The organism is Arthrobacter sp. KUASC02 (genome assembly GCF_059739395.1).
This window is the reverse complement of sequence record NZ_AP046053.1, coordinates 1,872,896-1,930,566: the sequence shown is the minus strand read 5'-3', so window position 1 is coordinate 1,930,566 and position 57,671 is coordinate 1,872,896. Positions and strand designations below refer to the sequence as shown.

Genomic DNA, 57,671 nt, shown 5'->3' with positions numbered 1-57,671 from the left:
CTTTTGGTGCAGGTACAGCTGGATCCGCAACCGTGCTGGCTAGGACGCGCTCAAAGCGTCGGCGCCGGCCACGATTTCGGAAAGCTCCTGCGTAATTTCAGCCTGGCGGGCAGTGTTGCGCAGACGCGTGTACTTCTTGATGAGGTCCGTGGCGTTGTCACCGGCAGACTTCATCGCCCGCTGACGGGCTGCGAGCTCGGAAGCTGCTGCCTGCAACATTGCGGCGAAGATACGTGATTCGATGTAGCGCGGCAGCAGTGCGTCAAGCACCTGCTCCGTTTCCGGTTCGAACTCGTAGAGCGGCAGGAGGTCCGATTCGGACTGTGCCTGCTCTTCGACGACCTCGAGGGGAAGCAGTCGGATGACCGTAGGTTCCTGCGTCACCATGGACTTGAAGCGGGTGTACACGACGTGGATCTCGTCCACGCCGTCCTCTTCGTACGCGGTGGCAAAATCCTCCAGCAGCGCTGCGCCGATTTCCTGCGCGGTCGCAAACTCCGGTGAATCCGTGTTGCCGGTCCATACCCGTGCGTAAGGACGGTTGCGGAAATCGAAGTACGCCTGTGCCTTGCGGCCGACAACGTACGTTTTGACTTCCTTGCCTTCCTCGTGAAGCAGCTCGGTGAGGCCTTCCGCCTGCTTGAGCACACTTGCCGAGTAGGAACCTGCAAGGCCACGGTCCGAGGTGATGACCAGGACGGCGGCACGGCGGATCTGCTCGGGCTCGGTGACCAGCGGGTGGTCGATTTCACTCTGGCTAGCGACAGCAGAAACGGCACGCGTAATCGCGTTTGCGTAAGGCAGTGAAGCCGCTACGCGTGCGCGGGCCTTGCCGATGCGCGAGGTAGCGATCAGTTCCATCGCCTTGAAGATCTTGCGCATCGACGTCGTCGAGCTGATCTTCTGGCGGTAGACCCGAATCTGGGCTCCCATACTTATCCTTTCCTAAGATCCCGGTGGCCGGGACTGCCGGAACCCGTCGGGGTCCCGGCAGTCCCTGCCAGCGAAACTAGCGCTTCTGCTTGACGATTTTTTCCTGGTCGACCTGCGCCTCGTCGATGGGGGCATGTTCCTCGTGCCCCGCACCAACCAGGAGGTTGTCGCCCTCGCCGAAGAAGCCCTTCTTGAAGGCCACGATCGAGGTCTTCAGTGCTTCTGCGGTGTCATCGTCCATGACGTTGGTCTGTGCCAGCGTCGTCAGGATGGAGGACTTGTGCTTCAGGTGCTCCAGGAACTCGGTCTCGAAGCGGTTGATGTCCTCAACCGGAACGTCGTCCAGGTAGCCGTTGGTACCGGCCCAGATGGAAACAACCTGATTCTCGACCGGGAACGGCGAGTACTGGCCCTGCTTGAGCAGTTCCATCAGGCGTGCGCCACGGGTCAGCTGCTGGCGCGATGCGGCGTCGAGGTCCGACGCGAACATTGCGAATGCCTGCATGTCGCGGTACTGGGCCAATTCCAGCTTCAAGGTACCGGAGACCTTCTTCATGGACTTGACCTGTGCTGCGCCACCCACGCGGGAAACCGAGACACCCACGTCGACTGCGGGACGCTGGTTGGCGTTGAAGAGGTCCGACTGCAGGAAGATCTGGCCATCGGTAATGGAGATCACGTTGGTCGGGATGTAAGCGGAGACGTCGTTTGCCTTGGTCTCGATGAGCGGCAGGCCGGTCATCGAGCCGGCGCCCAGCTCGTCGGAGAGCTTGGCACAACGCTCCAGCAGGCGGGAGTGCAAGTAGAAGACGTCGCCCGGGTAGGCTTCGCGTCCCGGCGGGCGGCGGAGCAGCAGTGACACTGCACGGTAGGCCTCGGCCTGCTTGGAAAGGTCATCGAACACGATGAGGACGTGCTTGCCGCCGTACATCCAGTGCTGGCCAATGGCCGAACCGGCGTAAGGGGCCAGGTACTTGAAGCCTGCGGGGTCGGACGCGGGGGAAGCCACAATGGTGGTGTATTCCAGTGCGCCGTTGTCCTCGAGCGTCTGGCGAACAGCCGCGATGGTGGACGCCTTCTGGCCGATGGCCACGTAGATGCAGCGCACCTGCTTGGTGACATCTCCGGAAGCCCAGTTGGCCTTCTGGTTGATGATCGTGTCGATGGCGATTGCCGACTTGCCGGTCTGGCGGTCGCCAATGATCAGCTGACGCTGGCCGCGGCCGATCGGGATCATGGCGTCGATAGCCTTCAGACCGGTCTGCATCGGCTCGTGCACCGACTTGCGCTGGGTCACGCCGGGCGCCTGGAGTTCCAGTGCACGAGTGGTTTCAGCCTTGATCTCGCCGAGGTCATCGATCGGCTGGCCCAGCGGGTCAACCACGCGGCCGAGGAAGGCATCGCCAACCGGCACGGACAGAACCTGACCCGTACGGTGGACTTCCTGGCCCTCTTCGATTCCGGTGAAGTCACCGAGGATGATGACACCGATTTCGCGGACGTCGAGGTTCTGGGCCAGGCCCAGCGTGCCGTCTTCGAAACGAAGCAACTCGTTCGCCATGACCGAGGGAAGGCCCTCAACACGGGCGATGCCGTCACCTGCGGTGGTCACACGGCCGACCTCTACGCGCTCTGCGTTTCCGGGTTCGTAGGACGCCGCGAACTCGTTCAACGCAATACGGACGTCGTCGGCGTTGATGGTCAATTCGGCCATCTGCAGTCCCTGCTCTCCTGTTTTCGTGATCATCGTTGTCACGATGACCGGGGTTTCTATCAGTTAAGTTGTGCTTGTCCGGTTAGCCGGCAAGCTGACGCTGGAGCTGGCCCAGGCGGTTCAGTACAGAAGCGTCTACCACTTCATCACCGACCTGGATCCGGATGCCACCGATCAGTGCCGGGTCAACGTTCATGTTGATCTTGAGCTCGCGCCCGTACAGCGCATTCAGCGCTGCCTGCAACCGGCTGGTCTGCGTTTCCGTCAGCGGACGGGTGACGCTGACCGTTGCGATCCAGCGCTGCTGGCGCTTGGCTGCAAGCTCGGCGAAACGGCGTACAAGGTTTGTCACCTTGAGGCCGCGCGGCTGCGAAACTGCCTGTCCGATAAGGACTTTCGCTTCCTCGCTTGCGTGGGGAACGAGCTTCTCGGCGAGGGCAGTCTTGGCAGCCGGGCTCGCCTGCGGCTCGGACAGAGCACGCTGTACCTCGTGGCTGGAACCGACGGCCTGGTTGAAGGAGAACAGATCGTTCTCCAGCGTTTCCAGTCCGGTGATCCCTGAGGCAGAGACGGCCGACTTGTTCTCAGCAACGGCAATTACCACCGAAGCGGCAAGAGTCTCGAGTGCATCGCCGATATCCCGAGCCGACGCCCAGCGTGAACCGGCCAGTCCGCTCGCGATTTCCGCAGCATCAGTGGAGACTTTCCCACTGAAGAGCTGCTTGACCAGTGCCGACTTTTCGTCACCGCTGCGGGACGGGTCAGTCAGGGCACGGCGCAAACCAGCCGAGCTGTCCACCGTTCCCAGGATTCCGAAGAGTTCCTTTGCCAACTGCAGCGAAGCGAAGGGAAGCTTGGCTTCCAATGCCACCAGCGCCGCGGTCAGCGATTCGCTCGATACACCTGCCATTACTTAGCTGCACCTGCGTTCTGGTTCTCCAGATCTGCCAGGAAACGGTCAACCACGCGGGCTGCACGTGCATCATCGCTCAGTGACTCGCCGACGATGCGGCTTGCCAGCGTGGTAGCCAGCGTGCCGACTTCGGCGCGCAGCGACACAACGGCAGCCTGGCGCTCGGATTCGATCTGAGCGTGGGCGTGCGCGGTGATGCGGGCAGACTCTGCAGCTGCCTTTTCCTTCAGGTCCGCGAGGATCTGGGCGCCTTCGGCACGGGCTTCCTCGCGGATGCGGTTGGCTTCTGCACGGGCGTCGGTGAGCTGCTGCTTGTACTCTTCGAGTGCAGCAGAAGCCTCTGCCTGGGCCTTTTCAGCCTTGGCGATGCCACCTTCAATAGCCTCGGCACGCTCCGCGAACGTCTTCTCGAACATCGGGACAACGAACTTGACCACGATGTAAAAGAGGACAGCAAAGCCGGCCAGGACTACGCCCATTTCCCAAGGGTTGGGAACGAGCGGATTAGTGCCTTCGGTGGCGGCTGAGATGATCGTCTGATTCATATTTCACCCGTCCTTATCTACTCGGTTTCTGGATGTTCGCTAAGTTCTAACGCTTAGGAGAGAACGAAAGCGAACACCAGGCCGAGGATGGCGAGTGCTTCAGTCAGCGCAAGGCCGAGGAATGCGATCGGCTGCAGGACGCGCTGGGCTTCCGGCTGACGTGCCACACCATTGATGTAAGCCGCGAACACGAGACCCACACCGATACCACCGCCGATAGCGGAGAGGCCGTAGCCGATGAGGTTGAGGGAGCCGTTGATGGAGCCTTCCATTTTTCTTCCTTTCAAGATGCCACCCGTGTGGCAGGTTGTTTGGGTTGCTTCATCCCCGCGAAGGGGAAGTTTGTGGGTGCCTAGTGGCTGTCCGCGTGCAGTGCGCCTTCAATGTAGATGGCAGTCAGCAGCGTGAAAACGTAAGCCTGCAGCGCCATGATCAGCGCTTCCAGCATGTACATGGCGATGGCGCCGACGAGAACCAGTACCGAGGTGCCCTTCAGGAGGATGTTCTCCTGCATGACCAGGTACTCGATGCCGGATCCGGCGATCATCACAATCAGGTGTCCGGCCAGCATGGTGGCGAACAGACGGAGGCTGTGCGTGACAGGGCGGACCAGGAAGTTGGAAATGATCTCGATCGGAATAACGATCGGGAGGATGTACACCGGCACGCCCGAGGGAACAGTGGCCAGCTTGAAGTACTTGAGACCGTTCTTCTTGACGCCGATGCCGATCCAGGTCAGGTAGACGATGGCTGCCAGCACATAGGCGCCGCCGACGTGCGAGAAGCTCGGAAGCTGGATCAGCGGGATGGCGCCGTAGATGTTGTTCACCAGAATGAAGAAGAAGAGGCTGAACAACAGCGGGACGTACTTAATGAAGTCCTTGCCGCCAATGATGTCCTTGGCGATGCTGTTGCGGACGAAGCCGTAGGCGGCTTCACCTGCAAACTGCAGTTTGCCGGGAACAAGCTGCTGCTTCCGCGCAGCTAGCAGAAAGAATGTAGCGATAATGACGACCGACAGGATAACCAGCAGCATCTGCTTGGAGAATCCGTCTGCCGCACCCCACGGCAGGATTGCCGGCAGGTGCATTTCTTCAATTCCAGGAGGGTTGAACTCTCCTGAATCTTGGGCCGGGAGCGCAAGCGCGATCAACGCGTTTCCTCTCTGCAGTGTCCATCATTGGGCGTTGGTGAGGGTCCGGCGATCTTCATGTCCGCCCTTCCCCTTGTGAAATTGTTAGGCATTACTGTTCCTCGTCCTTGGACGGGCCGCTGGCTGCACTGTCTTCACCAGGTGACGTTCTGTTACTGGTGAGTCCGTGCATATGAGAAAGATAGAACCCTCCCGCAGCTCCAAGCAGAGCGCCTGCGAGCACAATCCAGCGGGTTCCCCACAGATAATCCAGACCCCACCCTATCAAACTCCAGACGATGATTCCGCCAATTATGTAGCTAAAGACGGCGATGCCGGCGTTGTATCCGCCGTCCCCGCCGTCGGAAGATACGCCTGCGGAACCTTGGGTGGTTTTGGGGATTTCCCGCATGTTTTTTCGCTTCGAATTACGGCTGTTCATCATTGCCGTCTTTCACGGGTTCGGGGTCGTTATAGATGCGGAGGCGGGCCTTGCTGAATCCGTAGATCTCTGCCGCCTGCCAGAACACGACGGCTGTGACGGCGCCGATGAGGAACCAGCGGGCGTGGAGCCATTCGGGTGCTCCGATAACGAAGAGCACCACGGCGAAACCCACGACTTTGACGAAGTAGGTGACAACAAAGACCCCGATGGCGCCCGAGGGATTGTTCCGTCCGACAAAATGGCCCACCAGGAGGCTGATTCCGAAGAACGCCATCACAAGGAGGCCGCCGAAAGTGCTTGAGAGCACTCCCCCGCCGCCGTTGAGGATCGCGGCCGGTATTCCGGCGAGCACCAGGCCGGCCAGGGCCGCACCTGCGCTCAGCTTCAAGAGTCCCAGCCAGAGTGATTTTGTGGGGCCGGAGACACCAACGGGTCCGTTACCGGATCTGTGTCCGGGATCGGCGTTGGAGGTCATCAGATCCCAATCGTCGTGTACTGCGGGCTGGCAAAGGAGGGTGCGGCGAAGAGCTGCACTGAAATTCTACATGAGATAGAAATTATTCGGAAAAGGGTGTCGAAAGCTCACTCCTGCCCCGCTGCTTCCGCTTCGGCCTCGTACTCCCCTTCCGACCGCGGCCCCGGCCCGGGCGCCTTGTCGCGAAGGTACGGCCATGCGGTGACCACGGCCATGACCGCGGCCGCCGCGACGTCCGCAGCCAGCACAAGCTGCCACGGGAAGATGGCGAAGGCCAGGCCCCCGAACGCCAGCACGCAGGTCCAGGCGTACATCAGGATGACGGATGCGCGATGGGAGTAGCCAATGTCCATCAGCTTGTGGTGCAGGTGTCCGCGGTCCGCGGACCAGGGCGAACGTCCCAGCGCAGTACGCCGCACCACCGCAAGGCTGAGGTCCAGCAACGGCAGGAACAGCACTGCGAACGGCAGGAGGATGGGAATGATCGTCGGTATACCGTTGGCCCGGTCGTAAAGGCCGGAGGTGATCTGGCCCGTTGAGACAATGCCGGCGGAGGCCATGAGGAGTCCGATCAGCATGGCGCCGGAGTCCCCCATGAAGATCTTCGAAGGGAACCAGTTGTGCGGCAGGAAGCCTGCGCAGCTGCCCACCACCACCGCAGTGAGCAGCGTCGCGAGATCCGAATAGTCGAGCAGCACGGCCGACCTGTGCACCCAGTAGGCAGTCAGGAAGAACGCCGCGCCGCCGATGATGGCCACGCCGGCGGCGAGCCCGTCCAGCCCGTCGATGAAGTTGAACGCGTTCATGGTGGTGACGATCAGCCCCGCGGTGAGGACGATGCGGACGATCTCATTCTCAAGCAGGATCGGCTCGGGTATCAACGGCAGGATGCTCATCCTCACGCCCCAGATGGCCACCACCATGGCAGCAGCGCTCTGGCCGATCAGTTTCACCCACCACCGGAGGTCCAGGAGGTCGTCGGCGAGACCCACGATGACGATCAGCGTGGCGCCGGCCAGCACGCCCCAGGGCGAGGCGTTGCCGCGGAAGATGTCCTTGACGAAGAAGGACTGGCTCGCCACGATCAGCGCCACCAGGAACCCCGCGTAAATGCCCAGGCCTCCCAGCCGGGAGACTTTATGGGAGTGGGTGTCACGGCTGCGGATCGGCGAGAAAAGCTCAAGCCTGTTGCCGATCAGCCGCGCACCCCAGGTGGCGGCGAAGGACACGCCTGCGGCCGTCAGCATCATCAGCAGGTACATGATCATGGGGAAGCCACCTTCCCCGCGCCGTTGACGGAACCAACCCTCGACAGTGTGTATCCCTGCAGCCCGGTCAGTGGCCGGCGGCAGGGATAGCTAGGGTTCGATTGCTGTGGAACTGACTTTCGATAAATGAAACTTCTCCGTCGCCGTGCGCGCGGCAGGCAGTGCTTGGTGCCTGACAGGGCTGTATTACAGTGGACTCTAGTCAAGATACTAATGCCAACGGCTGGCTGGCTTCGCGTCACACGGCCCATTGCCGGCGGGAAATCCACCGGCGGCCGTGTTGAAAGGAACCAGCGATGTCCCCCTCGGTTGCAGTTGCCGCCGTGACGTTTGACCGTCCCCGCGAGCTCGCCGTCCTGCTGAATGCCATCAACCGGCAGAGCTCTCCGGTCCATTCCATTTGCCTCGTGGACAGCGGCACCGTGCCTGCCAAAGAGGTGGCGGACCAGCACGCCAACGTGGACTACGTCCGGTCCGAAGCGAACCTTGGCGGCGCCGGTGGTTTTTCCCTCGCCGTCCTGAAGGCGGTTGCCAGCGGCGCTGACTGGATCTGGATGATGGACGACGACGCCGAACCCGGCGACCCGGAATGCCTCGCCACGCTGCTCCGGGAAGCCGAAGCCCGCGGCCTGGATGCTGTGGTCCCGCTCGTTGCCGCGCCGGGCCACCCGGACCGGCTGTCCTTTTTCTTCCGCCTCGACGGTAAAGTCACCCACGACCGGGCGGAAGTGGAGAAGCTTGGCTTCCTGCCCGACGACGGCCACTTCTTCAACGGAGCGCTGATCCGGTCGGACGTCTTCTTCAAGGTGGGCCTGCCCGACATGCGGCTTTTCATCCGCGGCGACGAGGTGGACTTCACCATCAGGCTCCGGAAGGCGGGCATCCGCTTTGGCACGGTAACCACCACCGCCATCACGCATCCGCACGCCTTTGCCGAAACGCAGCACGTATTTGGCGCCAGGTGGCACGTGATCGTTCCCGAGACGGCGTTCAAGCGCTACTACTACTACCGGAACCGCGGCTACCTGATCCGCCGCCACTTCCGCGTGAAGTCGCTCGTGGCGGACGTTGGCGGCTACCTCGGCTACTTCCTGCGCCGCGGCGACTTCCGCGGCCTGGCGGACTGGTTCCGGGCGTTTTCCACCGGCCTGCGCGGCAAGGGCTTCGGTCCCCTGAAGGACCAGAAGTTCTAGCCTGTTCTAGCTTGGAAAACGGCGGATCCTAGCCGTTCTGCCTGAGTCGTTTCCGGACCAGGAGGGCCAGCAGCACCCACGGTTCACCGAAAACACGATAGGCCACCCTGCGGGGATGCAGCATGAGCCGCCAGGCCCATTCCAGGCCCAGGCGTCCCAACCAGCGCGGAGCAAGCTTCTGGATTCCGGCGATCTGTTCGATCGCACCGCCCACCGCGCAGTACACGGCAGGGGGAAGTGCGTCCAGCCTCCGGCGGAGGACCATTTCCTGCAAAGGCATCCCGAGTCCGAGCAGCACCAGCTGCGGACGCAGCTCCTGCAGCCAGGCAACAGCGTCGTTTTCAAGGTCGCTGTTCCAGCCTTCGCCCGGCATGCCGGCCACTTTGGCATTCGGCACGATCCCGGCCAGGCGCGTCACAGCCCTGGCGTTGGCTTCCGCGCCGGCGCCGAGCACGGCAATTCGTTCAAGGCCTTCCACATTGCCGAGGGCAGGGATCCAGTCGGTGGAACCCAGGCGGTAGTCCATGACGGGCCCGTCGGCATCCCCCGACCGTCCCCACAGCCACAGCACGGGCGCGCCGTCGAGCAGCACCACATCGCTGTTTTCGTAGAGGGCCCGGAATTCCGGATCGGAGTGGAAGAGCGTCACGCTGTGCAGGTTGTGGCCCACCACCGTGCGGGTGCCGCCTTCTGCGACAAAACGGTCGAGCGTGGCCGTCATCCCCTGCACGGTCAGTGGCGTCGCGTCGACACCGAGGACGGGGATGTGCTGCCGGGTGAGAATCATTCGACGCCGGATCCCGTGACGGATTCGTCGGCGGCATTGCCGTCAATGTCCAGGAGTCCGGGAACAACCTCGCGCAGTTTCTCAAGGGCGAGGGCACCCTGGCGCACCACCCTGAGGGGCAGTGCAGTGGCGTCGATAATGGTTGAGGGGAGGGCCTCCGCGTCCGCGCCGCCCTCCGGACGCAGTCCCCCTTCGAGGTAGACCTCAACGGATTCGGCGAGCTGGGTCAGGGCCTCGGCGGCGGTCCGGGCTGCCGGCTGGCCGGTGCGGTTTGCTGACGACACTGCGAGGGGTCCGGTCAGCGTCAACAGGTCCTGAGCGACGTCGTCGGCCGGCATCCGCAACGCGACAGTGCCCTTGGTCTCCCCCAGGTCCCAGTCGAGCGACGGCTGCGCGTGGAAGATCATGGTGAGGCCGCCCGGCCAGAACGCCTCGGCGAGCTTGCGGGCCTCTGCAGGGACGTCCGTTGCCAGCCCGTCCAGGGCGTTGAGCCGCGGGATGAGGACCGGCGGCGGCATCTTCCGGCTGCGGCCCTTGGACGCCAGCAGCATGTTGACAGCCTGGGGCGAGAACGCGTCAGCACCGATTCCGTACACCGTGTCGGTAGGGAACACCACGCATTTGTGTTGGCGGATGGCCCGCTGGGCATTCTCCAGCCCTTCGGCCCGCTGGTCAGCTGCCGTGCAGTCGTAGGTTGTGGTCACTGGCCTATTCTTTCATCACTTCATGGGCTGATTGGTTTATCGGTCCGACGGTGCGGCAAGGACTGCACTCGTGGCGCGTTCCTTGCCGTTGAGGTCCAGGTGCGTCATCACGTCTGACCAGAGGCCCGAGGCCTTCAGCATGGCTGCGATCCATGTTGCCTGGACTTCGGCGTGTTCCATGACGAAGTAGCCGCCGGAAACCAGCAGCCGTGCGGCAGACGCCGCCGCCGCCGTCGGGAGTTCCATCCCGTCCGCTCCCCCGCCATACAGCGCTTCGGGCGGATCGTGCAAAGCCACTTCGGGTTCGTTGGGAATCGCCTCGGCGGGAATGTACGGCGGGTTTGAAACCACGACGTCGAACGTTCCGTTGTGTTCCGGCAGAGCGTCCCGAAGGTCCCCGCGGAGCAGGGTGACCCCGAGCGGCCGCAGGTTGCGTTCGGCCCAGGCATGGGCAAATTCGCTGAACTCCACGGCGTAGACGTCCGCGCCCGGCACTTCGAGGGCGATGGAGCCGGCAATGGCTCCGGAGCCCGTGCCCAGGTCCACCACCTTGGGACGGCGGGTGCCCTGGGCCGGTTTCTTGAGCCGGTCAATGACCAGCTGGACCACGGACTCGGTCTCCGGCCGTGGAATGAAGACCCCGGGCCCCACGGCCAGCTGCAGGTAGCGGAAGTGGGCCACACCGGTAATGTGCTGCAGCGGCACCCGCTGCGCGCGCTCGGCCACCAGCTCGGCATAGCCGTCGGGCTCCGGGGACGAATCCGCCAGGAGCATGGCCCGCAGCCTGCCCAGGCCGACGCCCAGGAGGTGGTCCGCCAGCAGCTCCGCATCCACGCGCGGGCTGGGAACCCCGGCGCCGTGAAGGATGGCGGTCGCCTCGCGGACGGCTTCCGCCAGGCTCAGCCCAGTTCCGAGTGTCATCGTGCGTGCCGCCGGAGACTATTCGCCGATGGCGTCCAGGCGGGCCTGTTCGTCCATCTCGATGGCCGACTGGATCACGGGTTCCAGGTCGCCGTTCATGACCTGGTCCAGGTTGTAGGCCTTGTACCCGGTGCGGTGGTCCGCGATGCGGTTTTCCGGGTAGTTGTAGGTCCGGATGCGCTCGGAACGGTCCATGGTGCGGATCTGGGACTTGCGCTGGGCCGAGTTCTCGGCGTCGATCTGTTCCTGCTGGTGCGCCAGGATGCGGGCGCGCAGCACGCGCATGCCGGCCTCACGGTTCTGCAGCTGGGACTTTTCGTTCTGCATGGCCACCACGATGCCGGTGGGAAGGTGGGTGATGCGCACCGCGGAGTCGGTGGTGTTAACCGACTGCCCGCCCGGCCCCGAGGACCGGTAGACGTCGATCTTGAGGTCGTTCTGGTTGATCTCAAGCTCTTCAGGCTCGTCCACTTCGGGAAGCACCAGGACGCCGGCGGCCGAGGTGTGGATGCGGCCCTGGGATTCCGTCACGGGGACCCGCTGCACACGGTGCACGCCGCCTTCGAACTTCAGCCGCGCGTAAACGCCTTCGGCGGGGTCGTTCGAGCTGCCCTTGACGGCCATCTGGACGTCCTTGTAGCCGCCCAGGTCCGATTCGGTGGCCGATATGAGCTCGGTTTTCCAGCCGCGTGATTCCGCGTAGCGGGTGTACATCCGCAGCAGGTCCGCAGCGAAGAGCGCAGCCTCGTCGCCGCCTTCGCCGCCCTTGACCTCGAGAATCACGTTGCGGGCATCGTCCGGATCGCGCGGGATGAGCAGGCGGCGCAGCTTGGCGGCCGCCGTCTCCAGCGAAGCCTCCAGCTCAGGCACCTCGGCGGCAAACTCAGGGTCCTCGTCCGCCATTTCCCTGGCCGCCGCGAGGTCGTCCCGAATACCCTCCCAGCGGTGGTAGGCCTCGACAATGCCGTTCAACTGAGCAGACCGCCGCCCAAGCTTCCGGGCTAGCCGCTGGTCAGCATAAACGGCAGGATCCCCCAGCTGCGCCTGGATGGCATCATGCTCATCAAGCAGGCCCTGTACGGACTCAAACATTTTCAAAACCTCTTTCGACTCTTACAAGTCTAGTTTCGTGGGACTTAACGACGAACCGCCCAAAGTATGCCGGCCACAGGGTCGGCATACTTTGAGCGGTAAGCACAGCTACTTGTCGTTATCCGACTTCGCACCAAGCGTCGTCTTCTGAACCTGCATGAGGAACTCGACGTTGCTCTGGGTCTCCCGGATCTTGTTGGTCAGCAGCTCAAGGCTCTGCTGCGTTTCGAGTCCGGAGAGGACACGGCGCAGCTTCCACATGATCTTGACTTCCTCGGGGGAAAGCAGGTTCTCTTCGCGGCGGGTACCGGACGCGTTGACGTCCACTGCCGGGAAGATGCGCTTGTCAGCCAGCTGGCGGGACAGGCGCAGTTCCATGTTGCCGGTGCCCTTGAACTCTTCGAAGATGACCTCGTCCATCTTGGAACCGGTCTCGACGAGCGCGGTGGCCAGGATGGTGAGCGAGCCGCCGTTTTCGATGTTGCGGGCTGCACCGAAGAAGCGCTTCGGCGGGTACAGCGCTGCCGAGTCGACGCCACCGGACAGGATACGGCCGGAAGCCGGTGCCGCCAGGTTGTAGGCGCGGCCCAGGCGGGTCATGGAGTCGAGGAGCACCACAACGTCCATGCCCATTTCCACGAGTCGCTTGGCGCGTTCGATGGAGAGCTCGGCCACGGTGGTGTGGTCGTCGGCGGGGCGGTCGAAGGTGGAGGCAATGACCTCGCCCTTCACGGTGCGCTGCATGTCCGTGACTTCTTCGGGACGTTCGTCAACGAGCACCATCATGAGGTGGACCTCAGGATTGTTGGTGGTGATCGCGTTGGCGATGGACTGCAGGATGAGCGTCTTGCCGGCCTTCGGCGGCGAGACGATCAGGCCGCGCTGGCCCTTGCCGATCGGGGCAACCAGGTCGATGACGCGGGGGCCGATCTTCTTGGGGTCCGTCTCGAGGCGCAGGCGCTCCGAGGGGTACAGCGGGACCAGCTTCGCGAATTCGACGCGGTCCTTGAGTTCCTCGGGAGTCTTGCCGTTGACGGAGGTGACCCGGACCAGGGCGTTGAACTTCTGGCGGGCGGACTGCTGGCTGCGGTCTTCGCCTTCACGCGGTGCGCGGATGGCGCCGACAACGGCGTCGCCCTTGCGCAGGTTGTACTTCTTGACCTGTGCGAGGGACACGTAGACGTCGTTCGGACCCGGCAGGTAGCCGGAGGTGCGGATGAACGCGTAGTTCTCCAGCACGTCCAGGATGCCGGCGACGGGCAGCAGGACATCGTCCTCGGTGACCTCGACGTCGTCGACGTCCGGTCCCTGGGCGCGTCCACGACGGCGATCGTTACGGTCGCGGAAGCGGTCGTTGCGGGAGTTATCCCGGTTGTCGCGGCTGTTGTCCTGGCCGCCCGTCCGGTCGTTGCGGTCACGGCGGTTGCGGCGGTTGCGGCGGCTTCCGCCGTCGGCATCGTCGCTCTCGCGGGTGTCGTCCCGGCGGGTCGTTTCCCGCGTAACGGCGGTTTCACCGCCGTCGCGGCCGCCACGGGTGCGGGTTGCCTGGCGTTCGTTGCGCTGACCGGCTTCGGCCGCTTCGCCGCCCTGGTCTGCGCCGCGCTGTTCGCGCTGCTCACCGCCACGCTGTTCCGTGCGCTGCTCGGAAACGCGCTGCTCGGAAACACGCTGTTCGGAGACGCGCTGCTCGGCAGGCGCCTGGGCCGGCGCTTCAGCCTCGGCGGCGGGGGCCGTCGCCTGGGCGGCTGCTTCACCGCGGCGCCGGTTCCGGGTGCGGGGCTGGCGGCGCTCTGCAGCTTCCGGTGCAGCACCTTCGGACACAGCGGCCTGGGCGGCTTCCGGAGCCGCGGGCGCTTCGCTGGGAGCGGCTTCCGGTGCCGGTGCCTCGGTGGCGGGAGCGGTGACAACGCCGTCGCTGCCGGCACGGCGGCTGCGGCCACGGCGGGCACGGGTGCCTTCCGCTGCGGGAGCCTCTGCAGCTTCAGCTACAGGGGCGGCCGCTGCCGGCGCAGTAGCCCGTGCCGAGATGTTTTCGCCGGTCTTGTCAGCGCCCTTGGCCGGAGCCTTGGTGGCTGAAGTGCCTGCACGGTGGGCGGAAATGGCGGTCACCAGATCGCCCTTGCGCATGCGGGATCCGCCGGAGATACCGAGCTGGCTGGCAAGAGCCTGCAGCTGGGCGAGCTTAAGGCCGGCAAGGCCGCTGCTCTTGGCGGGTGCTGCCGACAAGTCGGTAGCAGAAGATATGTCCACAGCTGGAGACAGCTCAGTGGTTTCGGTCACGAAGGATCCTTCCCCCTCGACGGCGTCCAGACTGGGAGCTGGACGCGATGATTTGATCTGGGCTGCAGTTCAGATCTGCAGCCGGATTTCGGCCTTGCCGGATGGAATTCGGCCAGCAGGGCCGGATACTGATACGCCTCGAACATTCCAAGAAGAGAACGGAATGGCGGACTGACGGTTCAGGGGTGCAGAGCGATTCTGCAGATTCCTGCGACAGACCAAAGCAGGCGGCACCGGAGACTGTTGCGCAGTTGAAGTTCAGAGCAGCAAACGATTAGACAGGCGCCATGGCCAACATCGGATTCGTCGTGACTGCGGGTTTCTTTAAACTGCCTGCGGGATTACCGCCGGTGCACTCCCACTTTAGCACCTTCAACGTCCACCGCCAGCTTCATCACACGCCAGCCGACATCCGGCGTGTTGGCCCGCGTGTAGGCCTCGATGAAGCCCACCACTGCGGCGGCCTCTTCTTCCCCGTTGGCGAGGACCAGGACAGTCGGTCCGGCGCCGGAAACAACGGCAGCGTGTCCTGCATAACGCAGCGCACGGATCAGGTCCGCGCTGGGGCGCATGGCTTCCGCGCGGTAGCTCTGGTGGAGGTAGTCCTCCGTGCCGGCCAGCAGGAATTCCGGCTTGCCGGTGAGGGCATGGATGAGCAGCGCGGCCCGGCCCGAGTTCATGGCGGCAGCATGGTGGCCCACCGATGCCGGCAGCAGTGCGCGTGCCGCTTCGGTGGACAGCTCATAGTCAGGTACGGCAACGACCGGGATCACCGAATCCGACACTGTGGCGCAGGTGCTGCTGTACTGGTCACTGTCCTGCCATGACAGCGCCAGGCCGCCGAATATGGCCGGTGCCACGTTGTCAGGATGGCCTTCCATCTCGCTGGTGAGCTGCAGGATCCAGTCCTTGCCGCGGCGGGACGGCTCCGGCACCAGCGCATTCGCGGCCGTGACCGCGGCCACCACGGCCGAGGCCGAAGAGCCCAGGCCGCGGCCGTGGGGGTTGACGTTGTCCGCCGTGATCTTCAGGCCCTGGTGCCGGAAGCCCAGCCGGTGCAGGGCCTCGGTGATGGCCTTGACCACCAGGTGGCTCGCATCGCGCGGAAGCGTCTCCGCACCCTCGCCGCTCAGTTCGAACTCGAGCTCGCCGCTGCCCAGGGTTTCAACGGTCAGCGTGTCGTGCAGCGAGAGTGCGAGCCCCAGGCTGTCATAGCCGGGGCCGAGGTTGGCGCTGGTGGCGGGCACGCGGACGGTTACCAACTGCCCGGCCGGAACTGCCGGAGCCCCGGCAGCTGACTCGGCCGGCACGGTGAGGGTGGTTTCCAAGGCTATTTTTCTTCCAGGCCAAGTTCGGCGGCCACGGTGACCACGTCGTTGGACACCTTGACGGGCTGGACGTCGCTGCCGTCTTCGGTGCGCAGCGCCCACTGCGGGTCCTTCAGGCCATGGCCGGTCACGGTGATCACGATGGTCTTGCCGGTGGGAACCTGCCCCGCGGCATGCTTCTTGATCAGGCCGGCGACGCCTGCGGCGGAACCGGGTTCCACGAAGACGCCTTCCTTGGCGGAAAGCCAGCGGTGCGCGGCGAGGATCTCATCGTCCGTCACGGCGTCGATGAATCCGCCGGACTCGTCACGGGCTGCGATGGCACCGTCCCAGGAGGCGGGGTTTCCGATCCGGATTGCCGTGGCGATGGTGTCCGGCTCCGTGATGGGGTGGCCTGCGACGAACGGTGCAGCGCCGGCGGCCTGGAATCCCCACATCTGCGGGGTCCTGGTGGACACGGCGGGCAGCGTGCCGGCGGTTTCGGACTCGAACGGGGCGGAGTACTCCTTGTACCCCTTCCAGTACGCGGTGATGTTACCGGCATTGCCTACCGGGAGGACGTGGATGTCCGGGGCGTCGCCGAGCGCATCCACCACTTCGAAGGCACCGGTCTTCTGCCCCTGGATCCGGGCCGGGTTGACGGAGTTCACCAGGAAAACGGGGTAGGACTCCCCCAGTTTCCGGGCGATGTCCAGGCAGTTGTCGAAGTTCCCGTCCACCTGCAGGAGGGTGGCGCCGTGGGCGATCGCCTGGCTCAGCTTGCCCATGGAGATCTTGCCCTCCGGCACCAGGACGGCGCACTGGAGGCCGGCTGCCGTGGCGTAGGCCGCTGCGGACGCTGACGTGTTGCCGGTGGAGGCGCACACCACTGCCTTGGCGCCCGAGGCCACGGCGGCCGTCATGGCCATGGTCATGCCACGGTCCTTGAAGGAGCCGGTGGGGTTCATGCCTTCGACCTTCAGGTACACAGTGGACCCGGTCAGCGCGGAGAGCTTCTGCGCGTGGACAAGCGGCGTGCCGCCCTCACCGAGGGTGATGACCTTGGTGCTTTCCGTTACGGGCAAACGATCAGCGTATTCGCGGATGACACCGCGCCATTGGTGAGCCACTTAGACTCCTTCTACCCGCAGTACGGATGTAACGGAATTGATGACGTCCAGGCCCTTCACGGCCTGGACGGTCGCTGCCAGTGCAGCTTCGGTTGCGCGGTGGGTGACGATCCGCAGTTCGGCAGATTCCACGTTGGAATCGGCGTCACGGTGGATGGTCTGGCGCATGATCTCGATGGACACGCCGTGCTCCGCGAAGAGCTGGGCGATCTTGGCCAGAACGCCGGGCTGGTCGGCAACGTCCAGGCCGATGTAATAGCTGGTGTTGACGGCGTCGATGGGCAGGGCCGGCACCTGGCCGTTGGTGGTCTCGATCTGCGCCGGGCCGCCCAGGACAATCCGTCGGGCCGCGGAGACGAGGTCGCCCAGCACGGCCGACGCGGTGGGGGTGCCGCCGGCGCCCTGGCCGTAGAACATGAGTTCGCCGGCGTTTTCCGCTTCCACGAAGACGGCGTTGAAGGCACCGTGAACGGCGGCCAGCGGGTGCTCCCGCGGCAGCAGCGTGGGGTGCACGCGGACGGAAACGCCTTCGCTGCCGTCGGCCGCAACAAGCTTCTCGGCGATGGCCAGGAGCTTGATGACGAACCCGGCATCCTTGGCAGCGGCGATGTCCGCGGCGCTCACTTCGGTGATGCCTTCGCAGTGGACGTTCTCGAGGTCGAACCGTGTGTGGAACGACAGCGAGGCCAGGATGGTCGCCTTGGCGGCGGCGTCGAGGCCGCCGACGTCGGCGGTGGGGTCCGCTTCGGCGTAGCCGAGGCGCTGCGCCTCGGCGAGGGCGTCGGCGAACTGCGCACCGGTGGTGTCCATCTGGTCAAGGATGAAGTTGGTGGTGCCGTTCACGATGCCCAGGACACGGGTGATGCGGTCGCCGGAGAGGCTGTCGCGGATGGGACGCAGGATCGGGATGGCGCCGGCCACGGCGGCTTCATAGGACAGCTGGACGCCGGCCTTGTCTGCCGCTTCGTACAGCGTGGGGCCGTCCTGGGCCAGCAGGGCCTTGTTGCCGGTGACCACGCTGGCGCCGTTCTGGATGGCGCTGAGGATCAGGGAACGGGCCGGCTCGATGCCGCCCATCAGTTCAATGACGAGGTCGGCGTCCTTGACCAGGGTTTCAGCATCCGTGGTGAACAGGTCCCGCGGCAGCTCGACGTCTCGCGGCGCATCGATGGTGCGAACGGCGATGCCGGTCAGCTCCAGTCGGGCTCCGGTGCGGGCGGCCAGTGATTCGGCGTCATCAATCAGAATCCGCGCCACCTGAGCCCCAACGTTGCCACAGCCCAGCAGGGCTACTTTCAGGGTTCGCAATTCAGTCATTCAGACTCCCATGTCGCGGTTCAGCAGATCTTGTTCGGTTTCCCCGCGGACAATCAGCCGGGCAGATCCGTCGCGCACAGCGACAACGCCCGGCCGGGCCAGATAGTTGTAGTTGCTGGAGAGGGCCCAGCAGTAGGCGCCGGTCCCCGGTACAGCGAGCAGATCACCGGCTGCCACGTCCTCGGGCAGATATACATCTCTAACAACTATGTCGCCGCTCTCGCAATGTTTGCCCACTACGCGGGACAGCTGCGGCGCGGCCCCGGAGGTACGCGACGCCACAATCGCCGAATAATCCGCGTCGTAGAGCACCGGGCGGGCGTTGTCGCTCATGCCGCCGTCCACCGACACATAGCGGCGCGTGTACGTAACGTTTTCCCCGGCATTCCCGGCATTTTCGGCTGCCGGAGCGTCCACGCGGACGGTCTTGAGGGTTCCCACCTCGTACAGGGTGAACGTGGAGCTGCCTACGATGGCGCGTCCCGGTTCAATCGAGATCCGGGGCGAGTCGATGCCCAGTTCGGCGCACGTGGAACGCACGACAGCGGCCATCGCCTGGGCGATCTCTGCCGCCGGGCGCGGTGTGTCCACCGGCGTGTAGGCGATGCCGTATCCGCCGCCGAGGTCCAGTTCGGGCAGGACGATGGAGTATTTCTCCTGCATCGACGCGAGGAACTTGAGCAGTTTCACTGCGGCCAGCGCGAAGCCGTCCGGTTCGAAGATCTGCGAGCCGATGTGGCAGTGCAGGCCAAGGAGTTCAATGCTGTGGTAGCTCGTGGCGGCGGCCACGGCTTCCTCGGCCGCGGACAGGCCCGCCTGGTCCGTGGTGTCCTCCGCCATGGACAGGCCGAACTTCTGGTCTTCATGGGCGGTGGCAATGAACTCGTGCGTGTGGGCGTGCACTCCGGGCGTGAGCCGCAGCATCACCCTGGCGGTTTCGCCGCGTTCGGACGCGATCTTGGCGACGCGCTCCAGCTCGGCGAGGCTGTCCACCACAATCCGGCCCAGCTTCATGTCCAGCGCACGGTGGATCTCAGCGTCGGACTTGTTGTTGCCGTGCAGGGCGACGTCGGCGCCCGGGATGCCTGCGCGGTCCGCGACGGCGAGTTCCCCGCCGGAGGCGGTGTCCAGGCGCAGCCCTTCTTCCTCAACCCAGCGGACGACGGCGGTGCACAGGAATGACTTGCCTGCGTAGTAGACATCCACTCCCCCGCAGATGTCGGCGAAGGCGTCGTTGAAAGCGTCACTGAAAGCCCGGGCACGTGCCCTGAAGTCGTTCTCGCTCATCACGAACAGCGGCGTGCCGAACTGGCGCTGGAGCTCACTGACCGGGATGCCGTCAATGGCGAGTTCACCGGCGTCGTTCCGGGCAACGCCGGCCGCCCAGAGGGGCTCGTGGAGCCTGTTGAGGTCTGCGGGGACGGCAAGCCACTCCGGGGCGAGCGGGGATGCGTAATCTGAGGATTTCCCGTGCTGTGCTGACATGGGGGTCACATCCGTTCCGGCGCCGAAACGCCAAGCAGTTCCAGTCCGTTGGCCAGCACCTGGCTGGTGGCGTCGTTGAGCCACAGCCGGGTGCGGTTGACGTCGGTGATGGCCTCGTCGCCCTGCGGCGCCATGCGGCAGGCGTCATACCAGCGGTGGTAGGCGCCGGCGATGAGCTCCAGGTGGCGGGCCACGCGGTGCGGTTCGCGCAGTTCGGCGGCCTTGGCCACGATGGACGGGTAGCTGCCCAGGTAGGACAGCAGTTCGTTCTCCGTGGGGTGGTCCAGCAAGGACGCGTCGAACACGTCCTTCCCGTCAACGGTGCGGTCGACGCCGGCCGCCACGGCGTTGCGGGCGGCGCCGCGGGAGCGGGCATGCGCGTACTGGACGTAGAACACCGGGTTCTCGTTGCTGTGCTTCTTCAGGAGATCGGGGTCCAGGGTGAGCGGGGAGTCTGCGGGGAAACGCGCCAGCGAATAACGGACGGCGTCCTTGCCCAGCCAGGAAATCAGGTCCTTGAGCTCGATGATGTTGCCCGCGCGCTTGGACAGCTTGGCGCCGTTCACCGACACGAGCTGGCCGATCAGCACCTCGATGTTGGCCTCAGGGTCGTCGCCGGCCGCTGCGGCGATGGCCTTGAGCCGGTGGATGTAGCCGTGGTGGTCCGCTCCCAGCAGGTAGATCTTCTGGTCGAAGCCGCGGTCCTTCTTGGAAAGGTAGTAGGCGGCGTCGGCGGCGAAGTAGGTCGGTTCGCCGTTCGCGCGGATCATCACGCGGTCCTTGTCGTCCCCGAAGTCCGTGGTGCGCAGCCAGACGGCGCCGCCGTCGTCGAACACGTGGCCCTGCTCGCGAAGGCGGGCAACGGCACTTTCGATGGCGCCGGCGTCGTGCAGTTCCTGCTCGGAAAAGTACACGTCGAAGGCGACGCCGAAGTCGGCGAGGGTGTCCTTGATGTCCTTCATCTGCGCTTTGTACGCCGCGCTGCGGATGACCGGCAGCGCCGCGACGTCGGTCAGTTCCCGGATGTCCGGGTGGTCTGCCAGGACATGGTGGCCAAGGTCGGAAATGTACTGGCCGGGGTAGCCGCCCTCCGGCACACCGCGGCCATGCAGCCGGGACAGCACGGAATGGGCGAAGACGTTCATCTGCGACCCGGCGTCGTTGATGTAGTACTCGGCGGTGACTGTCGCGCCGGAGGCCCGGAGGACGCGGGCGATCGAGTCGCCCAGCGCGGCCCAGCGGGTGTGGCCGATGTGCAGCGGCCCGGTGGGGTTGGCGGAGACGAATTCCATGTTGACCACGTGGCCGGCGAGCGCCGAGTTGGTGCCGTACGCCGGGCCCGCTTCGACGATGGCCTTGGCCAGGGTGCCCGCAGCTGCGGCGTCCACCGTGATGTTCAGGAAGCCCGGACCGGCGATGTCCACGGCCGAAACGCCGTCAATGCCCTTGAGCCGCGTGCTGAGGATGGTGGCGAATTCCCGGGGATTAACACCGGCCTGCTTGGACAGCTGGAGGGCAATGTTGGTGGCCCAGTCACCGTGGTCCCGGTTCTTGGGCCGCTCCACGCGCACCTCGTCCGGCACGGCTGATGCGGAAAGAGTAATTTCGCCGGCGGCGACGGCGTCTTTCAGGCAGGCGGATATGGCGAGGGAGAGTTCTTCGGGAGTCACGCATCTAGCCTACCGGTGGCCCGCAAAACCCGCGGAATCCTCGGCGGTGCCATGACGCCGTCTAGAAGGCGCACAGGAGTAAGAAGGCTCACAGAATTGAATCGGGTTCGTCACAGGCTGAACCATTACGCTGATTCCAACGTTGTCCATCCTGTAACTGCCTGACTGGATCCTGTCCCTGCGGTGCCGGTACCAGCCCGGCACGCATCTGCCCGCAACCATACGAAACGAGCCCCCGCATGAGCTTCCCGGTACGTAAGAGCGTCTTCGTCGGCATCGCCGGCATGTCCCTGATCGGAACCGTGGCCGGTTGCGCGCCGTCCGCCCAGGCACCCGCCGCCCAATCCGCTCCCTCGTCCAGCGCCCCGGCAGCCGGCACCTCGTCGTCGGCCGCGTCCGGCTACAAGGACGGCACCTACAGCGCCGACGGAAACTACGTCTCCCCCAACGGCACCGAAACTGTGGGCGTTGAGCTGACGCTGTCCGGCGGCACCGTGTCCGGCGTGAACATCACCCAGCATCCTTCCAACCCCAACACCCGCAAGTTCCAGGGCGAGTTCGCCGGCGGTATCGCGGCGCAGATCGTGGGCAAGAACCTGGATGAGCTGAATGTTTCGAAAGTAGCCGGTTCATCCCTCACCAGCGGCGGCTTCAACCAGGCCGTCGAGAAGATCAAATCCGAGGCCCAGTAGGCCGCCCCCGTACCAACAGCGCAGCAGCCGCCCCATACCGCGTCAAGAGGAGATAACGTGCCGCACCCGGGCTGGGCAGCGTTCAGTTTCGACGGAATCGGAACCAGCTGGGAGATTTCAACGCCGGTCACCCTGGACGGCAGCCAGCGCCGCCGGCTGCTCGACGTGGTGGAGAAGTACGACGCCGCGTGGTCCCGTTTCAGGGCGGACTCGACCGTCGCGCGGGCGGCCAGGGAGCCCGGCCGCTTCCGGATGCCGGACGGTGCAGGCGCACTGGGCCGCCTGTACCGCAGCCTCTACCGCCTGACTGAAGGCGCCATGACGCCGCTGATCGGCGGCAGCCTGGAGCAGCTCGGATACGGCCCGGACTATTCGCTCCGGCCCCGCGGGACACCCGTTCCCGCCCCGCGGTGGGACGACGTCCTGGACTGGGACGATGCCGTGCTGACCACCACGGCTCCCGTGGTGCTGGACGTCGGCGCTGCCGGCAAGGGGCAGTTGGCCGACCTGCTCGCAGCGGAGCTCCGGTCCCAGGGCGCCGGCGAACACTTCATCGATGCCAGCGGCGACCTCCTCAATTCCGGACCGGTTCCGGTGACCGTGGCACTGGAGCATCCGTACGATCCAGGCCGGGCCATCGGCACCATCAGCCTGGGCGCGGGCGCCTTGTGCGCCTCGGCAGCGAACCGCCGGGCGTGGGGCGACGGGCTGCACCACGTGCTGGACGGCACCACCGGGTCGCCGGTCAGAACCGTGGTGGCCACCTGGGCGCTGGCCGAGGACGCCATGACGGCCGATGCCCTGGCCACAGCTTTGTTCTTCGTATCCGGGAAGGCGCTTCAGCAGGATTTTGGATTTTCCTGGCTTACGGTTTTCTCGGACGGAAGTGCCGCCTACTCAGCAGGTTTCGAAGGAGTGCTGTTCGAATGAGTTCGATGATCCAGCGGGTGGACACGTCCCTGAACCGCTTCACCATGTACCGCCTGGTGTTGTGGGTTCTTGCGGTCCTGGCCGCGTATAGCCTGCTGCTTAATGTCCTGGGCTGGCTCACGTTCGGCATCCCGGAGATGCTCACCCATCTGGCGCTCTGCCTGGGACTCACCTACGCCTCCAACCGCGGGCTCGCCGCCCTGTTCCATGTCCGGCCGCATTCGGAATCCTCGCTGATCACCGGCCTGCTGCTGTACTTCCTGTTCTGGCCCAGTTTCAAAATGCTGGATATTGCCGGCGTCGCGATCGCCTGCGTCCTGGCATCGGCCTCGAAATACGCCCTGGCCTGGCGCGGCAGGCACATCTTCAACCCGGCCGCCGCCGGGGCATTTGCGGCCGGGCTGACCGGCCTGAACATCGCCACGTGGTGGGCGGCCACCCCCGCCATGCTTTTCCTCATCGTCCCGGGCATCCTGCTGGTCCTTTACCGCACCCGGAAGATGCTCATGGGCGCCGTGTTCACTGCGGTTTCCGTATCCATCGTGGCCAGTGAGCTGCTCCGGGCCGGCATGTCCGCCGGCCAGGCCCTGTGGCAGCCCCTGGCGCAGCGCCCCGTGCTGTTCTTCGTGGGCTTTATGCTGACCGAACCGTTGACCCTGCCGCCCCGGCGCTGGCAGCAGCTGGCGCTCGCCGCCGTCGTCGGCGTGGTCTTTGCCGTCCCCTACAACCTGGGCTTCGTGGCCAACTCTCCGGAGCTGGCCCTGCTGGCGGGGAACCTGATTGCCTTCCTGGCCGGCCAGCGCGGCGGCATCCGCCTCAACTTCCAGGAATCGCGGCCCCTCACGCCGACGACCACGGAATTCAGCTTCCGGCCCGAACGCGCGGTCAGGTTCGCGCCGGGACAATACATGGAACTGCACCTGCCGCATGCCAACTCCGACGGCAAGGGCTGGCGCCGGGTCTTCAGCCTGACCAGCGCCCCGGATGCCCGGGACGTGACCATCGGCGTGGGCACAGCCGAACCGGTGTCCGCCGCCAAGCGCGCCCTGCTCGCACTGCAGCCCGGGGACTCGGTGACTGCCACGGCGGTGGGCGGCGACTTCGTCCTGCCCCGCGGCCAGACCGGGCCGGTCCTGCTGGTGGCGGCCGGCATCGGCATCACGCCCTACCTGGCCCAGCTCGCCGCAGGCGCGGCTAAGAACCGTGACGTCGTCCTGCTGTACCTGGCCAAGTCGACGGCGGAACTCGCTTACGCTGACACCCTGGAGCAGTCCGGTGCACGGGTTATCGCCAGGCTCTCCGACGGCTCCGCACCGCCGCCGTTCATGGAGGACGCCGGCAAGGTTTCCCGCCCGCCGGCGCGGCTCGACGCCGCGGCGCTCAAGAAACTTGTTCCGGACATTGCCTCGCGCGACGTGTTCGTTTCCGGCTCGCCCGCCAGCGTGCGGTCACTGCGCTCCGCCGCCCGCAGCGCCGGTGCGCGGCGCATCCGTACGGACTCGTTCGCGGGCTACTGAGCGCCGATATGGACCCGATTTTCCTTTGGGGGCCACCTTCCTGCTAAGCTCTAGGACGTCCCGCCGGCAACGGCAGGAACCCTGACTGCCCTCGTAGCTCAGGGGATAGAGCGTCTGCCTCCGGAGCAGAAGGTCGTAGGTTCGAATCCTATCGAGGGCACAGACAAACCCCGCCAGCCCAGCTGGCGGGGTTTCCTGCTTAAAGCGTGTCCCGCCGCAATGTCGGCACCCCCTCGTAGGCTGTTTCCATCGCCGACGAGTAAAGGGGACATTTTATGTACTGCTCCATCATTCCGCCCTACATGCTGCGGCGCCTGGCGGCTCAGGACGAACCCCGCCTGAACAAGGTGGCCCGGGCGGCGAAGGAAGCACTGCTCCATGTCAGGACCATCCAGGCAACCCGGGCGCTTCCGCTGCCGGCGGTTCCGTCCGGAGTCCGGCAGCTCCAGCCCGGGCCGCCGAACCGCACGGTCTATGACGCCAAGACCTCCGAATCCCTGCCCGGGCAGCTGGTGCGCAAGGAGGGGGAACCCGCTACGGGAGACGCGTCGGCGGACGAGGCTTACGACGGCCTGGGCCACACCCACCGGCTCTACACCGAGGCCTTCGGACGGAATTCGATTGACGCCCGGGGACTGCCGCTTGATGCCACCGTCCACTTCGGCAAGCTCTACGACAATGCCTTCTGGGACGGACACCAGATGGTGTTCGGCGACGGCGACGGCGAAATATTCCATCGCTTCACCCGTTCCCTGAGCGTCATCGGCCACGAACTGGCGCACGGCGTCACGCAGCACTCCGCCGGTCTCGTCTACCGGAACCAGGCCGGTGCCATCAACGAGTCGCTCTCGGATGTGTTCGGCGCACTCGTGGAGCAGTATGTCGCGCAGCAGACGGCTGCGGAGGCCAGCTGGCTGATCGGCGAAGGCCTGTTCACGGACCAGGTGCAAGGCGCGGCCCTGCGGTCGCTGAAGGCTCCCGGCACCGCCTACGACGACGACGTGCTGGGCAAGGACCCCCAGCCGGACTCGATGGACTCCTATGTCCGTACTAGCGCGGACAACGGCGGGGTGCACATCAACTCCGGCATCCCCAACCGGGCGTTCTACCTCGTGGCCTCGGCTCTTGGCGGCAACGCCTGGGAGACCCCGGGCCGCATTTGGTATGACACGCTCACCGGCGGTTCCCTCCCGGCCAACGCCACGTTCACCAGGTTCGCCAAGGCCACCGCCGCGTCAGCGGCGGAACTGTTCGGTGCTGGTTCACCGGAACATGACGCCGTCCGGAAGGCGTGGGAAACTGTGAAGGTAAAGCTGTAACTGGAACGCCGCCGGAGGGGTCAGCCGGCGGCCAGGCAGTAACGGAAGCACAGGAACCAGGCCATGAAGATCACTGTCCAGCGCAGCGGCGGGATTGCTGCGCTCAAGCGGGTATGGAGCGTCCAGGCCACCACCCCCTCGGACAAGAGCCGCTGGGGGCCGCTCGTTGAGGCGTGCCCCTGGGATGCCGTTCCGCGCTCCGCTGAAGCCGGCGGCCAGCCGGACAGGTTCATGTACTCCATCAAGGCCGGCCAGCACCGCGCCACCCTTCCGGAGCAATCCCTCACCGGCCCGTGGCGGGTCCTCGTCGACAATACCCGGGAAGCGGCCGAAGCCGCCCGGAACGGCACCCCGGACGCAGGGCGCTAAAGGGCAGGTTCGAGGTGGCCGCGGAACGCCCGCCGGTAGGATTGCGGGCTCGTGGCCAGCACTTTGCCGAAGTGGTGGCGGAGCAGCACTGAGTGTCCGAAGCCCGACTCACGGGCGATCTCGTCAATGTTGAGTTCGGTGGATTCCAGGAGTTCCTGCGCCCGCAGCACGCGCTGGGAGTTGAGCCAGGCTGCAGGGGTGGCACCCGTTTCGGACCGGAAGCGGCGCGCGAACGTCCGCGGCGACATGTGCACCCGCGCGGCAAGTTCGTTGACGGTGTGGTCCTGCTCCAGGTTCCGGACCATCCACTGCAGCAGTTCCTCCATGGGCTGTGAGCCGCAGGCAGGGATCGGACGGTCGATGAACTGGGCCTGCCCGCCGTCGCGATGGGGCGGGACCACCATGTCCCGGGCGATGCTGGCCGCCACGCCGGCACCAAGTTCCACCCTCACCAGGTGAAGGCAGGCATCGATGCCGGCCGCGGTGCCGGCGCTGGTAATGATGCGGCCGTCCTGGACGTACAGGACGTTCTCGTCCACCAGTGCCGCCGGGTAGCGGCTGGCCAGTTCCGGGGAATAGTGCCAGTGCGTGGTGCACCGCCGGCCGTCGAGCAGGCCGGCACGCGCCAGGGCGAAGGCGCCGGAACAGATGGACAACACCCAGGCGCCGCGGGCATGGGCCGCGCGGAGTGCATCCAGCACTTCTTCCGGGACATCCTGGTCGTGGCCGTAGGGAGCCATGATCACCAGATCGGCATCGGCGGCCGCTTCCAGCCCCAGCTCGACGTGCATGGACAGCCCGGACTTGAGCCGGACATCGCCCGGTTCCGGCGTGCAGACGCGGAAATCGAACGCCGGCACACCGGTCCCCCGGGCCGACCTGTCGATGCCGAACACTTCGAATGCGGTCCCGAACTCGAAGATGGAGAAGTTGGGAACAACGATCACTGCCACTGATTTGAGCATGCTTCCATTGTGGCAGAAATTATAGCTTTTTGGGCATTTCTGCCACTGTTTTGTTGCCGGCAACCGGAGAAACATAGAGGCATGGAAACCATCGGAGTTGCACTCATCGTCCTGTTGCTCGTCATCCTGTCGGCGACCATCGCCGCACTCCTCAAGGACGGACGGGGCCACACGCCTCCCGAACGTTCAGAGCGCGACTGGTCTGCACTGGACCTTCCGAGCATCAGCTACACCCTGCGGAACTACTGAGCAACCACGAAGGGACCCGGCCCAGGAATGAGCCGGGTCCCTCTTAGCGTTGATGCCTCCCTTAGCCGAGGGCTATGTCGGAGGGATGCACCGCCAACGGCGTGATATCCATCGTCATGTACGGGAAGAGCGGCAGCCCCCAAAGAATTTCATGCAGCCGCTCGTTACCGGAAACGTCGAAAATGCTGATGTTGGCGTATTCACCCACGCAGCGCCAGATGCTCCGCCATTCGCCCTTGCGCTGCAGGTCCTGCGAATACTCTTTTTCGGCGGCGAGCAGTTCCGCCTTGGCCGGCCCGTGCATGTCCTGCGGAATGCTGACGTCCATACGCACTGCGAAAAGCACTGGAACTTCCCTTCCTGTTCACGGGCCCGTATTGGCGGACCCGTTGTGTTTGTCGGCCCGGCTGCCGCCTGGCAGCCGGGCTTCCTGCCGGTCAGGCGCGCTCGGCGTCCAACACGAAATCGTAGGTAACTTCATTGCCGGCGCCGCCGTCGCGTGCTGCCGGGCTCAGGACCAGTTCCGACTTGACCGCCGAGGCGATGTCGTCGGACAGGTGCTGGTCCCCCTCGAAGTAAAGTTGCGCAGTGAGCAGCTGGTAGCCGGGGGCGGACACCTTCAGGTGAAGGTGCGCCGGGCGCCAGGCGTGCCAGCCGGCGGCGGCGATGAGCTTGCCGCAGGCGCCGTCGGTGGGGATCTGGTACGGGGCGGGCTGGACGGTGTTCAGCGCAAAGTTGCCGCGGGCATCGGCCACCACGGTGCCTCGCAGGTTCCACTCGGGCAGGCCGGGAGCGTACTGGGAGTAGAAGCCGTTGTCGTCCGCGTGCCAGATTTCTACATGGGCTCCGGGCAGGGGCGTGCCGTCGACGGCACGGACCTGGCCCTGGAACAGCAGCGGGGTGCCGCCCTCGTCCTCGCGCATCGGCAGCGTTGCCGGAGTGGCCAGCTGCGGTGAGCCGGGAACGTAGTAGGGCCCCTCGATGGTTCCCTTGTTGCCCTCACGGTCCTCCGTGGATACCTCTTCAACCACATGCTCCACCCAGACGTCCAGGAACAGCGGCCATTCGCCGTCCTCGCCAACGCTGATCAGCCAGGACTTCAGGGCGTTGAACTCGTCATAGGTGACCTTGTGTTTGCGGATGGTCTCGTAAACGGCGCCCAGGACCTCGTTGGCCAGCAGGGACACCCGTTCCTGGGGAACGTCGAGTGCCGCCGTCTTGCCGCTGTCGCGGAAACGCTCGGTGGCAAGGCTGCCGGATTCGGCAGCCTTGGCATCAAATTCGCTGAGTTCGGTTGTCATCATTGACTCACTTTCTTCATCCGGCGCCGGCTGCGGTGCGGGCGCCATGGTTGTGGGGTTTGGGTTCTTGGGTTCAGCGGGGGTCGTCAAGGCGGTACTTCGCCAGCTTCTCCGGATCGATCTCGATCCCGATCCCGGGAGTCTGCCTGGCAAGGAGCCTGCCGTCCACGATTTCCAGCGGTACGGCCAGGAGGTCGTCACTCATGTCCAGGAAGTTGGACAGCTCCCCCGCGCGCTGCGTTGTGGACTTATAGGCAGCCCCGAACGTGACGGTGCAGAGCGTGCCGAGCTGGCCGTCGATCTGGTTGCCCATGACCACCTCCACACCGAGGCCGTCACACTGGAACAGCACCCGCTGCGAGTGCGAAAAGCCCGTGCGTGCCGTCTTGATGCTGACAGCGTTGGCGGCGCCGGAGAGCAGCGCACGGGTAACTTCGCCCGGCGTCGTGGCGCTTTCGTCCGCCACGAACGGCACGGGGCAATGCTCCACCAGCCACTTGCGGCCCAGCACGTCATCGGCGGGACACAGCTCCTCGGCAAGCGTGAGGTCAAGGTCCGCCATGGCATTGAGTGCCCGGAGGGACTCCGACGGCGTCCAGCCCCGGTTGCCGTCGATGTACAGCTCGATGTCCCCGCCAAGGCCTTCCCGCAGGGCCCGGCAGACGTCGACGTCGAGCATGAAGGGCTTCCGGCCCACCTTGACCTTGAAGGTGGTGATCCCGTACGTCCCGCGCATGCGCTCCGCCTCGGCCACCATCCTGGCGGGCTCGGCGAAACCGAGCATGTGGCTGACCCGCATGCTGTCCGAAAAACCGCCCAGCAGGGCGGTCACGGGCTGGCCGAGGGTCTTACCCATCACATCCCAGAGCGCCATGTCCAGGGCTGACTTCGCGGTCGGGTTGCCCACCGTCCTGTCCATTACCGCGTGAATGGCTTCACGGTCCATGACGGACATGCCGACAATCGACGGCGCGAACAGAGTACGGATCGCCGCGACGATGGATTCCTGCGTCTCACCGTAGGTGAACGGGCGGGCCGGCGCCTCGGCCACACCCACGATTCCGTCGTCGCTGAAGACCCGGACCAGGACGTGCAGCGCGGTATGCACCTCGCCGCTGGCGAAGCGCAGGGGCTTCGTATACGGAATGGCGAACGGGATCGCCTCGATGGCAGTGATTTTCACGGGAGCCTTCCGGTCCGGGTGGTTGTTGCTTCAACAGCGTAGGGCCGAATTTGGCATCCAACAAATACTCAATTACGCCAATTTCAGACGCTGAAAGTCTGAATAGCCGCCTAGCCAAACCTAGGCAAATGCCTAGTGTGACGTGCACCACCCGCTGGCAGACTGGGGTCCACTCACCTTTGACCGACCGATCATTCGGCGGTCCGCCGGGCACTGCAGCCCGGCGATCCGGGCAACGCCGCCCGATACCGATAGGAGCCAACATGACAGAGACCCTGGCGGGCATCCAAGCCCACCTCGACCAGGCCCTTGTGGAGGATCTCGAGAACGGCATCTTCCGCGCCAAGCGGAGCATCTTCACGGACGAAGACCTGTTCGAGCTCGAAATGAAGCACATCTTCGAAGGCAACTGGGTTTATCTGGCCCACGACAGCCAGATCCCCAACGTGGGCGACTACTTCACCACGTACATCGGCCGCCAGCCGATCATCATCTCCCGCGACAAGCAGGGCGAACTGAACGCCCTGATCAACGCGTGCAGCCACCGCGGCGCCATGCTGTGCCGGCGCAAGACAGACAACCGCACCACGTTTACCTGCCCCTTCCACGGGTGGACCTTCAACAACACCGGCAAGCTGCTCAAGGTGAAGGATCCCCGCGACGCCGGGTACCCGGAACAGTTCAACAAGGACGGCTCCCACGACCTGACCAAGGTGGCCCGGTTCGAAAGCTACCGCGGCTTCCTGTTCGGCAGCATCAACCCGGACGTGCTGCCCCTGGAAGCCCACCTCGGCGAATCCACCAAGATCATCGACATGATCGTGGACCAGTCCCCCGACGGCCTGGAAGTGCTGCGCGGCGCATCCACGTATACGTACGACGGCAACTGGAAACTGCAGGCCGAAAACGGCGCCGACGGCTACCACGTGTCCGCCACGCACTGGAACTACGCCGCCACCACCGCACGCCGCACCACCGGCGAGTCGGCCAACGAAACCAAGAACATGGATGCCGGCGGCTGGGCCAAACAGAAGGGCGGCTACTACTCCTTCGACCACGGCCACCTGCTGCTGTGGACCGAATGGCTGGACCCCAGCAACCGCCCGCTGTTCGACCGCCGCGACGAGCTCGTGGAGAAGTACGGCGAGGCCAAGGCCGACTGGATGATCAACATCTCCCGCAACCTCTGCCTGTACCCGAATGTGTACCTGATGGACCAGTTCGGCTCGCAGATCCGGCACTTCCGCCCCATCTCCGTGGACAAGACCGAAGTGACCATCTACTGCATCGCGCCCAAGGGCGAAAGCGACGAAGCACGGGCCAGCCGCATCCGCCAGTACGAGGACTTCTTCAACGCCTCCGGCATGGCCACCCCGGATGACCTTGAGGAATTCCGCTCCTGCCAGAAAACCTACCTGGCCACCGCAGCGCCCTGGAACGACCTCAGCCGCGGCGTCACCCACCAGATCCAGGGCCCGGACGCCAACGCAGAGGTCATCGGCCTCAAGCCCATCTCCAGCGGTGCCCGGACTGAAGATGAAGGGCTCTATCCGATCCAGCACGGCTACTGGGTGGAGACCATGCGCAAGGCGGCAACCGCCGATGCCGCCGAAGCAGCAGACGCTGCAACCCGGAACTAGACCGGAACGAGACCGAGGAGAACCCCATGACCCAGACCACCGACGTCGCAAACCCGGACGCTTCCGAGGCTGCAGGCGGCCTCGCCACGCTGGAGGAAATCCGCGCGTTCCTGTACCGCGAAGCGCGGTTCCTGGACGACCGCGAGTTTGACCGCTGGCTTGATTGCTACCACCCCGAGGCAGAGTTCTGGATGCCCGCCTGGGCCGACGACGACGAGCTCACCAGCGACCCCAAGCGCGAAATTTCACTGATCTACTACGCCAACCGCGGCGGCCTTGAGGACCGCGTGTTCCGGATCAAGACGGACCGTTCCAGCGCAACCAGCCTCCCCGAACCGCGGACGGGCCACAACATCACGAACGTTGAGGTCATCGGCTGGCACGGCGAGCAAGTGGACATCCGGTTCAACTGGCACACGCTCTACTACCGGTACCAGAACATCGATCCGTACTTCGGCACCTCGTTCTACACGATCGATTACTCCGGCACGCAGCCGGTGATCACGAAGAAGAAGGTCGTCCTCAAGAACGACTATATCCACCACATCGTGGACGTTTACCACATCTGATTTTTCGAACGAATCGAGCCCCCATGAGTTACCAGATTGCCCTCAGCTTCGAGGATGGCGTCACACGGTTTGTGACCGCGAACAAATACGAGACCGTTGCTGACGCCGCGTACAAGAACCGCATCAACATTCCGTTCGACTGCCGCGACGGCGCCTGCGGCACCTGCAAGGCTTTCTGCGAATCCGGCAAGTACGACGGCGGCGATTACATTGAGGAGGCCCTCACCGACGACGAAGCCGAGAAGGGCTTCTGCCTCCCCTGCCAGATGGTCCCGGAGACCGACCTTGTGCTGCAGATCGCCGGCACGTCCGAGATGGCCAAAGCCGGCGCCACGGCGTTCGAGGGCACCGTCAGGGACCTGACCTGGTTCGCGGACAACACCGCCGCACTCACGCTCAGCGTGGAGAACCGCGGCGACCTGAAGTTCCTTCCCGGCCAGTACATGAACTTCGCCGTGCCCGGCACAACGGCAGCCCGCTCTTACTCATTCAGCAGCGGCCCGTCCGCCGAGGAACTCCGGTTCCTCATCCGCACGGCTCCTGACGGCGCCATGACCACCTACCTCAAGGAGCGCGCCGCGGTCGGGGACACCATCCCGCTCACCGGGCCCATGGGCAGCTTCTTCCTGCGCGACATCAAACGGCCGGTGCTCATGCTGGCCGGCGGCACCGGAATCGCACCCCTGCTGTCCATGCTGGAAAAGATCGCCACTGGCCTCGAAGAACCCCCTGCTTATCCCGTACACCTCGTCTACGGCGTCACCTTCGACAAGGACCTCGTGGAGCTGGAAAAGCTCCAGCAGTACGCCGGCGCCATCGAGAACTTCAGTTTCGACTTCTGCGTGGCCGATCCGGCGAGCGCCGCCGTCAACAAGGGGTACGTGACCCAGTACATCACCGCCGCCCAACTGAACGACGGCGACGTGGACGTCTACCTCTGCGGTCCGCCCGCCATGGTGGACGCCGTCCGCAAGTACTGGGACGTCCAGGGGATCACACCCGCCAACTTCTACTACGAGCGCTTTGCCGTCGGCAGCACCGTGGCAGCCCCCGCACTCACGGGAGCCGTCGCTTGAACCCGGCAAACCTCGCCGGCGGCAGGCCCCGGGCCATCAGCCCGGGCCGGTTCGCCGGAAAGGTTGTGGTGGTGACCGGGGCTGCCCAGGGCATCGGGCGGGCCGTCGCAGCACGCGTCGCGGCCGAGGGAGCAGACACCGTCCTGGTGGACCGCGCCGACCTCGTCCATGACGCCGCCGGGCAGATCGCGGCGGATGGCGGCTCCGCGTCCGCCGTCACTGCGGACCTGGAAAGCTACGCCGGGGCCGGCGCCGCCATCGACGCTGCGGTGGCCCGCCACGGACGGATCGACGTCCTGATCAACAACGTGGGCGGCACCATCTGGGCCAAGCCGTTCGAACATTACGAGCCGGAGCAGATCAGCCTGGAAATCCAGCGCTCGCTGTTCCCCACATTGTGGACATGCCGGGCCGTTATGCCGCACATGATCAGCCAGCAGGGCGGCGTGATTGTGAACGTAGCCTCCGTGGCCACACGCGGCGTCAACCGCGTGCCGTATGCCGCGGCCAAGGGCGGCGTGAAAGCCATCACGGCCGCGCTGGCCCTTGAGGCCGCCCCGCACGGAATCCGCGTGGTGGCCACTGCTCCGGGCGGCACTGAAGCGCCGCCCCGCAAGGTGGCCCGCGGACCCCGGCCCGAGAGCGAGACGGAAAAGGCCTGGTACCGGCAGATCGTGGAGCAGACCATCGACTCCTCGCTCATGAAGCGTTACGGCACCCTTGACGAACAGGCCGGCCCCATCGTGTTCCTGGCCTCGGACGAAGCCTCGTACATCACCGGCAGTGTCCTGGCCGTCGCCGGAGGCGACCTGGGCTGATTCGGCCCAACGTTTTTTGCAGCACCCCCGGCTAAAACCCGCCCGGCCGCAATGACGCGGCCCAAGCACTGGAGCCCACTATGAACGCTCTATCCGCATCCACTGATGCAACCCGCAAGAAAACCGTCCGCTGGGTGATAGCCGTTGCTGCGGCTGCCCTGCTGTTCGACGGCTACGACCTCGTGGTCTACGGAACCGTGGTCTCGTCGCTTCTCAGGGACCCGTCCCAGCTCGGCGCGCTGGACGCCGCCCAGGCAGGTGCGCTCGGCAGTTATGCACTGATGGGCGTCATGGTGGGAGCCCTCACCGCCGGCGCGGTGGGCGATTTCCTGGGCCGCCGCAAAATGATGCTCATCAACATCGTCTGGTTCTCCCTTGGGATGGCCTTCACCGCCATGGCTGCCAGCGTCCCGGCCTTCGGCATCCTCCGGTTCCTCACCGGGATCGGCGTCGGTGCCCTCGTCGCAACGGCGGGCGCCGTCGTCGCCGAATTTGCCCCCGCCGGGAAGCGCAACTTCTACAACGCGATCGTCTACTCGGGGGTGCCTGCCGGCGGCCTGCTGGCGTCGCTCCTCGCCATCATGCTGGGCGGAGTCACCGACTGGCGGGGCCTGTTCATGATCGGCGCCCTCCCCCTGGTCATCCTGTTCCCGCTGGCGTACTTCAAGCTGCCGGAATCGCCCAGGTGGCTCCTGGCCCGGGGACGCACGGAGGACGCCATCCGGTTGTCCGTGAAGACCGGCATCCCGCTGGAAGACCCGGCGACAGGCGGCCCGGCCGCAGGGTCGGCCCCAGGCATGGCAACAGGCAACGCAACCGGCAACGCAACAGGCCACGCAACCGGCAAGGCAGCGGGCGCCGGCACCGTGGCGCCGCCCCCGGCGGTCGGCAGGGGCGGCCGCCAGCTGGCCGGATTCGCTGCCCTGGCCAGCGGGAACTACCGCACGCCCACCATTCTGCTCGGTCTCATGAGCTTTTGCGGGCTGCTCCTGACCTACGGCCTGAACACCTGGCTCCCGGAGATCATGGGACAGCACGGCTACGGAAAAACGTACTCGCTCACCTTCCTCCTGGCCCTGAATGCCGGTGCGGTCATCGGCGGGCTCGTCGCCTCCCGGTCGGCCGACCGGTTCGGACCCCGCGCCATCGTTGCCACCACGTTCGTCATCGCCGCCGGCGCCCTGGTCCTGCTGACCTTCGACTTCCCGTTGCCGGTCCTGCTGGTTGCCGTAGCCTTCGCCGGCGTGGGGAGCCTGGGCACCCAGGTGCTCGTATACGGATTCGTCTCCAACTACTACCCCACTCCGGCGCGGGGTGCCGGCGTCGCCTGGTGCGCAGGATTCGGCCGGCTCGGCGGCATCTTCGGCCCCCTCGTCGGCGGCTTCCTGATCAGCGCCCAAGCACCCAGCAACGTGGCATTCATCGTCTTTGCCGCGGTGGCACTGGCCGGCGGCGTGGTCACCGTCTTCGTCCGCCGGCACCGAAGCTCCGGTGTCGACGGCGGAAGCGGCCGCGCCGATGTTCAACAGGTGCCTGTTCCCCAGGATTCCGTTCCCCGGGAATCCGTTCCCCAGGAATCCGTTCCCCAGGGTTCGGGGCACTGGGGAGCGTGACCGGGTCCGATACCCTTAGGAACCATGCCTGACAACGACGCCGGACAGTTCCCGAGCGGGCGGACACGGCAGGGCCGGCAATTGCTGGACCTGCTCGAGTCCGCCCGCTGCGGCGCGCCCGCCCAGGCTGTGATCACCGGCGCCGCAGGCATGGGCAAGACCGCCCTGGCCCGCGCCTTCCTCGGGCATCCGGACGCCGCCCGGGAGGGCACCGTTGTGCTCAATGCCGCCGGGGCGCTCTGGGAAACGCACCGGGACTTCGGGGTGGTCGAGCAACTGCTCGCACCGTGCCCAGGCACAGATACGGGCACATACACCGGCCCGGACACTGTCACGGGCACCGGCCCGGGGCCAGACGCAGGCGCTGGCACCTCTGAACCTTCCGCCCGCCCCGCCGATGGGGTACGGCGCCATGGCGACATGCTCCTCGCCGCCTTCAACCGGCTGGCCGCCAACGGCCGAATGCTGATCGTGTGGGTGGACGACCTCCATCTGGCGGACGTTCCCTCCCAGCAGGCACTCCTGTACGCACTCCGCAGGGTAGGTCCGCTGCCGTTGCTGACCATCGTGTGCCTTGACCCGGATGCCGGGCCCACCCAAAGCGCCGAAATCACAGGGAACACGGAGACCACAGGGAACACACGTAGCCGAGAGGAGTCAAAATACACAGAACTGCGGTCCGGGCTGACCGCCCTGACGGAGCTGCACCGGGCCACAGCCATCCACCTCCAGCCGCTGACCGCGGACGAGGTTGCGGCGATGTGGGACGGCTCCGCCGGAGCCGGCCTCCCGGCGTCGGCCGCCCGCATGCTGGTGGAACACACGGGCGGCAGCCCGGCGCTGATCCTCCCGTTGCTGGAACAGTTCCCGGTATCCGTCTGGTCCGGGAGCCCGGAGACGTTTCCGGCCCCCGATAAATGTGTCGCCTCGGTGGCGGCCACCCTCCGCCGCCTTCCGGCGGCGGCTGCTGCGCTGACGGAGGCGGCAGCCGTCCTGGGAATCCGGTCACGGCTCGCCCTGGCAGCGGAGCTGGCCGGAGTGACGGACGCCGTTGCCGCCCTCGACCCCGCTGACGCGGCCGGCCTCCTGCGGGTGAGCATGACCGGAGCCGAAACATGGCTGGCCTTTCCGCGGCCGGTACTCCGCGCGGCCGTGTACGGGCAGCTCGGCCCGGGCCGCCGTGCGGCCCTCCACACCGCCGCCGCCGACATCCTGCCCGCACCGGTCCAGCAGCTGAAACACCGCGCCGCGGCAGCGCTGCTGCCCGATGCTTCCTTGGCAGCGGAACTCCGAACAACAGCCGAAGGCTTTGCGGCCTCCGGTGCCTGGCACCGGGCGGCTGACGCCTTCGCCCAGGCAGCACGGCTCAGTCCGCTGCCTGCGGATCGCGAAGCACTGATGATCAGGGCAGTCGATGCCATGGTGGGCGCAGGCGAGCTCCCCCGGGCCGTCGCGGCGCTGGACGCCCTGGAGGCCTTCGCCCCCGGCCCAGGCAGCGATGCGGTCCGGGGCTACCTGGCCATCCTGCGCGGCCGTCCGGCGCAGGCGGAGGCCCTGCTGCAGAAGGCCTGGACCGCCGTCGACCCCGCTTCCGGTGCCGGCACGGCCGGCAGCATCTGCCAGCGGCAGGTCCTGCACGCCCTGGCCCGCTTCCACGGGAAGGACCTGGTGATGTGGGCAGAGCGGGCACGCAGGCACTCTCCTCCGGGAAGCCCGCCTGCGGTGGAGGCGCAGGCCATCGAAGGACTCGGACTGGGCGCCATGGGCCGCTACGCCGAGGCCGATCAGAGTTACCGGGACGCGGACAGGTTCCCCGAGGCCGGTGCCCAGCGCCAACGGACCGACACGGGCAAGGGCTGGCTGCACCTTGCCCGGGACCGGGTCGAAGAGGCCCGGGCCGAGCTGGCGGGGGCAGTGCCCACCGAATTCGCCCACGGATCACAGCGCATTTCGCTGTGGGCGCAGGGCTGGCTGGCCCGGGCGGATTTCGCCTTGGGCGCCTGGGATGACGCGCTGCAGACCGTCGACAATGCCGTTGGCCTGCAGGAGGAGTCCGGGATCGAACTCCTCCGGCCGCTGCTGCATTGGAGCGGAGCCCAGATCCATGCCTTGCGCGGCAACTGGGGCGCCGCGGAGCACCATCTGGAACGCGGGGCCGCCGCCGCCGACAGCTACGCCACCATGCTGCTGCCGTCGTGCCTTGCACGGGCACAGGTCGCTGAAACAAAGGCCGATTACGACGGCGTCATCCGCGCGCTGCTGCCGGTGTTGCGGATGCAGCGGGACGCGGGCATTGATGAGCCGGGTTTCTGGCCGTGGCAGGACCATTACGCCAATGCCCTGGTGATGGTGGGCCGGGTGGCCGAAGCCGATGCGTTCCTCGCTCCGCATGAAGAGCTGGCCGCCAGCCGCGGGCACCGCTCCACCCTGGCACGGCTGGCCTACGTCCGCGGGAGGATCCAGGCCGCCGCAGGAGACCTGGAGGCCGCCCGCAGCAGCTTCCAGGGCGGCCTCGCCCGGCTGGACGGATTGCCGATGCCGTACGCGCGTGCACGCGTCAAGTTCGCCTACGGCCAGGCGTTCCGCCGGGCAGGCAAGCGCCGGGAAGCCGCAGCCGTCCTCGCCGAAGCCCGTGAGCTGTTCGCCGTTTTGGGAGCCCAGGCCTATGTGGACCGCTGCTCCCGTGAAATGCGGGCCAGCGGCGTGAGCTCCGGCGGGGCCGCCACAGTGCAGGGAACCGAGGACCTCACGGAACAGGAGAAGGCCGTGGCTGCCCTCGTGGCTTCCGGCCTGAGCAACAAGGAGGCCGCGGCGGAACTCTACGTCTCGGTCAAGACCGTGCAGTACCACCTGACCCGGATCTACGCCAAGCTGCGGATCACCTCGCGCTCGGGACTGGCTGCTGCCTACCCGGGCAGGCTGCCGGAGGCCGGCACGTAGCCGGCCGGGGACGTGCCGGCGCTGAACACAGCGGGCGGCCCCGGCCGCAGTAGACTGTGTCCAGCCATGACTTTTCATATTTCCTACCCCGCCGAGCTGCCGGTCTCCGAGCGCCGCGAGGACCTGATGGCCGCCATCGCGGCCAACCAGGTGACGATCATTGCCGGCGAGACCGGCTCCGGCAAGACCACCCAGATTCCCAAGATGTGCCTGGAACTGGGCCTGGGCGACAACGGACTGATCGGCCACACCCAGCCGCGCCGGCTGGCCGCACGCACGGTGGCCGAGCGCATAGCCGAGGAACTCGGCGTCGAAATCGGCCAGGAAGTGGGCTTCCAGGTCCGCTTCACCGGCGAGGTCAGCCGCAACACCAAGGTCAAGCTCATGACCGACGGCATCCTGCTGGCCGAAATCCAGCGCGACAAGCTGCTGCGCAAGTACAACGCCATCATCATCGACGAAGCCCATGAGCGCAGCCTCAACATCGACTTCATCCTCGGGTACCTCAAGCGGATCCTGCCGCAGCGCCCCGACCTGAAGATCATCATCACCTCCGCCACCATCGATCCGGAACGGTTCGCCAAGCACTTCGGCACCGAGGAGGATCCCTCCCCCATCATCGAGGTGTCCGGACGGACGTTCCCGGTGGAAATCCGGTACCGGCCGCTGTCCCAGCCGGCGGGCGGCGCCGGATCCGGCGATGACGACGAAGCGGTAGCTGCCTCCGACGACGAACTCGAGGAGGACCGCGACCCGCTCGACGCCGTCTGCGACGCCGTCGACGAACTGGCCCTCGAAGCCCCGGGCGACATCCTGATCTTCTTCTCCGGCGAGCGCGAAATCCGCGACGCCGCCGAAGCCCTCAACGCCCGCATCCAGTCCAACCGGAGGCTGGCCGGCACCGAGGTGCTGCCGCTCTTCGCCCGGCTGAGCCTGCAGGAGCAGCACAAGGTCTTCCATCCCGGCAGCAAACGGCGGATCGTGCTGGCCACCAACGTCGCCGAAACGTCGCTCACGGTGCCCGGCATCAAATACGTCGTAGACACCGGAACCGCGCGCATCTCCCGGTACTCGCACCGGACCAAGGTGCAGCGGCTGCCCATCGAACGCGTGTCCCAGGCCTCGGCCAACCAGCGATCCGGGCGCTGCGGCCGTGTGTCCGACGGCATCGCCATCCGGCTGTATTCGGAAGAGGACTACGAATCCCGGCCGCAGTTCACGGATCCCGAAATTCTCCGCACCAACCTCGCGGCCGTCATCCTGCAGATGACCGCCATGGGTGTGGCCCGCGGGCCGAAGGACGTGGAGAACTTCCCGTTTGTTGAGCCGCCGGATTCGCGCGCCATCAACGACGGCGTCACGCTCCTGCGCGAGCTGGGCGCCCTCAGCGCCGCGCGTCAGCAGGAGGAGACCGGCGACGGCGGCGGACGCCCGGGCGGGCGATCGGCCGGCGGCAGGAACAGCGGCGGGCTGACCGCCGTCGGGCAACAGCTTGCCCAGCTGCCCGTGGACCCGCGGCTCGGCCGGATGATCGTCGAGTCCGGCAAGCGCGGCTGCGTCCGCGAGGTCATGATCCTGGCCGCGGCGCTCACCATCCAGGACCCTCGCGAGCGTCCAACCGACAAGCAGCAGCTCGCCGCGGAGAAGCACGCGCGCTTCCGGGACGAAAACTCGGACTTCACCGGCTTCCTCAACCTCTGGAACTACCTCCAGGAGAAGCAGCAGGAGCTGTCCTCCACGGCCTTCCGCCGGCTCTGCCGCGCCGAGTTCATCAACTACCTGCGGGTCCGCGAGTGGCAGGACCTCTTCGCCCAGCTCCGCCAGCTCGCCCGCCCGCTGGGCATCAGCCTGGACAACAAGCGCCTGGCCGATCCCGTAGGCAACCACGAGGGCATCCACATCAGCCTCCTCTCGGGCCTGCTCAGCCACATCGGCATCCTCGACGAGCGCAAGCGCGAGTACGCCGGCGCCCGCGGCAGCCGCTTCGCGGTCTTCCCGGGCTCGGCGCTGTTCAAGAAGTCCCCCACGTTCGTGATGGCGGCAGAACTGGTGGAAACGAGCCGGCTGTGGGCCAGGGTTGCGGCGAAGTTCGATCCGCTCTGGGCCGAGCAGGTGGCCCCGGACCTGGTCAAGCGCAGCTACAGCGAGCCGCACTGGTCCAAGAAGATGGGCTCGGTGATGGCCCACGAGAAGGTCACCCTCTACGGGGTGCCCATCATCCCCAGCCGGCGCATCAACTACGGCAGGGTGGACCCGGAGCTCTGCCGCGAGCTGTTCATCCGCCACGCCCTGGTTGAGGGCGACTGGCAGACCCACCACAAGTTCTTCCACCGCAACCGGGCACTGCTCCATGAAGTCGAGGAGCTCGAGGCACGGATGCGGCGCCGGGACATCTTGGTGGACGACGAGACGCTGTTCGAGTTCTACGACGCCCGGATCGGCAAGGACGTCGTCTCCGAGCGGCACTTCGACAAGTGGTGGAAGGATGCACGGCAGCAGGACCCCGGCCTGCTCGACATCGAGAAGTCCCTGCTGATCAGCGAGGACGCCGCGGCCCTTGACGATTCGGCCTACCCGAAGACTTTGCTACACAAGGGCTTCGAACTGCCCCTCAGCTACGAGTTCCACCCCGTCGCGCCCGGTTCCCCGCCCAACCCCTCCGACGGCGTCACGGCCGAGGTGCCCGTGCTCTTCCTGAACCAGCTGGACGACGCCGCGTTCCGCTGGCTCATTCCGGGCCAGCGGGTGGAGCTGGTCACTGCCCTGATCAAGTCGCTGCCGAAACAGGTCCGCAAGAACTTCGTTCCCGCCCCGGACGTCGCCCGGCAGGCCGTGGCCGCCCTGGAGGCCGGCTTCGATCCTGCCGCCGACGAGCTGGAGCCCTCGCTTGAGCTGGTCCTGCGGCGGATCCGCGGACAGGTCATCCCGCCGGGTTCATGGAACTGGGCCGCCGTGCCGTCCCACCTTCGCGTGAGCTTCCGCGTGGTCGATTCCAAGGGCAAGACGCTGGATGAGGGCAAGGACCTGGCAGAACTGCAGGAACGGCTTGCCCCGGCCACGCGGCGGGCGATCGCCGAGTCCCTGGGCGCCACTCCGGTGACGACGGCCCCCAAAGGCCCGAAGGGTGCGCAGCGGGGGCAGTCCGCGCAGGCCCCGAAGAACTCCGGAGGCTTCACGCCGTCCCCGGACGGTGCCGCAGCACCCGGCTTCGCAGAGAAGTCCGGGCTGACGGACTGGACGTTCGGAACCGTGCAGCGCCAGGTCCAGGGCATGGTGAAGGGACACACCGTTACCGGTTACCCGGCCTTGGTGGATGAGGGCGCGTCGGTTGCCCTCCGCCTGTTCCAGACCGCGTCCGAACAGGAGCTGGCCATGCGCGGCGGCGTCATCCGCCTGCTCGCGCTGAAGGTGCCCGCGCCGGACCGGTATGTCCTGGAGCACCTGAACAACACCGAGAAACTGACATTCAGCCAGAATCCGCACGGTTCGGTGTCGGCCCTGATCGCGGACTGCGCGCTGGCCGCGATCGACAAGCTCACGCCAGCCGAACTGCCGTGGGACGAGGCGTCCTTCAAGGCCCTGTACGAACAGGTCCGGGCCGAGCTCATCGACACAGTGTTCACTGTCACCGCAGTCGTCGAGCGCATCCTCGCCAGCACCCGCCGGATCGAAAAGCAGCTCAAGGGGACCACCAGCCTGGCCCTGATCAGCGCACTCAACGATGTTAAGAGCCAGCTCGAACAGCTCGTCTTCCCCGGCTTTGTGGCACGCACGGGCTACGCCCAGCTCAGCCAGCTGCCGCGCTACCTGGCCGCGATCGAGAAGCGGCTGGAGAAGCTGCCCGGCAACGTCCAGCGGGACGCCTTGCACATGGCCGCGGTGCAGGCCTTGGAAGACGACTACGACGACGCCGTGTCGGCGCTGCTGCCGGGCCGCCGGGCCGGGACGGAGTTAACGCAGGTGCGCTGGATGATCGAGGAGCTGAGGGTGAGCCTCTTCGCCGTCGAGCTCGGAACGGCCTATTCCGTCTCCGAGAAGCGGATCCGGGCGGTCCTGAATAAGGCACTGGCCCCGGCGTAGCCCCCGCCGGGGAACCACACCGGGGCCAGCCCCGATCAAAACCGGAATGGCGCAGCAGCTCTCAGGCCGCGGGCACGTGATCGCCGTGGCCGGCCTGGCGGAGACCTTCGCGCAGCTTCTCCGCGTTGGCGTCAAGCTGTGCGGGGTCGGGGTGCTGGTCCACGGAGCCGAAGTCGTAGTCGGCCATGGAGTTGGAGGGCCACACATGGACGTGGAGGTGGTTGACCTCGTAGCCGGCCACGATGAGCCCTGCCCGTGCGGCATCAAAGACGTCCACCTGGACGGCGCCGATCTTCTGCGCAACTTCCATCACCCGGGTCAGCAGCGCGGTCGGGGCGTCCGTCCAGCGGTCCACTTCCTCTGTCGGAACCACCAGGGTGTGTCCGTCGGCGAGCGGTCCCATGGTCAGGAACGCCACCACGTCCGGTTCGCGCCAGACGAAGCGTCCGGGGATCTCGCCGTTGATGATCTTGGTGAAAACGGTGCTCATGCGTCTGCCTTTTCCGAAGGGGTTCCGAGGGTGCTGGTGTCCAGGACAAAACGATACTTGACGTCTCCGGCCACCATGCGGTCATATGCCTCGTTCAGCTGTTCGGCACCCACCACCTCGACGTCGGAGACAACGTTGTGTTCGGCACAGAAGTCCAGCATCTCCTGGGTCTCGGCAATGCCGCCGATCAGAGAACCCGCGTAAGCGATCCGGCGCCGGATCAGCGCCCCCGGATTGACGGGCGGCATGACTCCGGAGGGCAGGCCCAGCTGGAACAGCGCGCCGTCCCGGCGGAGGGTCCGGAAGTAGGGGTTGAGGTCGTGCGGTGCCGCCACCGTATCGATGATGACGTCGATGGTCCGGCCGGCGGCCGCCATGGCCGCCTCGTCGCGTGACAGGACAACCCCGTCGGCACCGAGCTCCTTCGCAGCGGCGACCTTCGATTCCGAGGTGGTGAACACTATGACGCCGGCCCCCATGGCCTTGGCGAGCTTCACGGCCATGTGGCCCAGACCGCCCAGGCCCACCACACCCACCACGTCACCGGCTTCGAGGCCGAAGTGCCGCAGCGGGGAATACGTGGTGATGCCGGCACAGAGCAGCGGCGCGACGGCTGCGGGGTCGAGGTTTGCGGGAACCCGCAGCACGTAGCGGCGGTCCACCACCACCGAGGTGGCGTAGCCGCCCTGGGTGATGGCGTCCCCGTTGCGGGCATCCGTAGCACCGTAGGTTCCGGTCATGCCGTTTTCGCAGTACTGCTCGAGCCCGTCCAGGCAGCTTTCGCATTCGCGGCAGGAGTCCACCAGGCAGCCCACCCCCACGAGGTCACCCGGCGCGAAGTCGTCCACGGCGGCACCAACGCGGCTGACCCGGCCCACGATTTCATGGCCAGGCACCAGCGGGTACTTCGGCGACCCCCACTCGCCACGCGTCGCGTGCACGTCCGAATGGCAGAGGCCGCAGAACTCAATGGCGATTTCGACGTCGTCGTCCTTCGGGGCGCGGCGGGCGACGGTGAGCGGGACCAGGCCGCTGTCGCTTGCTGTGGCCCCGTAGGCTGCGGCCAGCCGCGGGAGTGCGGGCGGCGCGGTCTGGCTGGCGTCCCGGAGCGGCGGAGTGCCGGGGAGCGGCTTGGCGAGGGGCGGCGGTACAGGGCGTCCGGGAGTCATGCTCCGACGCTACCCCCGCCCCCGGCCGGCGTTCCAATCCGGCGTTCCAATCCGGCCAGGCCTACGGGGCCGCTCCCGTGGCCACCGCGTTGGCGGGATCGTTGGACCACTGCGAGAACGAGCCCGGAAACAGTGCCGCGGGGAACCCGGCGATTTCGAGGGCAGCGATTTCGTGTGCCGCCGTGACACCCGAGCCGCAGTACACGGCGGTGGGCACATCCGGCCGGACGCCCAGGGCGGTGAAACGCTCGCGCAGCTCCTCCGGCGGCAGGAACCGTCCGTCGGCTCCAATGTTCGCCCCCGTGGGGGCACTCACGGCGCCCGGAATGTGCCCTGCCCGCGGATCCACCGGCTCGACTTCGCCGCGGTAGCGTTCGCCCGCCCGCGCGTCCAGCAGGACACCCCGTTCCGGCCACTGTGCGGCCTGGGGCGCATCGATGACAGGCATCGCACCGTCGGTGAGCGTGACGTCGCCCAGCGAAGCCTGCTCGAGGCCGCCTTCCACGGCGTATCCGGCCGCGCGCCAAGCGGACAGGCCGCCGTCGAGCAGGAAAACGTTGGGCATCCCGGCGTTGCGCAGCATCCACCACAGCCTCGCGGCGGCAGTTGCACCCGTGTCGTCATAGGCCACCACGACGTCGTTGTCCCGGATACCCCAGCACCGGGCCGATTCCTGGAACTGCTGCAGCGGCGGCAGGGGATGCCGTCCCTGGGCGGGGTCCGCCGGCCCGGCCAGCCTGGAGGGCAGGTCCACGTAGACGGCACCGGGAATATGCGCCTCAAGGTAATGCTCACGGCCGTGGGGGTCGCCCAGCGCCCAGCGCACATCCAGCAGAACGGTGCGCTTGCCGGAGGTCATCCGGTGGTTCAGCGCGGACACGTCCATCAGGGGGTTCATCAAATCTCCTTTGGTTCGGATGACAGGCCGTCCGGCCCGGTCCGCAGACGCGGGCGGGTAGCCGGTTCCCACTGTAGCCGTGGACGCCGCCGGTCCCGGGTAGGCTGAATCGGTGAACACAGTGGGTAACCGTGCGGGCAAGCAGGACCGGGCGTGGGCGGATGAAGCCGTCCGCAGGATCAACGCCGAAAACAACAGATCAGCGGACACGCACCTCTACTCCGTCCCGTTGCCGGAGCACTGGGGAGTCCAGCTGTACCTGAAGGACGAATCCACGCACCGCTCCGGGAGCCTGAAGCACCGGCTGGCGCGCTCACTGTTCCTGTTCGGCCTGGTCAACGGCTGGATCCGGGAAGGCACCACCATCGTGGAGGCTTCCAGCGGCAGCACGGCGGTCTCCGAGGCCTACTTCGCACAGCTCCTCGGCCTGCCGTTCGTCGCCGTCATGACCCGCACCACCAGCCCCGAAAAGATTGCCCTGATCGAGCAGTTCGGCGGCTCCTGCCTCCTGGTGGAACACGCCTCGGAGGTGTACTCCGCTGCCGAGGAAGTCGCCCGGACCACACGCGGCCACTACATGGACCAGTTCACCTATGCCGAGCGGGCCACGGACTGGCGGGGGAACAACAACATCGCCGAATCCATCTTCGAGCAGCTTGCCCTCGAAGAGCACCCGGTCCCCCGGTGGATTGTGGTGGGCGCAGGCACCGGCGGCACCAGCGCCACCATCGGCCGCTACCTGCGGTATCACCGCCACGGCACGGAGCTCGCCGTCGTGGACCCTGAGAACTCAGCCTTCTACCCGGGCTGGCGGGACGGCGTCGCCGGCTTCAGCACCGGCATGCCTTCCCGGATCGAGGGCATCGGCCGGCCGCGCATGGAGCCCAGCTTTGTTCCCGCCGTCATCGACCACATGATCCAGGTGCCGGATGCGGCGTCAGTGGCCGCCATGCGGCACCTGTGGGAGCTGGCCGGGCTGCACGCGGGCCCGTCCACCGGGACCAACCTCTGGGGCGTGTGGCAGCTGATCGCCGGGATGGTCGCGGAGGGCCGGCGCGGCAGCGTGGTCTCGCTGATGTGCGACGCCGGGGACCGGTACGCCGGCAGCTATTACAACGAGGAGTGGCTGCAGGCCCGCGGGCTGGATCCCAGGCCGCACGAGGCCGTCATCAGGGAATTCTTCGAAACCGGAACCTGGCGGGCCTAAACCTCCACCGAGTCTCCGCTGGAAAGGTGGCTGTACTCGGTGCCGTACTTGGCTCCCAGGCGCTTCACGTGACCTTCGATGAGGCCGAGTCCGGTCTCATTGAGCAGGGCGTCGTGGATGGGGAACGCCTTGGCGGCCCGGACTCCGATGACGAAATCCACCACCTCGCCGACTTTGTTCCAGGGCGCGTGGACCGGGACCAGGAGGGTCCGGACCCCGATGCCGTCCGGAATCACAAACGAGTCGCCCGGGTGGTACACGTTGGAGTCAATCAAGTATCCGATGTTGGCCACCACGGGGATCTGGGGGTGGATCAGCGCGTGCTGTCCGCCGAACGTCTGAATGTCGAATCCCGCCGCGGTGAACGTTGAACCGGGCTCGACGTCCCGGATCCGGGACTCGGCAAACGGCGCCTCGGCCCGCAACTTGGCGGCTACTCCCCCGGGGGCAAAGACCAGGAGCGAGTCGTTGCCCCGCAGGGCTGAGACCACGGCAGGAACGTCAATATGGTCGCCGTGTTCATGGGTGACCAGGACCGCCCCGGCGGCGTGGAGGGCCTCGCCGGTTTCGGAGAACGTGCCGGGATCGAGCACCAGCACGTGCCCGTCCTTCTCGAGCCGGACACAGGCGTGGGTGTATTTAGTCAACTTCATGGAGCCAGCCTAGGGCGGCCTGCGCGGCAGTGTCCACGAACCCGCCCGCGCACCCGTCCGACAGGTCCCGGCTGGTAATCTTGGACATTGCACCACCCCTGAGGGAAGCGAGTTATTCCATGGCCCACGGCGCCAAGGCCGACGCCACAAAGCTATCCGCACCGGCACCCGCCGGCGGCCGGGAGCAGCGTGTCACCAAGCAGCGAGTGGCCGTGAGCGCCGCCCTGGACGAGCTTGACGACTTCGTCAGCACCCAGGAGCTCTACCGGATCCTGCAGAACCAGGGCACTTCCGTTTCACTGGCCACTGCCTACCGGATCCTGCAGTCGCTCGCCGACGACGGGCTGGTGGACGTCCTGCGCAACGGTGAGGGCGAGGCCGTCTACCGGCGGTGCGCCGTTACCGGCCATCACCATCACCTGCTCTGCCGCAACTGCGGCAAGGCCGTGGAAGTGGAGGCGCCCGCCGTGGAAACATGGGCTGCGCGGACGGCCGCGGAACACGGTTACACCGAGGTAGCCCACACCGTGGAGATCTTCGGCCTGTGCCCGGACTGCACGGCCCGGAAATCCGCCGCGGGCTAAGGGGCACCGTAGCAGCCACCGGGGCGCCGCCGGCCTGGCCCGGGAGCTGCCGGCCTAGGAGGCTTCAGCCCCGGCCGGAAGGACCCGGCCGTTGAGGCCGCGGCCGGCCCGGACGCCGCCGATGATCCGGCAGACCACGTAGATCAGGAATGACAGGGTGGTCACGTACGGGCTGATGGGGATCCGCCCGCCGAGGGCAAGCAGGATGCCGCCCACAGTAGCCGTCACCGCGAAGGCCACGCTGAGCATCACCACCAGCCGGGGCGAGGAGGTCACGCGAAGCGCCGCGGCGGCCGGAGTGATCAGCAACGCGAGCACCAGGAGCGCCCCCACCACCTGGATGGACAACGCCACGCTGATGCCCAGCAGCACCATGAAGCCGATGCCGAGTGTCCGGACAGGCACACCCCGCGCTTCCGCCACTTCCGGGTCCACGCTGGCAAACGTGAGCGGGCGCCAGATGGCCACCAGCGCCAGCATCACCACGAGGGCGGCCGTGGCCAGGACCTGCAGCTGAACTGTATCCACGGATACGATCTGCCCCGTCAGGAGGCCGAACTTATTGGATGCCCGACCCTCGTAAAGGGAAAGAAACAGGATGCCCAGGCCCAGGCCGAAGGGCATGATGACGCCGATGATGGAGTTCTTGTCCCGGGCCCGGACCCCCATCACACCCAGCAGCAGCGCCGCCAGCACCGAACCGATCAGGGATCCGAAGACGATGTCGGCTCCGATCAGCAGCGCGAAGGCGGCACCGGCGAACGACAGTTCGGAGATTCCGTGGACGGCGAACGCGAGGTCCCGTTTCATCACGAAGGTTCCGACCAGGCCGCCCAGCAGTCCGAGCAGCGCTCCTGCCCAGATGGAGTTCTGGACCAGGGCCAGGAGCTCGCCGTAGTTATCGAAATTGAAGATGGAGCCCAGGATGCTGTCCAAATCCACTTAGCCCACCTCTCCTGCCACCGAATGCGCGTCCTCGTGGTGGTGCGTGGCCCCCTCCGGGAGCCCCACCACGATCATCCGGCCGTTGGCACGGATGACTTCGACCCGGCTGCCGTAAAGCCCGGAGAGCACTTCGGTAGTCATCACTTCTGCCGGCTTGCCCACGCGGAAACGTCCGCCGGCAAGGTAGAGGACGCGGTCCACGTAATCGATGATCGGATTGATCTCGTGCGTTACGAAGACCACGGCGCTGTCCTGCGTGCGGCACTGCTCGTTGATGAGCGCGCTGACGGCCTGCTGGTGCTGAAGGTCAAGGGAAAGCAACGGCTCGTCACAGAGCAATATCTGCGGATCGGCGGCCAGCGACTGGGCAACCCTCAGCCGCTGCTGTTCGCCGCCGGAGAGCTGGCCCACCGGAACGTTGGCATACTCGGCGGCGCCCACCAGGTCCAGGAGTTCATCGATCCTGCGGTTGGCCTTTGCTGCACCGAGCCGCAGTCCCCAGCGGTGGCCGTCAACGCCCAGCCCCACCAGGTCCCGGGCGCGAAGGGGCGTGTCCGGGGCAAAGGATTTCTGCTGCGGAATGTAGCCGATCAGGTTGCTGCCGCGTTCCACCGGACGGCCGCCCAGCGCCGCTGTCCCGGAATGGAGTTCCTGCAGTCCCAGCAGGACCTTCAGGAACGTGGTTTTGCCGCTGCCGTTCGGGCCGAGGACGGCAAAGAACTCGCCGGGATTGATATCGAGGTCCAGGTCCTCCCACAGTGTCCGTTTGCCGAACTTCAGGGTGGCTCCACGGAGGCTCACTACCGGTTTCAACGTTCTTTATCCTCGATTCATACGGGGCGAAGCGCCCCCACCATCTTAGGACTGCCAGTCCGTGGATGGTTCAGCACACGGCTTCCCGGGGCGGAATGCGCCCCGCGACTACTTGCCCAGGGCCTGCTTGATGTTGTCCACGTTGCTGCTCATCCACTGTACGTAGGTCTTGCCCTCGGGAAGGGTTTCGCTGAAGTCCAGCACCGGGACGCCGGCACCCTCGGCTGCTTTCTTGAGGGCCTGGGTCTGCGGGCTTTCCGTTTGTGTGTTGTACGCCAGGAACTTGATGTCCTTCGAACCGGCCAGTTCCGTGGCTTCCTTGAGGACCGCGGGCGGCACGTCGGAGCCTTCCTCGATGGCGGCCGTGTAGTCGGCAGGGGTCTTGTTCACGAGGCCGGCAGCCTCGAGCAGGTAGAGCGGTACCGGTTCAGTAACGGCGACGGGCGCCTTGGCCGCCGTCGTGGCAAGTCCGGCAGCCTGGGCATTCAGCCCGGCGATCTCTTTTTTGAACGAGTCGGCGTTGGCCTGGAAGGTCGGGGCGGACGCCGGCTCCAGCGCTGCGAGTTTGGCTTCGACGGCGTCGGCCAGCTTTGTCATGGCATCCAGGCTGTACCAGACGTGTTCGTTGAATGCTCCGTCGTGGGAGTGTCCGTGATCGTCGGCCTCGGCCGTGGACGCTGCCGAGGGCTCCTCTTCAGGGGCCAGCCCGGAAACCTCGACGGCGCTGATGATGTTCTCGTGGCCCAGGTTGCTGTCGTCGGCCAGCTTGTGCATGAAGTCGTCGTAGCCGCCGCCGTTTTCCACCACCAGGCGGGCCTTCGAAACCGCCAGCTTGTCCTGGGTGGTGGCTTCGTAGGAATGCGGGTCCTGGCTCGCCTTGGTGATCAGTGCCTTGACGTTCACTTTGTCGCCGCCGATTTCCTTGACGATGTCGCCGTACACGTTCGTCGAGGTGACCACCTCGACGGTGCCGGGATCCGCCTGCGGGCCGGCCGACGTCGTACTGCAGGCTGAAAGCAGCAGGCTCAGGCCGGCAAGGGCGGTGGCGGAAAGGGCTGCGGAACGGCGCACGGAAGGACCTCGGATCTGGTTATCGGAAAACTTGCCACATGAGAATCAGGAGCATTAGCAACAAGACGAGTGTAGCCCTAAATAGGAATGATTCCTATTTAGGGCTACAGCATCCGGCGCGGGGCTACTCTCCGTCCGGCTGGCCGAGCCGGCGGATGCCCTTCGCCTGGGTGGCATCACGGATCTCGCCCACGAGCTGCTCGATCACGTCTTCAAGGAACAGCACGCCCTGGGTGTTGCCGTCCGGTCCGATGACCCGCGCCAGGTGTGATCCGGTGCGCTGCATCACGGACATGGCCTTTTCAATCTCGTCATCCATGGCCAGGTTCGCCAGGGACCTGATCCGGCTCTCGGCAATCGGGTGTTCGTATCCCGCCTCCGGAATGGACAGCACATCCTTGATGTGAAGGTAGCCCGAAAGCATGCCGTCCTCGTCCATCATCGGGAACCGGGAGAATCCGGTGCGGCTGACGGCCTTTTCGAACTCCACCGGCGTGGTGGGCGACTTCATCATGACCAGCTTGTCGAGCGGGACCATGATGTCCGACGCCGTGTGCTCGGAGAATTCAAGCGCACCGGTGATCAGGCCGGCGTCGTCGTCCACCAGCCCGTGCCGGGTGGATTCCTGCACGATCGACTGGACCTCCTCCAGCGTGAACGAGGAGTTGACCTCGTCCTTGGGCTCAATCCGCATCAGGCGCAGGATGTGGTTGGCGGACCAGTTGAGGGCCGCAATCACCGGGTTCACCAGCCGCGCAATGAACATCAGCGGCGGCGCCAGCAGCAGGGCTGCCTTGTCCGCAACGGACACCGAGATGTTCTTGGGCACCATCTCGCCGAACGTCACATGGAGGAAGGTCACCACCAGCAGGGCCACGGTGAACGCCACGATGTCCGCCAGCTCCATCGGCATGCCGACGGCTTCAAGGGGAACCGCCATCAGATGGTGGATGGCCGGTTCTGCCACCTGCAGGATCAGCAGGGAGCAGACCGTGATGCCCAGCTGGGCACACGCGAGCATGAGGGACACGTTTTCCATGGCCCGCAGCGTCGTCTGCGCCCGCAAGGAGCCGGCCTCCGCCAGCGGCTCGATCTGGCTCCGCCGGGCGGACATGACCGCGAACTCGGCCGCCACAAAGAAAGCGTTGCCGAACAGCAGGACCACCAGCCAGAGAATTCCTGCCCAGTCGCTCATGCCGTGCCTCCCTGGCCGGCCGCGTGCTCTTCGCCGCGGACCGGGGAAGGCTTGAAGCAGATCCGGTCGATCCGGCGTCCGTCCATCCGGGTCACACTCAACGTGCCCCCGCCGACGTCCACTTTGTCCCCCACTGCGGCGATCCGGCCGAGCTGGCTCATGACGTAGCCGCCCACTGTTTCGTAGGCAGATTCGTCAGGCACCGTCAGCCCGGGAATCTGTTCCGAGAGTTCATCCGGGCGCAGGAGCCCGGGGAAGTACCAGTCCCCCGATGCACTCTGCAGCAGGCCGGGACGTACCTTGTCGTGTTCATCCGCGACCTCCCCGACGATTTCCTCCACGAGGTCCTCGAGGGTGGCGATGCCGGCCGTGCCGCCGTATTCGTCAAGCACGACGGCCAGCTGCATGTTTCCCTCGCGGAGTTCCGCCAGCAGGGCATCCAGGTGGATGGTTTCGGGAACCCTCAGGACGTCCGTCATGATGGCGCCTGCCTCAAGGTTGGCGCGCCGGTCTGAAGGGACGGCGATTGCCTTCTTGACGTGGACCAGGCCGCGGATGTCGTCGGCGGACTCACCAATGACCGGGAAGCGTGAATACCCGGTCCGCCGTGCGGCGTCCACAATGTCCGAAACCGGCTGCCCGGCGGCAATGGTCTCAACCCGGATCCTGGGGGTCATCACGTCGGCCGCAGTCCGGCCGGAGAATTTCAGCGTCCGGGCGATGAAGTTGGCCGTTCCCGGGTCAAGTGTTCCCATGGCAGCGGAGCGCCGCACCAGGGATGCCAGTTCGGCCGGGGTTCGGGCGCCGGAGATCTCCTCCTTGGCTTCGAGTCCGAAGACGTTCAGCACTCTGTTGGAGAAGCCGTTCAGCACGATGATGGCAGGCTTGAAGACGGCGGTAAAGACCAGCTGCGGACGGGCGACGGCCTTGCCGATCGGCAGGGACAGTGCAATGGCCATGTTCTTGGGCACCAGCTCGCCGATCAGCATGGACCCCAGGGTGGCGATGGTCATGGCCATCACCAACGAAACGGAAGCAGCCGCGGCTTCCGGAACACCCGCCGCGGCCAGCGGACCTTCCAGCAGCTTTCCGACGGACGGTTCCATGACGTAGCCGGTCAGCAGGGTGGTCATGGTGATCCCGAGCTGGCAGCTGGATAGTTGGGTGGACAGTGATTTGAGGCATTTGAGCAGCGGCACGGCCGCTGCGTCGCCGCTGTCGACGGCGCGCTGGACCGTCGCCTGGTCCAGGGCGACGAGGGAAAACTCGACGGCGACGAAGAAACCCGTGCCAAGGATGAGCAGGATGCCTGCAATAAGGAGTAGCCATTCCATCAGCGGTTTGCCTCCGGCGAGGAGGCCGGCCACGGAGCGGCTGGAGAAAGGGAGGTGCTGCCGGGGAAACCGCCCGGCGGAGGATGGTCGGCCGTTGCCGACCCTGTTTCCTGGAAGGCTGCGGCGTGGACTGCTGCAGAATGATGGGCGCGTGAACGGGGTTTGCCGGCTCTGTGGGTGGACTGCGGGGAGCTGGTATTCATGCTCCGCTGACAGCCCCCAGGCCGGCACCTAGATTTACTGTCCATAAGAATGTCAGTCTACAGGAGCACCCCTCACCAGCTTTGCGGAACAGGCCGGCCCTCCTCGTAGCCGGCAGCGGACTGGATTCCTGCCACGGCACGCTCGCGGAATCCGGCGAGGTCCGCTGCGCCGGCATAGCTCATGGAACTGCGGAGCCCTGCGGTGATCATGTCCACCAGGTCTTCTACGCCGGGCCGGGCGGGGTCCACGTACATGCGTGACGTGGAGATGCCCTCTTCGAAAAGCGCCTTCCGGTCCTTTTCAAAAGCGCCCTCGCGCTGGTTCCGGTTCTGCACCGCCCTGGCCGAGGCCATGCCGAAGCTCTCCTTATATTGGCGGCCGTTTGCGTCCGACTGCAGATCCCCCGGGCTTTCGTGGGTTCCCGCGAACCACGAACCGATCATGACCTGGCTTGCTCCGGCCGCCAGCGCCAGGGCAACGTCCCGCGGATACCGCACGCCGCCGTCGGCCCAGATCCGCCCGCCGGCGGCGCGTGCCGCCGCGGCGCACTCCAGCACGGCGGAGAGCTGGGGACGGCCCACGGCCGTCATCATGCGCGTGGTGCACATGGCCCCCGGACCGACGCCGACCTTGACGATGTTCGCGCCGGCGCCGATCAGTTCCCGGGTTGCATCCGCTGTCACGACATTGCCCGCCACGATGGGTACGGCCGGGTCCAGTCCGCGGACAGCCGCCAGCGCGTCGAACATCTTCTGCTGGTGGCCGTGGGCGGTGTCGATGACGAGGACGTCCACGCCGGCGGCCAGCAGTTCCGCCGCCCGGCCCGCCACGTCACCGTTAATTCCGACGGCGGCAGCCACCTTCAGCTTTCCCGCCGCGTCCAGGAGTGGCCGGTAGATAGTGGAACGAAGCGCACCCTTGCGGGTGAGGACTCCGGCGAGGGAGCCGTCCTGGTGGACCGGGGCGAAGTCCGTGCCTGCGGCGTCCATGGCGTCGAAGGCCTTCCGCAGGGAAGCGTCAAGGATCCCCGCGCCCGTCCCGCCCGCGGACTGGCTCCCCGGGCCGAGCGCGCCGGCGTCCAGCACCAGCGCCTGCCGCATGACCGACGCGAGGGAGGCAAAACGGTCCTGCCCCTCGCAGTCCGCAGCGCGGACCACACCGGCAACCCTGCCGGCGTCGTCCACTACCACCACTGCACCGTGCGGCCGTTTGCCCATCAGGTGGAGGGCGTCGATGACCGTCTCCGAGGCCAGCAGGCTGACCGGAGTTTCAAAAACGGTATGCCGCGACTTGATCCAGGCCGTGACGTCGCGGAGCACATCAAGCGGAACGTCCTGCGGCAGGACGGCCAGCCCGCCGCGCCGGGCCATGGTCTCGGCCATGCGCTTTCCCGTCACGGCCGTCATGTTGGCCACCACCAGCGGGATGGAGGACCCGGTGCCGTCATCGGCCGCAAGGTCCACATCCAGCCGCGACGTGACGTCCGAACGCGAGGGCACCAGGAAGGCGTCCGAGTACGTCAGGTCGGTGGTCGGTTCACTCAAAAAACGCACGGCAACTCCTCGTCGAAAGGGATACTCAGTGCGAGTCTAGGAGCTTATTCGCGCAATAGTTTCGCCGCTACATGATTTGGGTCACCCTTATTGGCAGTTAACCAAGGATCGTCACTAGACTGGCAAAGGTCTGGGTTCACAGGACGCAGAGACTGGTTCGATTGTTGTGCTGAGGCACCGAAGGCGACCAGAGGGAAATCAAACTCATGGAAGAGGCGTATTTCAAGTGCCAGAGCAGCCTAGCCACCGTCTACCAGAGGAATTTGGCGGAAACGAGTGGCTCGTTGACGAACTGTACGAGCGTTACCAGCAGGACAAGAACACGGTAGATGCCAAGTGGTGGCCCCTGTTCGAATCCTTCGACGCCGGTGACAGCTCGTCTTCCAACGGGACCTCCGGTGCACCGGCGCCCGCAGATCCCTCAACCCGCGAACTTCCCGTTGTAGCTCCCGCTCCGGCCGCACCGGCACCGTCGCCGGCAGCCGCCAAACCGGCCGCTGCCGCCCCGGCCGCTTCCGCCCAGGCTCCCGCAGCCCCGGCGAAGAAAGCACCCGCCACTGTTGCCCGTGACGGCGCAAAGAAGCCCGAAACCGCAGGCACTCCGCCCATCCCCGCCCAGCTGCCGAAGAACGTCAAGGCTCCCACGGCTCCCGAAGAGGACGTTGTCTCCGTTCTCCGCGGACCGGCCAAGGCGATCGCTTCCAACATGGTCACCAGCCTGGAAGTTCCCACCGCAACCAGCGTCCGCGCCATTCCCGCGAAGCTGCTGATCGACAACCGCGTGGTCATCAACTCCAACCTGGCCCGGGCCCGCGGCGGCAAGGTCTCCTTCACGCACCTGATCGGCTATGCCGTCATCCGCGCACTGTCCCAGTTCCCGTCCATGAACGTCTACTACGACGAAGTGGACGGCAAGCCCGTCGCGGTCCAGCCGGCACACGTGAACTTCGGCATCGCCATCGACATGCCCAAGCCGGACGGCACGCGCCTGCTCATGGTGCCGAACATCAAGAAGGCGGAGACCCTCAACTTCTCCGAGTTCTGGCACACCTACGAAGACCTGATCAAGCGTGCCCGCAACGGCAAGCTGACCGCCGATGACCACTCCGGCACCACGGTTTCCCTCACCAACCCGGGCGGCATCGGCACCGTCCACTCCGTGCCCCGCCTCTCCAAGGGCCAGGCTGCCATCATCGGCGTCGGCGCACTGGATTACCCGGCCGAGTTCCAGGGCGCCAGCGAGAAGATCATCGCGCATAACGCCATCAGCAAGGTCCTCACGCTGACCTCCACCTATGACCACCGCGTCATCCAGGGTGCCGGCAGCGGCGAGTTCCTCAAGCTCGTGCACCAGCTCCTGCTCGGTGCACAGAACTTCTACGACGAGATCTTCGAGTCCCTGCGCATCCCGTACGAGCCCGTGCGCTGGAGCCCGGACCTGCAGGTGGACCCGGCCGACGAAATCAACAAGGTCGCCCGGATCCAGCAGCTGATCCACTCCTACCGCGTCCGCGGCCACCTCATGGCGGACACCGATCCGCTGGAATACGTCCAGCGGAAGCACCCGGACCTGGACGTCCTCACCTACGGCCTGACCCTGTGGGACCTCGACCGCGAGTGGCCCACCGGCGGCTTCGGCGGCAAGCCCATGCTGGCGTTCCGCGACATCCTCGGTGTGCTCCGTGACGCCTACTGCCGCACCACCGGCATCGAATACATGCACATCCAGGACCCGGCCGAGCGCAAGTGGTTCCAGGACCAGCTGGAGCACCCGTACTCCAAGCCCAGCCGCGAAGAGCAGCTGCGCATCGTTTCCAAGCTCAACGCCGCGGAAGCCTTCGAAACCTTCCTGCAGACCAAGTTCGTGGGCCAGAAGCGGTTCTCGCTGGAGGGCGGCGAATCGCTGATCCCGCTGCTGGACGCCATCATCTCCGATGCGGCCGACGACGATCTCGACGAAGTGGCAATCGGCATGGCCCACCGCGGCCGCTTGAACGTGCTCACCAACATCGCCGGCAAGACCTACGCCCAGGTCTTCCGCGAATTCGAAGGCACCCAGGACCCGCGCTCCGTGCAGGGCTCCGGCGACGTCAAGTACCACCTCGGCACCGAGGGCACGTTCACCTCGGACAACGGCAAGGAGACGAAGGTCTACCTCGCCGCCAACCCCTCGCACCTCGAGGCAGTGGACTCCGTCCTCGAAGGCATCGTCCGTGCCAAGCAGGACCGCCTGGACCAGGGCGAGGCCTTCCCCGTGCTCCCCATCATGGTGCACGGCGACGCCGCCTTCGCAGGCCAGGGTGTGGTGGCGGAAACGCTCAACCTCTCCCAGCTGCGCGGCTACCGCACCGGCGGAACCATCCATGTGGTGGTCAACAACCAGGTGGGCTTCACCACGGCACCCTCGTCGTCGCGTTCCTCCACCTACTCCACAGACGTCGCCAAGATGATCCAGGCTCCGGTGTTCCACGTGAACGGCGATGACCCGGAGGCCGTGGTCCGCATCGGCCAGCTTGCCTACGAGTTCCGCCAGCGCTTCCATAAGGACGTTGTCATCGACATGGTCTGCTACCGGCGCCGCGGGCACAACGAGGGCGACGACCCCTCGATGACCCAGCCGCTGATGTACAACCTGATCGAAGCCAAGCGCTCCGTACGCAAGCTGTACACCGAATCGCTGATCGGCCGCGGCGACATCACCGAGGAAGAAGCCGAGCAGCTGCTCCGCGACTACCAGGAACGCCTGGAACGCGTCTTCGCGGAGACCCACGCCGCGCAGACCTCCCCGATCCCGATCATCACCGCGGATTCCGCCGCCGTGTCCGATATCGAACGGCCCAGCGCCCAGCAGTCCGACTCCGGCATCAACGCGCCGGCGTCCACCGCGATCTCCCCGGAGACCCTGGCGCGCATCGGCAAGGCCCACATCGAGATTCCCGAGGGCTTCACGGTCCACGCCAAGCTCAAGCAGCTGCTTGAGAAG

Annotated in this window: 50 protein-coding genes and 1 tRNA gene (1 of these 51 cut by a window edge); 18 read left to right on the top strand and 33 right to left on the bottom strand. The window is 66.0% G+C overall.

Features of this window, described 5'->3' with window-relative positions:
* Positions 1 to 39: 39 nt before the first annotated feature.
* The 9 genes from AC6JAC_RS08815 to AC6JAC_RS08775 all read right to left on the bottom strand — a co-directional run bounded on the left by AC6JAC_RS08815 (position 40) and on the right by AC6JAC_RS08775 (position 7,425).
* Positions 40 to 933 (bottom strand): F0F1 ATP synthase subunit gamma, encoded by an 894-nt coding sequence (locus AC6JAC_RS08815; protein ID WP_028270091.1) that lies wholly within the window; start codon positions 931 to 933, stop codon positions 40 to 42.
* Positions 934 to 1,009: 76 nt separating this feature from the next.
* Positions 1,010 to 2,647 (bottom strand): F0F1 ATP synthase subunit alpha, encoded by a 1,638-nt coding sequence (gene atpA / locus AC6JAC_RS08810; RefSeq protein WP_028270092.1) that lies wholly within the window; start codon positions 2,645 to 2,647, stop codon positions 1,010 to 1,012.
* An 82-nt stretch (positions 2,648 to 2,729) separates the two neighbouring features.
* Positions 2,730 to 3,557, bottom strand: a complete 828-nt coding sequence (locus tag AC6JAC_RS08805; RefSeq protein ID WP_028270093.1) for a F0F1 ATP synthase subunit delta — start codon at positions 3,555 to 3,557, stop codon at positions 2,730 to 2,732.
* Positions 3,557 to 4,105 (bottom strand): F0F1 ATP synthase subunit B, encoded by a 549-nt coding sequence (locus tag AC6JAC_RS08800; protein ID WP_011692450.1) that lies wholly within the window; start codon positions 4,103 to 4,105, stop codon positions 3,557 to 3,559. The genes AC6JAC_RS08805 and AC6JAC_RS08800 overlap by 1 nt, the downstream gene beginning before the upstream one ends.
* Before the next feature lie 53 nt (positions 4,106 to 4,158).
* On the bottom strand, positions 4,159 to 4,377 hold the full coding sequence (gene atpE / locus AC6JAC_RS08795; RefSeq protein ID WP_011692451.1) for an ATP synthase F0 subunit C: 219 nt from the start codon (positions 4,375 to 4,377) through the stop codon (positions 4,159 to 4,161).
* An 80-nt stretch (positions 4,378 to 4,457) separates the two neighbouring features.
* Complete coding sequence (atpB, locus tag AC6JAC_RS08790) at positions 4,458 to 5,258, bottom strand: F0F1 ATP synthase subunit A (protein ID WP_028270094.1); 801 nt, start codon at positions 5,256 to 5,258, stop codon at positions 4,458 to 4,460.
* Between the two features lie 91 nt (positions 5,259 to 5,349).
* Positions 5,350 to 5,649: a hypothetical protein gene (locus AC6JAC_RS08785; protein WP_081818837.1), complete on the bottom strand. Its 300-nt coding sequence runs from the start codon at positions 5,647 to 5,649 to the stop codon at positions 5,350 to 5,352.
* Positions 5,650 to 5,665: 16 nt separating this feature from the next.
* The gene (locus AC6JAC_RS08780; protein ID WP_028270095.1) at positions 5,666 to 6,157 is read right to left on the bottom strand and encodes a Cg1360 family ATP-synthase-associated protein; all 492 of its coding nucleotides are present in this window, start codon (positions 6,155 to 6,157) and stop codon (positions 5,666 to 5,668) included.
* 107 nt (positions 6,158 to 6,264) lie between these two features.
* Positions 6,265 to 7,425: an MraY family glycosyltransferase gene (locus tag AC6JAC_RS08775; RefSeq protein ID WP_028270096.1), complete on the bottom strand. Its 1,161-nt coding sequence runs from the start codon at positions 7,423 to 7,425 to the stop codon at positions 6,265 to 6,267.
* 296 nt (positions 7,426 to 7,721) lie between these two features.
* On the opposite strand from AC6JAC_RS08775, the gene AC6JAC_RS08770 reads away from it, so the two are divergent.
* Positions 7,722 to 8,618, top strand: coding sequence for a glycosyltransferase (locus AC6JAC_RS08770; RefSeq protein ID WP_028270097.1), 897 nt, complete (start codon positions 7,722 to 7,724; stop codon positions 8,616 to 8,618).
* Positions 8,619 to 8,646: 28 nt separating this feature from the next.
* On the opposite strand, the gene AC6JAC_RS08765 is transcribed toward AC6JAC_RS08770, so the two are convergent.
* The 10 genes from AC6JAC_RS08765 to argS form a co-directional block, all read right to left on the bottom strand.
* Entirely contained in the window at positions 8,647 to 9,405 is a 759-nt protein-coding gene (locus AC6JAC_RS08765; RefSeq protein WP_028270098.1) for a WecB/TagA/CpsF family glycosyltransferase, read from the bottom strand.
* Positions 9,402 to 10,109: an L-threonylcarbamoyladenylate synthase gene (locus AC6JAC_RS08760; RefSeq protein WP_028270099.1), complete on the bottom strand. Its 708-nt coding sequence runs from the start codon at positions 10,107 to 10,109 to the stop codon at positions 9,402 to 9,404. The genes AC6JAC_RS08765 and AC6JAC_RS08760 overlap by 4 nt, the downstream gene beginning before the upstream one ends.
* A 36-nt stretch (positions 10,110 to 10,145) precedes the next feature.
* Complete coding sequence (prmC, locus tag AC6JAC_RS08755) at positions 10,146 to 11,030, bottom strand: peptide chain release factor N(5)-glutamine methyltransferase (protein WP_497964322.1); 885 nt, start codon at positions 11,028 to 11,030, stop codon at positions 10,146 to 10,148.
* A gap of 18 nt (positions 11,031 to 11,048) precedes the next feature.
* On the bottom strand, positions 11,049 to 12,122 hold the full coding sequence (gene prfA / locus AC6JAC_RS08750; RefSeq protein WP_028270101.1) for a peptide chain release factor 1: 1,074 nt from the start codon (positions 12,120 to 12,122) through the stop codon (positions 11,049 to 11,051).
* A gap of 108 nt (positions 12,123 to 12,230) precedes the next feature.
* Positions 12,231 to 14,402: a transcription termination factor Rho gene (gene rho, locus AC6JAC_RS08745; protein ID WP_347895591.1), complete on the bottom strand. Its 2,172-nt coding sequence runs from the start codon at positions 14,400 to 14,402 to the stop codon at positions 12,231 to 12,233.
* 341 nt (positions 14,403 to 14,743) lie between these two features.
* On the bottom strand, positions 14,744 to 15,730 hold the full coding sequence (thrB, locus tag AC6JAC_RS08740) for a homoserine kinase (RefSeq protein ID WP_497964320.1): 987 nt from the start codon (positions 15,728 to 15,730) through the stop codon (positions 14,744 to 14,746).
* Positions 15,731 to 15,732: 2 nt separating this feature from the next.
* Positions 15,733 to 16,839 (bottom strand): threonine synthase, encoded by a 1,107-nt coding sequence (gene thrC, locus AC6JAC_RS08735; RefSeq protein WP_497964318.1) that lies wholly within the window; start codon positions 16,837 to 16,839, stop codon positions 15,733 to 15,735.
* Entirely contained in the window at positions 16,840 to 18,156 is a 1,317-nt protein-coding gene (locus AC6JAC_RS08730; RefSeq protein ID WP_497964316.1) for a homoserine dehydrogenase, read from the bottom strand.
* Entirely contained in the window at positions 18,157 to 19,641 is a 1,485-nt protein-coding gene (lysA, locus tag AC6JAC_RS08725; protein ID WP_497964314.1) for a diaminopimelate decarboxylase, read from the bottom strand.
* Positions 19,642 to 19,646: 5 nt separating this feature from the next.
* A complete protein-coding gene (gene argS, locus AC6JAC_RS08720) occupies positions 19,647 to 21,311 on the bottom strand; it encodes an arginine--tRNA ligase (protein ID WP_497964312.1) in 1,665 nt (554 codons plus the stop codon).
* Positions 21,312 to 21,550: 239 nt separating this feature from the next.
* Between argS and AC6JAC_RS08715 the strand changes: the two genes are divergently transcribed.
* The 6 genes from AC6JAC_RS08715 (at position 21,551) to AC6JAC_RS08690 (ending at position 26,138) form a co-directional block, all read left to right on the top strand.
* Complete coding sequence (locus AC6JAC_RS08715; RefSeq protein WP_497964310.1) at positions 21,551 to 22,003, top strand: FMN-binding protein; 453 nt, start codon at positions 21,551 to 21,553, stop codon at positions 22,001 to 22,003.
* Positions 22,004 to 22,060: 57 nt separating this feature from the next.
* Positions 22,061 to 22,933 (top strand): FAD:protein FMN transferase, encoded by an 873-nt coding sequence (locus AC6JAC_RS08710; protein ID WP_497964308.1) that lies wholly within the window; start codon positions 22,061 to 22,063, stop codon positions 22,931 to 22,933.
* Positions 22,934 to 22,938: 5 nt separating this feature from the next.
* Positions 22,939 to 24,450: an FAD-dependent oxidoreductase gene (locus AC6JAC_RS08705; RefSeq protein ID WP_497966793.1), complete on the top strand. Its 1,512-nt coding sequence runs from the start codon at positions 22,939 to 22,941 to the stop codon at positions 24,448 to 24,450.
* 87 nt (positions 24,451 to 24,537) lie between these two features.
* Positions 24,538 to 24,610: transfer RNA gene (locus AC6JAC_RS08700), tRNA-Arg, on the top strand.
* Between the two features lie 115 nt (positions 24,611 to 24,725).
* Complete coding sequence (locus AC6JAC_RS08695) at positions 24,726 to 25,769, top strand: M4 family metallopeptidase (protein ID WP_497964306.1); 1,044 nt, start codon at positions 24,726 to 24,728, stop codon at positions 25,767 to 25,769.
* A gap of 63 nt (positions 25,770 to 25,832) precedes the next feature.
* Positions 25,833 to 26,138, top strand: a complete 306-nt coding sequence (locus AC6JAC_RS08690) for a protealysin inhibitor emfourin (RefSeq protein WP_497964304.1) — start codon at positions 25,833 to 25,835, stop codon at positions 26,136 to 26,138.
* Here the strand turns inward: AC6JAC_RS08690 and AC6JAC_RS08685 are convergent.
* Positions 26,135 to 27,103, bottom strand: a complete 969-nt coding sequence (locus tag AC6JAC_RS08685) for a GlxA family transcriptional regulator (protein ID WP_028270113.1) — start codon at positions 27,101 to 27,103, stop codon at positions 26,135 to 26,137. The two genes, AC6JAC_RS08690 and AC6JAC_RS08685, sit on opposite strands and share 4 nt — an antisense overlap.
* A gap of 81 nt (positions 27,104 to 27,184) precedes the next feature.
* Here AC6JAC_RS08685 and AC6JAC_RS08680 point away from each other — a divergent pair, with 81 nt between their 5' ends.
* Complete coding sequence (locus AC6JAC_RS08680; RefSeq protein ID WP_197024910.1) at positions 27,185 to 27,352, top strand: hypothetical protein; 168 nt, start codon at positions 27,185 to 27,187, stop codon at positions 27,350 to 27,352.
* A 61-nt stretch (positions 27,353 to 27,413) separates the two neighbouring features.
* Here AC6JAC_RS08680 and catC read toward each other — a convergent pair whose 3' ends face one another.
* From catC to AC6JAC_RS08665, 3 genes are all read right to left on the bottom strand, one after another.
* Positions 27,414 to 27,698 (bottom strand): muconolactone Delta-isomerase, encoded by a 285-nt coding sequence (gene catC / locus AC6JAC_RS08675; protein ID WP_347895606.1) that lies wholly within the window; start codon positions 27,696 to 27,698, stop codon positions 27,414 to 27,416.
* Positions 27,699 to 27,789: 91 nt separating this feature from the next.
* Entirely contained in the window at positions 27,790 to 28,653 is an 864-nt protein-coding gene (gene catA / locus AC6JAC_RS08670) for a catechol 1,2-dioxygenase (RefSeq protein ID WP_497966791.1), read from the bottom strand.
* 73 nt (positions 28,654 to 28,726) lie between these two features.
* Positions 28,727 to 29,836: a mandelate racemase/muconate lactonizing enzyme family protein gene (locus AC6JAC_RS08665; protein ID WP_497964301.1), complete on the bottom strand. Its 1,110-nt coding sequence runs from the start codon at positions 29,834 to 29,836 to the stop codon at positions 28,727 to 28,729.
* 263 nt (positions 29,837 to 30,099) lie between these two features.
* Between AC6JAC_RS08665 and benA the strand changes: the two genes are divergently transcribed.
* The 7 genes from benA (at position 30,100) to hrpA (ending at position 42,572) form a co-directional block, all read left to right on the top strand.
* A complete protein-coding gene (gene benA, locus AC6JAC_RS08660; RefSeq protein WP_497964299.1) occupies positions 30,100 to 31,476 on the top strand; it encodes a benzoate 1,2-dioxygenase large subunit in 1,377 nt (458 codons plus the stop codon).
* A 26-nt stretch (positions 31,477 to 31,502) separates the two neighbouring features.
* A complete protein-coding gene (gene benB / locus AC6JAC_RS08655) occupies positions 31,503 to 32,045 on the top strand; it encodes a benzoate 1,2-dioxygenase small subunit (protein ID WP_497964297.1) in 543 nt (180 codons plus the stop codon).
* A gap of 23 nt (positions 32,046 to 32,068) precedes the next feature.
* Positions 32,069 to 33,121, top strand: a complete 1,053-nt coding sequence (gene benC, locus AC6JAC_RS08650; RefSeq protein ID WP_497964295.1) for a benzoate 1,2-dioxygenase electron transfer component BenC — start codon at positions 32,069 to 32,071, stop codon at positions 33,119 to 33,121.
* Positions 33,118 to 33,939, top strand: coding sequence for a 1,6-dihydroxycyclohexa-2,4-diene-1-carboxylate dehydrogenase (locus AC6JAC_RS08645; protein WP_497964293.1), 822 nt, complete (start codon positions 33,118 to 33,120; stop codon positions 33,937 to 33,939). The genes benC and AC6JAC_RS08645 overlap by 4 nt, the downstream gene beginning before the upstream one ends.
* Positions 33,940 to 34,019: 80 nt before the next feature.
* Positions 34,020 to 35,552, top strand: a complete 1,533-nt coding sequence (locus AC6JAC_RS08640; protein ID WP_497964291.1) for an MFS transporter — start codon at positions 34,020 to 34,022, stop codon at positions 35,550 to 35,552.
* Positions 35,553 to 35,576: 24 nt separating this feature from the next.
* Positions 35,577 to 38,492, top strand: coding sequence for a helix-turn-helix transcriptional regulator (locus AC6JAC_RS08635; protein ID WP_497964289.1), 2,916 nt, complete (start codon positions 35,577 to 35,579; stop codon positions 38,490 to 38,492).
* A gap of 66 nt (positions 38,493 to 38,558) precedes the next feature.
* Positions 38,559 to 42,572, top strand: a complete 4,014-nt coding sequence (gene hrpA / locus AC6JAC_RS08630) for an ATP-dependent RNA helicase HrpA (RefSeq protein ID WP_497964287.1) — start codon at positions 38,559 to 38,561, stop codon at positions 42,570 to 42,572.
* A gap of 61 nt (positions 42,573 to 42,633) precedes the next feature.
* On the opposite strand, the gene AC6JAC_RS08625 is transcribed toward hrpA, so the two are convergent.
* The 3 genes from AC6JAC_RS08625 to AC6JAC_RS08615 all read right to left on the bottom strand — a co-directional run bounded on the left by AC6JAC_RS08625 (position 42,634) and on the right by AC6JAC_RS08615 (position 45,129).
* Entirely contained in the window at positions 42,634 to 43,062 is a 429-nt protein-coding gene (locus AC6JAC_RS08625; protein WP_028270121.1) for an HIT family protein, read from the bottom strand.
* Positions 43,059 to 44,231: an NAD(P)-dependent alcohol dehydrogenase gene (locus AC6JAC_RS08620; protein ID WP_497964285.1), complete on the bottom strand. Its 1,173-nt coding sequence runs from the start codon at positions 44,229 to 44,231 to the stop codon at positions 43,059 to 43,061. Before AC6JAC_RS08620 ends, AC6JAC_RS08625 begins: the two co-directional genes overlap by 4 nt.
* A 61-nt stretch (positions 44,232 to 44,292) precedes the next feature.
* On the bottom strand, positions 44,293 to 45,129 hold the full coding sequence (locus AC6JAC_RS08615; RefSeq protein ID WP_497964283.1) for a sulfurtransferase: 837 nt from the start codon (positions 45,127 to 45,129) through the stop codon (positions 44,293 to 44,295).
* Between the two features lie 112 nt (positions 45,130 to 45,241).
* On the opposite strand from AC6JAC_RS08615, the gene AC6JAC_RS08610 reads away from it, so the two are divergent.
* Positions 45,242 to 46,336, top strand: coding sequence for a PLP-dependent cysteine synthase family protein (locus AC6JAC_RS08610; protein ID WP_497964281.1), 1,095 nt, complete (start codon positions 45,242 to 45,244; stop codon positions 46,334 to 46,336).
* Here AC6JAC_RS08610 and AC6JAC_RS08605 read toward each other — a convergent pair.
* On the bottom strand, positions 46,333 to 46,989 hold the full coding sequence (locus AC6JAC_RS08605) for an MBL fold metallo-hydrolase (RefSeq protein WP_454698900.1): 657 nt from the start codon (positions 46,987 to 46,989) through the stop codon (positions 46,333 to 46,335). The genes AC6JAC_RS08610 and AC6JAC_RS08605 overlap by 4 nt on opposite strands.
* Before the next feature lie 119 nt (positions 46,990 to 47,108).
* On the opposite strand from AC6JAC_RS08605, the gene AC6JAC_RS08600 reads away from it, so the two are divergent.
* Positions 47,109 to 47,573: a Fur family transcriptional regulator gene (locus AC6JAC_RS08600; RefSeq protein ID WP_028270126.1), complete on the top strand. Its 465-nt coding sequence runs from the start codon at positions 47,109 to 47,111 to the stop codon at positions 47,571 to 47,573.
* A gap of 54 nt (positions 47,574 to 47,627) precedes the next feature.
* Here the strand turns inward: AC6JAC_RS08600 and AC6JAC_RS08595 are convergent, their stop codons facing one another.
* From AC6JAC_RS08595 to AC6JAC_RS08570, 6 genes are all read right to left on the bottom strand, one after another.
* Positions 47,628 to 48,515 (bottom strand): metal ABC transporter permease, encoded by an 888-nt coding sequence (locus AC6JAC_RS08595; protein ID WP_028270127.1) that lies wholly within the window; start codon positions 48,513 to 48,515, stop codon positions 47,628 to 47,630.
* Positions 48,516 to 49,319, bottom strand: a complete 804-nt coding sequence (locus tag AC6JAC_RS08590) for a metal ABC transporter ATP-binding protein (RefSeq protein WP_028270128.1) — start codon at positions 49,317 to 49,319, stop codon at positions 48,516 to 48,518. It lies immediately after the preceding gene.
* A gap of 120 nt (positions 49,320 to 49,439) precedes the next feature.
* On the bottom strand, positions 49,440 to 50,402 hold the full coding sequence (locus AC6JAC_RS08585; protein ID WP_497964278.1) for a metal ABC transporter solute-binding protein, Zn/Mn family: 963 nt from the start codon (positions 50,400 to 50,402) through the stop codon (positions 49,440 to 49,442).
* 124 nt (positions 50,403 to 50,526) lie between these two features.
* The gene (locus AC6JAC_RS08580; protein WP_028270130.1) at positions 50,527 to 51,597 is read right to left on the bottom strand and encodes a hemolysin family protein; all 1,071 of its coding nucleotides are present in this window, start codon (positions 51,595 to 51,597) and stop codon (positions 50,527 to 50,529) included.
* Positions 51,594 to 52,931 (bottom strand): hemolysin family protein, encoded by a 1,338-nt coding sequence (locus AC6JAC_RS08575; protein ID WP_028270131.1) that lies wholly within the window; start codon positions 52,929 to 52,931, stop codon positions 51,594 to 51,596. The genes AC6JAC_RS08580 and AC6JAC_RS08575 overlap by 4 nt, the downstream gene beginning before the upstream one ends.
* Positions 52,932 to 53,206: 275 nt before the next feature.
* The gene (locus tag AC6JAC_RS08570; protein WP_497964275.1) at positions 53,207 to 54,688 is read right to left on the bottom strand and encodes a GuaB1 family IMP dehydrogenase-related protein; all 1,482 of its coding nucleotides are present in this window, start codon (positions 54,686 to 54,688) and stop codon (positions 53,207 to 53,209) included.
* 226 nt (positions 54,689 to 54,914) lie between these two features.
* Here AC6JAC_RS08570 and AC6JAC_RS08565 point away from each other — a divergent pair, with 226 nt between their 5' ends.
* Positions 54,915 to 57,671, top strand: partial view of a multifunctional oxoglutarate decarboxylase/oxoglutarate dehydrogenase thiamine pyrophosphate-binding subunit/dihydrolipoyllysine-residue succinyltransferase subunit gene (locus AC6JAC_RS08565; protein WP_497964273.1) — the 5' portion only. Its footprint extends 1,050 nt past the window's final position; the window shows 2,757 of its 3,807 coding nt (coding positions 1-2,757); its start codon is at positions 54,915 to 54,917; the stop codon falls past the right edge of the window.

Excerpts from the sequence above, each read along its gene's own strand:
- AC6JAC_RS08815 (WP_028270091.1), bottom strand. The coding sequence starts at position 933 with ATGGGAGCCCAGATTCGGGTCTACCGCCAGAAGATCAGCTCGACGACG.
- atpA (WP_028270092.1), bottom strand. The coding sequence starts at position 2,647 with ATGGCCGAATTGACCATCAACGCCGACGACGTCCGTATTGCGTTGAAC.
- AC6JAC_RS08805 (WP_028270093.1), bottom strand. The coding sequence starts at position 3,557 with ATGGCAGGTGTATCGAGCGAATCGCTGACCGCGGCGCTGGTGGCATTG.
- AC6JAC_RS08800 (WP_011692450.1), bottom strand. The coding sequence starts at position 4,105 with ATGAATCAGACGATCATCTCAGCCGCCACCGAAGGCACTAATCCGCTC.
- atpE (WP_011692451.1), bottom strand. The coding sequence starts at position 4,377 with ATGGAAGGCTCCATCAACGGCTCCCTCAACCTCATCGGCTACGGCCTC.
- AC6JAC_RS08785 (WP_081818837.1), bottom strand. The coding sequence starts at position 5,649 with ATGCGGGAAATCCCCAAAACCACCCAAGGTTCCGCAGGCGTATCTTCC.
- AC6JAC_RS08780 (WP_028270095.1), bottom strand. The coding sequence starts at position 6,157 with ATGACCTCCAACGCCGATCCCGGACACAGATCCGGTAACGGACCCGTT.
- AC6JAC_RS08775 (WP_028270096.1), bottom strand. The coding sequence starts at position 7,425 with ATGATCATGTACCTGCTGATGATGCTGACGGCCGCAGGCGTGTCCTTC.
- AC6JAC_RS08770 (WP_028270097.1), top strand. The coding sequence starts at position 7,722 with ATGTCCCCCTCGGTTGCAGTTGCCGCCGTGACGTTTGACCGTCCCCGC.
- AC6JAC_RS08765 (WP_028270098.1), bottom strand. The coding sequence starts at position 9,405 with ATGATTCTCACCCGGCAGCACATCCCCGTCCTCGGTGTCGACGCGACG.
- prmC (WP_497964322.1), bottom strand. The coding sequence starts at position 11,030 with ATGACACTCGGAACTGGGCTGAGCCTGGCGGAAGCCGTCCGCGAGGCG.
- prfA (WP_028270101.1), bottom strand. The coding sequence starts at position 12,122 with ATGTTTGAGTCCGTACAGGGCCTGCTTGATGAGCATGATGCCATCCAG.
- AC6JAC_RS08730 (WP_497964316.1), bottom strand. The coding sequence starts at position 18,156 with ATGACTGAATTGCGAACCCTGAAAGTAGCCCTGCTGGGCTGTGGCAAC.
- lysA (WP_497964314.1), bottom strand. The coding sequence starts at position 19,641 with ATGTCAGCACAGCACGGGAAATCCTCAGATTACGCATCCCCGCTCGCC.
- AC6JAC_RS08715 (WP_497964310.1), top strand. The coding sequence starts at position 21,551 with ATGAGCTTCCCGGTACGTAAGAGCGTCTTCGTCGGCATCGCCGGCATG.
- AC6JAC_RS08705 (WP_497966793.1), top strand. The coding sequence starts at position 22,939 with ATGATCCAGCGGGTGGACACGTCCCTGAACCGCTTCACCATGTACCGC.
- AC6JAC_RS08695 (WP_497964306.1), top strand. The coding sequence starts at position 24,726 with ATGTACTGCTCCATCATTCCGCCCTACATGCTGCGGCGCCTGGCGGCT.
- AC6JAC_RS08690 (WP_497964304.1), top strand. The coding sequence starts at position 25,833 with ATGAAGATCACTGTCCAGCGCAGCGGCGGGATTGCTGCGCTCAAGCGG.
- AC6JAC_RS08685 (WP_028270113.1), bottom strand. The coding sequence starts at position 27,103 with ATGCTCAAATCAGTGGCAGTGATCGTTGTTCCCAACTTCTCCATCTTC.
- AC6JAC_RS08680 (WP_197024910.1), top strand. The coding sequence starts at position 27,185 with ATGGAAACCATCGGAGTTGCACTCATCGTCCTGTTGCTCGTCATCCTG.
- catA (WP_497966791.1), bottom strand. The coding sequence starts at position 28,653 with ATGACAACCGAACTCAGCGAATTTGATGCCAAGGCTGCCGAATCCGGC.
- benA (WP_497964299.1), top strand. The coding sequence starts at position 30,100 with ATGACAGAGACCCTGGCGGGCATCCAAGCCCACCTCGACCAGGCCCTT.
- benB (WP_497964297.1), top strand. The coding sequence starts at position 31,503 with ATGACCCAGACCACCGACGTCGCAAACCCGGACGCTTCCGAGGCTGCA.
- benC (WP_497964295.1), top strand. The coding sequence starts at position 32,069 with ATGAGTTACCAGATTGCCCTCAGCTTCGAGGATGGCGTCACACGGTTT.
- AC6JAC_RS08640 (WP_497964291.1), top strand. The coding sequence starts at position 34,020 with ATGAACGCTCTATCCGCATCCACTGATGCAACCCGCAAGAAAACCGTC.
- AC6JAC_RS08635 (WP_497964289.1), top strand. The coding sequence starts at position 35,577 with ATGCCTGACAACGACGCCGGACAGTTCCCGAGCGGGCGGACACGGCAG.
- hrpA (WP_497964287.1), top strand. The coding sequence starts at position 38,559 with ATGACTTTTCATATTTCCTACCCCGCCGAGCTGCCGGTCTCCGAGCGC.
- AC6JAC_RS08625 (WP_028270121.1), bottom strand. The coding sequence starts at position 43,062 with ATGAGCACCGTTTTCACCAAGATCATCAACGGCGAGATCCCCGGACGC.
- AC6JAC_RS08620 (WP_497964285.1), bottom strand. The coding sequence starts at position 44,231 with ATGACTCCCGGACGCCCTGTACCGCCGCCCCTCGCCAAGCCGCTCCCC.
- AC6JAC_RS08615 (WP_497964283.1), bottom strand. The coding sequence starts at position 45,129 with ATGAACCCCCTGATGGACGTGTCCGCGCTGAACCACCGGATGACCTCC.
- AC6JAC_RS08605 (WP_454698900.1), bottom strand. The coding sequence starts at position 46,989 with ATGAAGTTGACTAAATACACCCACGCCTGTGTCCGGCTCGAGAAGGAC.
- AC6JAC_RS08600 (WP_028270126.1), top strand. The coding sequence starts at position 47,109 with ATGGCCCACGGCGCCAAGGCCGACGCCACAAAGCTATCCGCACCGGCA.
- AC6JAC_RS08580 (WP_028270130.1), bottom strand. The coding sequence starts at position 51,597 with ATGAGCGACTGGGCAGGAATTCTCTGGCTGGTGGTCCTGCTGTTCGGC.
- AC6JAC_RS08575 (WP_028270131.1), bottom strand. The coding sequence starts at position 52,931 with ATGGAATGGCTACTCCTTATTGCAGGCATCCTGCTCATCCTTGGCACG.